Raw genomic sequence first — 57,671 nt, 5'->3', positions numbered from 1 at the left:
CTTCATCGACGGCGGCAAGCCGGTGACCCTGAAAGTGGGCGGCAATATGGTGTGCAACGACGGGGCCGTGCTGCATGCCTGGGCGCTGGCCGGCAAGGGCCTGGCCTGGCGCTCGATGTGGGAAGTGGGCAGCCAGATCGCGAGCGGCGAACTGGTGAGCGTGCTGGACGACTTCGCGGCGCCCGGCAACGACGTCCATGCCGTGTTTGCCCAGCGCCGCCACCTGCCGCTGCGCATTCGCGCCTTCGTGGATTTCCTGCGCCGTAACTATGCCGCGCCGGACTACTGGCGCTATTCCTGACGCCGCCGCTGCAGCCCGCGCCAGCGGGCGGGCCAGCGACGACAGCAACGACAGGGGCTACGGCAACGACAGGGAGTACGGCGACGACAGGGACAGGAGTACGGCGACGACAGGGAGTATGACGACGACAGGCAAAAAAAATCCCCGGCAATTCCGGGGATTTTTATCTCGTAAAGCCCTGAGGCTATTACAGAGGCTGGATGTTCGAGGCTTGCTTGCCCTTAGGGCCGGTGGTCACGTCGAACGAAACGCGCTGGTTTTCCTGCAGCGACTTGAAGCCGGTGCTCTGGATAGCCGAGAAGTGCGCGAACAGATCTTCGCCGCCTTCATCAGGGGTGATGAAGCCGAAGCCCTTCGAGTCATTGAACCATTTAACGATGCCAGTTGCCATTACAATTTCCTATTTCGGTTAGTTGGGCTTGCGCCCGTTTCAGATCGTTTGAAGAAGCAAGAAAGAAATGACAGACAGACTGCACTACTACCTCGAACCCAACGATCCCGTATTATACCGAATAAAACCGACGCGCACCTATTTCGTTAAATAAAAAAACCGCCAGGCCGCAACGATTCTAAAAATCAATAAATAAGGGGCGCACGTTTTTATCCGGTACGAGGGAAAATATAGGCGTAAGACCCAACCAAATGTTTGCGATGAATCAAATTCCGCTCTGCCGCACCTTTGCGCATATCGCTTGTGGAGCGTCGCGTGCGAGTGGGGGCCCTGGCGATGGCTCAAGCGAGCGACTTGGGATCGCAGCGCGCGGCGCGGATGTATTCGTCGAGTTCCGCGCGCCAGGCTTGCCACTCCGTGGCGGCCACCACATCGAAGGCGCGCAGCACCCTTAGCCGCTGTTCCAGCAGGCGCGCATGGTGGCCCAGGCCGCGAAAGCCGAACGTGGCGGCTGAGCCGGCCAGCGTGTGCAGCATTGCCTGCACCTCACCGGCCACCGGGGCGACATCGAAGGCCGGCTCGCCGGCGCGCGCCAGTTGCCGCGACAGCGCCGCCAGTTGCTCCATGGTCGACGGCAGCCGCGCCGCGAACTGCTCGTTGAGCTCGGCGAGACGCGCGAAGAACTGCTGGTCGGCCGGCGGCACGGTAGCCATCGGCGCTTACTTGGTGCCGAAGATGCGGTCGCCCGCATCGCCCAGGCCCGGGATGATGTAGGCATCCGCGTCCAGGTGCGAGTCGAGCGAGGCGACGAACAGCCTGACGTGCGGATGCGCGTCCTGGAATACCTGCACGCCCTCCGGCGCCGCCACCAGGGCCAGGAACAGGATCTGCTCGTCCGGCACGCCGCGCTTCTTGAGCACGTCGATCGCGTGCACCGCCGAATTGCCGGTGGCAACCATCGGATCGCACAGGATGAAGGTGCGCTCGGTGGTGTCGGGCAGGCGCACCATGTACTCGACCGGTTCGTGGGTGTCCGGGTCGCGGAACACGCCGATGTGGCCGACGCGCGCCGACGGCACCAGCTCCAGCAGGCCGTCGCTCATGCCGATGCCGGCGCGCAGGATCGGCACCACGGCCAGCTTCTTGCCTGCGATTACCGGGGCATCGATGGTCACCAGCGGGGTCTTGATCGAGCGCGTCGTCAGCGGCAGGTCGCGCGTGATCTCGTATCCCATCAGCAGCGTGATCTCGCGCAGCAGTTCGCGGAAGGTGCGCGTCGACGTGTCGTGCTCGCGCATATGCGACAGCTTGTGCTGGATCAGCGGGTGGTTCAGGATGTAGAGGTTCGGGAAGCGCGGGTCTTGTTTCATGGCGGATTTCAAAGGATTCTGTACGAAGCATGCAAGCGCGCATTATCCCAGCCACGCGGCCGTTTGTCCCGGTCTGCACGTGAAAAAAAATAGACTTCAGGGCACCTCGAAAAACCGTCGCGAGCGGCAGCAGTTTCGGTCGGGCCGCGCAGGTCGAGAAGCGCAGCTGTACTGGAGTACAGCGAGCATCGCAGACCGAAAATGCAACGCGCAGCAGGTTTTTCGAGGTGCCATTCATAAGACGAGGGCGCGCGCCAGGATCGCCTCGAGGTCGAGGCCGGCGGGCAACCGTCCGTAGGCCGCGCCCACCGGCTGCAGGATGCGTGTGAGCAAAAACGCCTCGCCGACGCAAGGCGGCGCATGGCGCAGCAAGAGCGCGGCCTGCACCGCGACCACGATCTGCTCGGCCAGCAGCCGCGCACCGGATTCGTCGTGCATGCGTGCCGCGAGGCCCTCCAGCAGCGCCGCCACGTGGTCCGCGAAGCGCGGGTCCAGCCCCGCCGCCGGCGCCAGCTCGGCCGCCAGCGCCGCACGCGCCTCTTGCGGCGACTTGCCGAGCGCGCGCAGCAGGTCCAGGCACATCACGTTGCCCGACCCTTCCCAGATCGAATTGACCGGCAGCTCGCGGTACAAGCGCGCCAGCGGGCCGTCCTCGACGTAACCGTTGCCGCCCATGACTTCCATCGCCTCGGCGCCGAAGCCGGGGCCGCGCTTGCAGATCCAGTACTTCCCGGCCGCGGTCAGGATGCGGCCCAGCAACGCCTGGGACGGCAGTTGCCCCTCGTCGAAGCAGCGCGCCAGGCGCAGGGCGAAGGCGGTGGCGGCCTCGGATTCCAGCGCCAGGTCGGCCAGCACATTGCGCATCAAAGGCTGCTCGGCCAGCGGCCGGCCGAAGGCCATGCGGCCGCGCGCATGGTGCAGCGCATGGCACAGGGCGGCGCGCATGATGCCGGCGCTGCCCAGCACGCAATCGAGGCGGGTATGGCTGCCCATCTCGAGGATGGTCGGAATGCCGCGCCCCGGCTCGCCGACCATCCAGCCGAGCGCGCCGCAGAACTCGACCTCGGACGAGGCGTTCGAGCGGTTGCCCAGCTTGTCCTTCAGGCGCTGCACCCGAACCGCGTTACGCCGGCCGTCGGCGAGAAAGCGCGGCACCAGGAAGCAACCCAGGCCGCCCGCGGCGCTCTGGTTGCCCGCCGCGTCGGCGCCCTCGCCTTCGTCGCAGCGCGCCAGCACCAGGTGGGCGTCGGCCTGCGGGACCGAATAGAACCACTTGTGGCCGACGATGCGCCAGGCGCCCTCGCCGGCGGCGCCTTCTTCGCGCAGCTCGTCCGCCCCCAGCGGCGTGGCGCGCGTGGTGTTGGCGCGCACGTCGGAACCGCCCTGCTTCTCGGTCATGCCCATGCCGATCAGGGCGCCGCGCTTGTGCGCCACCGGCAACGGCCGCGGATCGTAGTCGCGCGACAGGATCCTGGGCAGCCAGAGCGCCGCCAGCCCCGGCGCGCGGCGCAGCGCCGGCACCGCGGCATAGGTCATCGTCACCGGGCACTGGGCGCCGTTCTCGGCCTGGCCGAACAGCAGGTATTGCGCCGCCCGCGCCACCTGGGCGCCAGGGCGCGGATCGCTCCAGGGCGCGCTATGGGCGCCGGCGCCGATCATCAGGGTCATCAGGGCGTGCCAGGCGGGGTGGAATTCGAGTTCGTCGATGCGACGACCGGCGCGGTCGAAGCTCGCGAGCAGCGGGCCGTGGACGTTGGCCAGGCGCGCCAGCTCCTGGACCTCGGCGCTGCCGAGGCGCGCGCCGAGCGCCTCGAGCTGCGCCGCCGCCCAGCCCCCGCCCTCGCGCCGCAGCGCTTCCTGCAGCGCCGGATCGCAGGCATACAGGTTGATGCCGGTGAACGCGGGGGCCTGGTTCTCGACCTCGTGCGTGGCGAATCTGTCCATCGTGTCTCCTCCGTGCCCATCTGCTTCCTGTAGAATGTTGCATCGAGGCATCAAAATTGCACTTTATTATGTCGTTACAAGCAAGAGTGCGCGACAATATCGTGTGACATTCTTGAGCTTCCAGCAAGGAGATTAGCGCCAACATGCTTGCCGGACAAGCAGGCTGCGCAGGCTCAATGAACGTCGAAAACACCGCATGGCTTGTGCTTTCTAATGCTTTGCGGAATTTTTCAGTGATAGAGTCATCCCTGGTTTGGTAGACTTGCACGGAATCACATGTGACATTGGCATGACGTGCACGTGCCGCAACAAGAAAGCTTCTAGACGACATGCACACCAGTTCCTCCGCCGTGCCCCCGCCCCAGCCGGCGCTCGCTCCTGTGCAAGCCGCGGCGCTGCTCGACGGCTTGCTGGAGACGGCCGGCGACGCCGTGTTCCGCGTCGCGCCCGATGGCGTGATCCACGCGGCCGGCCTGCGCGCACGGCGGCTGTCGGGCTTCGAGGCCGGTTGCTCGCTGGTGTCGCTGGCGCACGAGATCGACCAGCCGGCGCTGTCCAATGCGCTGGCCGCCGCCGGCCACGAGACGGTGATGGTCGAGACCCGCTTCCGCTCGGGCGAACGCGACATCTGGTTCGAACTCAGGATCGCGCGCCTGGCCACCGGCGACGCCGCCCCGCTGCTGGTGATTGGCCGCGACATGTCGGCCCAGCATGCGACCGAAGAACGCCTGCGCCACATGGCAACCCATGACGCCCTGACCGAGCTGCCCAACCGGGTGCTGCTGTCGGACCGGATCCGCATGGTGATCGCCAATGCGCGCCGCTCGGGCCAGGGCTTCGCGGTCGTCGCCGTCGGCCTGGACGGCTTCAAGAAGGTCAACGACGGCCTGGGTCACCCGCTGGGCGACACCGTGCTGCAGATGGCGGCCGTGCGCCTGCGCCGCACCCTGCGCGACAGCGACACCCTGGCCCGGGTCGGCGGCGACGAATTCGTGGCGGTGCTGCCGGGCACCTTCACCGAGCCGCAGATCAAACTGGTCACCGGGCGCCTGATGGCCACCCTGCAGTCGCCATTCGAGGCCGGCGGCCACACGATCTACCTCGGGGCCTCGATCGGCGTGGCGATTTACCCGGACCACGCCGAAGACGAGGTGCGCCTGGTGACGCTGGCCGACGCCGCCCTGTCGCGCGCCAAGGAAACCGGCAAGGGCCGCGCCGTGGTCTACAGCCCCGGCGACCAGAGCCCGCCGCAGCACGACATCTCGCTCGAGGCGGCCATGTTCAATGCGGTGCGCGAGGGCGAATTCCTGCTCTACTACCAGCCCATCGTGAACGCCCGCAGCCGCATCATCGAGGGCTTCGAGACCCTGATGCGCTGGAAGCACCCGACCCTGGGCATGGTGCCGCCGGCGCGTTTCATCCCGATCGCCGAGAGCAACGGCCTGATCAACCTGCTCGGCGCCTGGGCCCTGAAGGCGGCCTGCATGCAGATCCGCCAGTTCCAGGAAGTGGCCGGGCGCGAGCTGTACATCTCGGTGAACATCAGCCCGCGCCAGTTCCGCAGCGACCGCTTCCTGACCGTGCTGGACGACGCACTCGCGCTGTCCGGCGTCGAAGGCCGCCAGCTGCTGCTCGAGATCACCGAAGGCACCCTGATGATCGACCCGGCGCACGCCGAGGACATCCTGGCGCGCATGGTGGAGCGCCACGCGCGCATCGCGATCGACGATTTCGGCACCGGCTATTCGTCGCTGGCCTACCTCAAGCGCTTCCCGATCTCGGTGCTCAAGATCGACCGCGCCTTCGTGAAGGACTTGCCGACGTCGACCAAGGACGCGGCCATCTGCAACGCGATACTCGACCTGGCCGGGCACCTGTCCCTGTCGGTAGTGGCCGAAGGGGTCGAGACCGAGGAGCAGCTGACCTGGCTGGACGACCAGGGCTGCCATTACGTCCAGGGCTACCTGACGGGCAAGCCGATGCCGGCCAATGTGGCCATCACGGCGCTCAAGGAAAATCTCTATACCGCGCTTCTGCCGGCCGACCACCGGACAGGAAAATCATGACCACACAAGCCACCACCCCGCGTTCGGCGAAGTCGCAAGCCACCCTCGCCCTGCTATGGGAACGCATCCGGCGCCAGGGCGACATGCCGGGCTTTACCAGGGCCATCAGCGCCATCCTGGCCTCGATGCGCGGCGAAGACGAGCGCGATTTCTCGATGACGCAGACGGTGCTGTCCGATCCGGTGCTGACCCAGAAGGTGCTGCGCCTTGCCAACAGCAGCATGTATGCGGCCTTCGGCCAGCACGTCAACACCATCTCCAAGGCGGTGCTGGTGCTGGGCACCGAGTCGATCGGCCACCTGGCGCTGGGCCTGAAGCTGATCGAGGAACTGAGCCGCAGCAGCCCGGACACCGAGGCCGCCCACGTCGAGATGGAAAAGGCGGTGCTGGCCGGGATGGTGGCGCAGCAGCTGGCTGCCGACGCCCGCTCGCGCGACCCCGAGGAAGCCGTAGTGTGCTCGATCCTGCACTCGCTGGGCCGCATGATGCTGACCTTCTACCTGCCGGAACGCTGGTCCAGCATGCGCGAGGCGGCCGGCGAAGGGTGCGAACAGAACGCCGCCCACGAGGTGCTCGGCCTGTCGCTGGAAGAAGTGGGCCGCGCCACCGCCGCGCACTGGGGCCTGCCGCGCAACCTGGTGGCCGGCATGCGCCGGGTCGAGCCGGGCGAGCGCTTCGAAGGCTTCGCCCACGAGGACTGGCTGGCCGCGCTGGGCAGCATGTCGACCCAGGCCGCCGACGCCCTGTGGGCCGACGATGAGGCCGGCGCCGACAAGGTCGCGCAACTGGCCGAAAGCTTCGCGCCGATGCTGGGCCTGCCTGCGAGCCGCATCCTGGCCTCGATCGACAAGGCCAAGGTAGAAGCGGCGTCCGACCTGTCGATCGCGCCGCTGTCCAGGCCGGCCGAAAAACGCGCGCAACAGGTCGCGGCCACGAAGAAACGCCTTGCCGGCAACAAGATCCTGATGAGTGGGGTGGCCGACATGCGCGACGCCGACGCCACCGCCAGCGCCGGCCAGATGATTTCGATGGCCCTCGAGACGATGCACGAGGGCCTGTCGTTCTCGCGCTCGTTCGCTTTTTTCCGCAACCGGCGCGAAGGCCGGTACACGGCGCGCCTGGGACTGGGCGAGGGCGCCAAGGCGATGCTGCCGGACCTGGCGTTCGACGACGCCTACGAGCCGAACGTGTTCCATGCGGCGCTGGGAAGCGACCGCGTGATCTTCATCGAGAATGCGCACGACAGCAAGTTCGCGACCAAGCTGCCGGGCTGGTGGAAAGACACGCTTGCCGCGGCGCGCTGCTTCGTGATCATTCCCCTGTCGGCCCACGGGCAACCGGCGGGCTTCATCTATGGCGACTGGGACCACAGCTTCCCGCAAGTGATCCTGAGCCAGACCGAGTTCTCGCTGCTGAACGACCTGCGCACTCTGGTGGTGCGCACGGTCGAACGGCGGCATCAGACGGAAGCGATCGTTACCCGCGCTTGACGTGGCTGACATGCGGCGGCTGTCACGCGCTCGCGCCGCGACGCGGGGTGGACGGCCGGGCCGTCCACCCGGCCTCAGCTCAATCTTGGCGTGGCCACCTGCACATCGCCGCACTGCGCGCGGTGCATCAGCGCGTGATCGATCAACACCAGCGCCAGCATCGCTTCCGCGATCGGCGTCGCCCGGATGCCCACGCAGGGATCGTGGCGACCGAAGGTTTCGACCATCGCCGGATTGCCGGCCTTGTCGATCGAGCGGCGCGGCACGCGGATCGAGGACGTCGGCTTGATCGCCAGCGACACCGTGATGTCCTGGCCGGTCGAGATCCCGCCCAGCACCCCGCCGGAATGGTTGCCGATGAAGCCCTCGGGGGTCAGCTCGTCGCCATGCTCCGAGCCGCGCTGCGCCACCGAGGCGAAGCCGGCCCCGATTTCCACGCCCTTGACCGCGTTAATCCCCATCATCGCGTACGCGATGTCGGCGTCGAGCTTGTCGTAGATCGGCTGGCCCAGGCCCACCGGCACCCTGGTCGCCACCACGTCGATGCGCGCGCCGATCGAGTCGCCGTCGCGGCGCAGCTGGTCCATCGCCTGTTCCATGCGGGCCAGGAGGGCCGCGTCGCCGGTGGCGGCGAAGAACGGATTGGCGTGCACGTGCTCCCAGCCTTCGAAAGGCACCTCGATATCGCCCAGCGCACGCATGCAACCCATGAACTCGGTGCCGTACTTTTCGCGCAGCCACTTCTTGGCGACGGCGCCGGCGCCGACCACGGGCGCGGTCAGGCGCGCAGACGAGCGGCCGCCGCCGCGCGGATCGCGCACGCCGTATTTATGCCAATAGGTGTAGTCGGCATGACCCGGGCGGAAGCTTTCGGCGATGTTGCCGTAATCCTTGCTGCGCTGGTCGACATTCCGGATCAGCAGCGCGATCGGGGTGCCGGTGGTGACGCCCTGGTAGACCCCGGACAGGATCTCGACCCGGTCCGCCTCCTGGCGCTGGGTGACGTGGCGCGAGGTGCCGGGCTTGCGACGGTCGAGCTCGGGCTGGATGTCGGCCTCGCTCAGGGTCATGCCGGGCGGGCAGCCGTCGATGACGCAGCCGATCGCGGGGCCATGCGATTCGCCGAAGGTGGTGACGGAAAACAGCTTGCCAAATGTATTGCCGGACATGGGAGTGATTGGTTCAGTTTGATCGAATTACCATTCTAACAGGCTGCCTGGCAAGCAGAAATGAACATCGCATGGTCGACTGTCGCAAATATGTTTCCGCATGGATATTTTTTCGCTAACTACCCCGGATCATTCTCTTTCCTTTTTACAATTGCATATATACTGAACTTATCCATGCCGAGTCAACCTGGAGACGTAGCACATGCCAGCATCGATTACGCCTTCGGGACCACTGAAGGATGCCAGCAGCGACGGTGACGTCGTTCGCGACGACCTCGTCTTCGCCGACGAAGCCGCCGTCGCCGCATCCCCGCGTCCGGCATGGCGGATCCTGCTGGTCGACGACGATGCCGACGTGCACTCGACCACCACCTTCGCCCTCGGCAACGTCGAGATGCAGGGTCGGCCGCTGGCCTTCCTGCACGCGTATTCCGCCGGCGACGCCTTCGACCTCCTGGCGCGCGAACGCGACATCGCCGTGATCCTGCTGGACGTGGTGATGGAGCGGGCCGACGCCGGCCTGCTGCTGGTGCGCCGCATCCGTGACGAACTGGGGCTGCACGACGTGCGCATCATCCTGCGTACCGGCCAGCCCGGCTATGCCCCCGAGATGGAAGCCATCCGCGGCTACGACATCAACGATTACCGCACCAAGTCCGAGCTCACCCGCACCAAGCTGTATACGACGGTGGCGGCCGCGATCCGCTCCTACCAGCAGATCCGCGCGCTCGATGCCAACCGCATCGGCATGGAACGCATCGTCGCCGCCTGCGCCGAGCTGATGACCCTGCACGGCGTGCGCAACGTGGCGGCCGGCATCCTGGCCCAGGCCGGGCGCCTGGTCGGCCAGCCGCCCGAGGGCGTGCTGTGCAGCCGCGACGGCGGCCATGGCCGCCCCGAGACCCTGCGCGCCGTGGCCGCCGCCGGCGCCTGCCGCAACCTCGAGGGCCTGGAACTGACCGGCCAGTTCGCGCTCGCCGCCGAGCGCACCTTGCTCGAGCGCCAGTGCGGCGCCGAGGACGGCCTGCTCAATATGTATTTCCCGGGCAAGGCGGGGCGCGATTTCGCGGCCTGCATCCCGCTCGATCGCCCCGTCGACGAGGTGGAGCGGCGCCTGCTGCAGGTGTTCTGCGGCATGGTGGCGGTGTGCCTCGACAACTGCGAACTGGTCACCAGCCTGAACCAGTCGGCCTTCCACGATCCGCTCACCGCCCTGCCGAACCGTACCCGCATGGTCGAGTTGCTCGAGGCTACCCTGGCCGGCCCGCGCGGCGCGGCCCCGGTGCTGGCCCTGGTCGACCTCGATCACTTTGCCGAAACCAACGACGCCCTCGGCCACCATTTCGGCGACCTGCTGCTGGTGGCGGTCGGCCAGCGCCTGAAGTCGCGCCTGGCGCAGGGCCTGGAGATCGGCCGCATCGGCGGCGACATCTTCTGCGTGCTGGGCGACGCCGATGCGGTGCAGCCAGACCAGATCCAGGCCCTGTTCCGCGAATCGTTCCGCATCGACGGCCAGGACGTGCTGGTGTCCGCCACGCTCGGCCTGGTGCGCCTGCTGGAGCACGACGGCAGCGGCGCCGACGCCCTCAAGGACGCCGACATCGCGCTCAAGCGCGCCAAGTCGCAGCAGCGCGCCGGCCACTTCTATTTTTCGCGCAGCATGGGCGTCGAGATCCGCGAGCGGGTGCGCATGATGCACGCGCTGCGCAGCGGCTTCCAGCGCGGCCAGCTGTTCCTGCATTACCAGCCCCAGGTCGATCTGAGCACCAATCGCCCGTTCGGCGCCGAGGCGCTGCTGCGCTGGCGCCTGGACGACGGCCGCCTGGTGCCCCCCGACCGCTTCATCCCGATCGCCGAATACTCGGGCCTGATCGTCGAGATCGGCGAATGGGTGCTGCGCCAGGCCTGCGCGGAACTGATGCGCCTGCGCGCGGCGGGTCACCTCGACTTCACGATGTCGGTGAACGTCTCGCAGGTGCAGTTCCGGCATCCGCACTTCGTCGACATGCTGCAGCGCGCGCTCGCCGACACCGGCGCGCCGCCCGACTACATCGAACTGGAGATCACGGAATCGATGGCGATGGAAGAACCGGCGCTGCTGGTCGAGAAGCTGGCCCAGGTCAAGCGCACCGGCGTGTCGATCGCGATCGACGATTTCGGCACCGGCTTCTCGTCGCTCTCGCATCTGCAGCGCCTGCAGGTCGACCGCCTCAAGATCGACCGCACCTTCGTCACCGAGATCACGGGTTCGGCGCGCGGCAGCAGCATCGCGCAGATGGTGGTGCAGCTGGGCCGCAACCTGGGATTGTCGGTGATCGCCGAGGGGGTCGAGGACGAGCGCCAGGCGCAGATCCTGCGCCAGCTCGGCTGCCCGCTGGCGCAGGGCTTCCTGTATGCGCGGCCACTGTCGCCGGAAGGACTGCTGGAATGGCTGGCGGGGAATCCGATCACGCGCGCGGCGTGATCGATGGCCACCATTGGCAGCGCACTCGATACGCCAATCAACGTCGTTCCCGCGAAGGCGGGAACCTGAGTCACCTGAGTCGCCGAACCGATTGACTGTTGCGTCAGCGCGGACAAGCTTGGGTTCCCGCCTGCGCGGGAACGACGGCTAATCCGGAGCCGACATCGGTCAATCTGGCGCGCCCTGCTCCGCCGGCCAATCGCGGATATATGCCTTGAGCATGCGATTCTCGAAGCTCTGCGCTTCGAGCACGGCGCGCGCGACGTCGTAGAATGAGATCACCCCCAGCAGGGTGCCGGCGTCCATCACCGGCAGGTAGCGCGCATGCTTTTCGAGCATGATGCGGCGCACCTCGTTGACCTCGGTGTCCGGGGTCACCGTGATCGGGCTGTCGTCCATGTGGCGACGCACGGTGCCGGAGCCGACCGCGCCGCCGTTCGCGTGCAGCGCCTTGAGCACTTCGCGGAAGGTCAGCATGCCGACCAGGTCGCCGTACTCCATCACCACCAGCGAACCGATATCGTTCTCGGACATCGTGGTCACCGCGTCGACCAGCGACTGGTCGGGCGTCACGGTGTACAGGATATTGCCCTTCACTTGCAGGATTTCGGAAACTTTCATGTTTGCCACCCCCGCTTCGTCAATATTGCTGATACTGGATAATTTTGTATAAGGCATAACACCGACTGTAGCCTATGCCCGCCAAAAAATCCAGCGTTGCGCTGCATCATGGTGCGCGCTCGGCAACGAGATGGTGCAGCGCAGATTGCGCAAAGGCGCGTAACTGCTAGGATGCCCAATCTTCACTGATGCGAGTCCAGCATGAGCGGTCCCCGACCTCCCGGTTTCGACACCCTGTCCCTGCACGCGGGCAGCGCCCCGGACCCCGCCAGCGGCGCGCGCGCCACGCCGATCCATTTCACGTCCTCGTTCGCCTTGCGCGACGCCGGCCATGGCGCGGCGCTGTTCAATATGGAGCAGGCCGGCCATGCAGACGCCGGCATCTCGAATCCGACCAATGCGGTGCTGGAAGAACGCGTCGCGGCGCTCGAAGGCGGGGTGGCCGGCATCGCCACCGCCAGCGGCCAGGCGGCCATGCACCTCGGATTGAGCACGCTGGCCGGCGCCGGCGACCATATCGTGGCCTCGCGCGCGCTGCACGGCAGCGCGCGCGACCTGCTGGCCCATACCCTGCGCAGGTTCGGCGTCGAGACCACCTTCGTCGATCCGCGCGATCTCGCTGCCTGGCGCGCCGCGATCAGGCCTTCGACCCGGCTGCTGTTCGGCGCAGCGCTGGGCGGCCCCGGCATCGACGTGCTCGACATCCCGGCGATCGCCGAACTCGGTCACACGCACGACCTGCCGCTGATGATCGACGCGACCTTCGCCACACCCTACCTGCAGCGCCCCTTCGACCTTGGCGCCGACCTGCTGTTCCACTCGGCCACCGAATTCCTGTGCGGCCACGGCACCGCCATCGGCGGCCTGCTGGTCGATGGCGGCACCTTCGACTGGCAGGCGGCGCATGAACGCAGCAGCCGCTTCGCCACCCTGTGCGAGCCGGTTGAACGCCTGCATGGCATGGTGTTCAGCGAAGCGTCGACCGTCGGCGCCTTCGCGCTGCGCGCGCGGCGCGAAGGCCTGCGCGACTTCGGCGCCGCAATGAGCCCGCACAACGCCTTCGCGATCCTGCAGGGCATCGAGACGCTCGGCCTGCGCATGGAGCGCCACGTCGCCAACGCGCGCCGTGTGGCCGCCTTCCTGGCCGCGCAGCCGATGGTGGCGTCGGTCTCCTACCCGGAACTGGAATCGCACCCCGACCATGCGCTGGCGCGGCGCCTGCTGCCGAAAGGCTGCGGCGCCGTCCTCGCCTTCGAACTGAAGGGCGACCGCGCGGCGGGCCGCCGCTTCGCCGACGGCCTGCAGGTGTTCTCGCACCTGGCGCACGTGGGCGACGCCAGGTCGCTCGTCCTTCATCCGGCCTCGACCACCCATGCCCGCGTGCCGGCCGCGCAGCTGGCGGCGGGCGGCGTCACCGAAGGCCTGCTGCGCCTGTCGGTTGGGCTGGAAGACCCGGACGACCTGATCGACGACCTCAAGCGCGGCCTGAAGCTGGCCGCCAAGGGGGCCTGAGATGCTGCTCGACGTCCACGGCCTGCAGGCCTACTGCCACACCGGCGGCAAGGCATTCGACCCCAGCCTGCCGGCCGTCGTGCTGATCCACGGCGCGCAGAACGATCACTCCGTCTGGGCCTGGCAGAGCCGCGCCCTGGCCCATCGCGGCTACGCGGTGCTGGCGCCGGACCTGCCGGGACACGGCCGCAGCAGCGGCCCACCCTTGCCCACGGTCGAGACCATGACCGCCTGGGTGCTCGCCCTGCTCGACGCGGCCGGCGCCGGCCGCGCGCTGCTGGCCGGGCACAGCATGGGCGCGCTCATCGCGCTGGAGGCGGCCCACCGCGCGCCGCAGCGCGTGGGCGGCCTGGCGCTGCTGGGCGCCGCCTTTCCGATGCGGGTGTCGGACGCGCTGCTCGAAGCCGCGCGCACCGGGCAGGACGCGGCGATCGACATGGTCGCCGCCTGGTCGCATGCGGCCTGGCTGCCCGGCCCTTCCCGCGCCGGTCCGGGCGTTTCGGTGCACAACACCGCGCGGCGCCTGATGCAGCGCATGGCGGCGCGCGGCGCGCCGCAGCTGTTGCATACGGATTTCGCCGCCTGCAACGCCTACGCCAATGGCGAGGCGGCGGCCTCGGTGGCCTGCCCGACGCTGTTCGTGCAGGGCAGGAAAGACGTGATGACGCCGCCGCGCGCGGCGCAGTCGCTGACCGGCGCGGTCAAGCACGCCCGGGTCGTCGGGGTGGACGCCGGCCACGCGATGATGAGCGAAGCGCCGGACGCGGTCCTCGACGCCCTGCTGCGCTTGGCCGCAGATGCTCACCCGGTTCAGGCGACAGGCTGACGCTGCTGTTGCCACGGCAGGCGCAGGCCACGGCCGCGCATGCCGGCCGGCAGGCTCAGTGGCCGGCGCGCGCCTCGATGTCCGCCACCACGGCCACTTCGGGGTCGCCGAAGTGCGCCGCCAGCGTCCGTTCCAGCCCCGCCTCGACCGCGTCCTCGACCCGGCGCGCCAGGTCGCCGACGTCGAGCGCCAGCGCCGTGTCCGGTTCGCCGTCTTCGCGCTGCGCGCTTTCCGCCGCCGCCCAATCGAACACGAACAACCGGTAGACGTCGGCCAGGCGCAGGCTGGCCGGATCGGCCAGCAGCACCCAGTTCTCCTGGTTGCCGCGACGGTTGAAACGCCAGCCGGCCCGCGTCCGGGCGTCGTCCTGCACCCGGCCGACCCAGCCCGCGCCCACCATGCGGTCCAGCAGGCGACCCAGTTCGTCGTAGCCGATCCGGGTGTGATCGCGGATCGTGCTGCTGGCCACCAGCGCATTGCCGCTCAGCTTCGCGCTGCCGTACAACACCTTGAGCACCGACATCGCGTCGACGAAAGCGCCGCCCGGCGCCGGCTGATACCACCAGCGCTCGTGCTTGACCACCGGCAGCGCCGCCGTCAATACCGCGCCGACCAGCGTGATCATCCAGGTCACGTAGATCCACACCAGGAACAAGGGCAGCGCCGCCAGCGCGCCGTAGATGATGGCGTAGGTCGGGAACTGGCGGATGAACAGGCCGAAGCCGCGCTTGGCGATCTCGAAGGCGAGCGCCGCGGCCAGCGCGCCCCAGAAGGCGTCGCGCCACGCCACTTTGCAGTTCGGCACCATGACGTACAGCAGGGTATAGCCGGCGGTGGTCACCGCCACCGAGGCCACGGTGAAGAACAGGGTGCCGAGTACGGAGGCGTCCTGCTCCAGGCCGCCGGTCACGTCCACCAGTTGCGACGTAAAGCTGATCGACAGGCCGAACAACGCCGGCCCCAGCGTCAGCAATGCCCAGTAGACCAGCAGGCGCTGGGCCAGCGGACGCGGCAGGCGCACGCTCCAGATCTGGTTGAACACGCGCTCGATCAGGCTCATCGTGGCAGCCGTGGTGAACAGCAGCGCCACCCCGCCGAGCGCCGACAGGCCCTTGGCCTGGTCGGCGAAATGGGTCAGGTTGCCGCTGATGGTGCTGGCGATCGCCTTGGGCATCAGGTTCTGCACGAACCAGGCGTCGATCATCCCGCGCACCTGGCCGAAGGCCGGGAACATCGTAAAAATGGCCAGCACGATGGTGAGCAGAGGCACCAGGGCCAGCGTCGTGGTGAACGTCAGGCTGCCCGCCACTTGCGGCAGGCGCTCTTCGCGCAGGCGACGCGCGGCGAAGCGCACCAGGTCGCGCGCTTCAGGCCAGGTCAGGCCGCGCCCGGCGCCGCTCCCCGCGAACTCGGCGCCGGCATGCGGCGCCCGGTCAACCGTCTTGTTCAGCATGGTGTTGGATTCACCGTATTCGTCATCGTCGCCAGCATGTCATTTCAACAAAGCGCACTATAATACCAAGGATGAACATGACCCCACTGAGCATCCTCGTCCTCTATTATTCGCGCCATGGCGCCACGCGCAGGCTGGCCGAGCTGATCGCCCAGGGCGTCGACAGCGTGCCGGGGGCCGAGGCCCGGCTGCGCACCGTGCCGCCGGTGTCGTCGGTGGCCGAAGCGACCGCACCCGGGATTCCCGACCAGGGCTCGCCCTACGTCGACCATGACGACCTGCGCGAATGCGCCGGCCTGGCGCTGGGCTCGCCTACGCGCTTCGGCAATATGGCGGCGAGCATGAAATACTTCCTCGATGGCACCGCCACCGAATGGGTCAATGGTACGCTGTCCGGCAAGCCGGCGGCGGTCTTCGCGTCCACCGGCAGCCTGCACGGCGGCCAGGAGGCGACCCTGCTGTCGATGATGATCCCCTTGCTGCACCACGGGATGATGGTGCTGGGCCTGCCGTATACCCATCCCGAATTGATGAACACCGCCAGCGGCGGCAGCCCCTACGGCGCGACCCATTGGGCCGGCGTCGATGGCAAGCGCCCCGTCACCGAAGAAGAGCGTACGCTGGCGATTGCGCTCGGTCGCCGCCTGGCAGAGGCGGCCCTGAAACTGCAGGGAAGCCGCTGATGGGAACAGGGAAAAAAGTCTTTCACGTAGGGGCGATCGCCAGCCTGATCTGGCTGATCGGCTGGCTGGTCGCCTGGGAAGTCTTCGTGGCGCCGCTGCAGCCAGGCAGCTGGCTGCTGGCGCTGAAGGCCTTGCCCCTGTTGTTGCCGCTGCGCGGCGTCATCAAGCGCGACCTGTACACGCTGCAATGGTCGTCGATGCTGGTCCTGATCTATTTTGCCGAAGGCGTCGTGCGCGCCTGGGCCGACCAGAGTGCGACCTCGCGCCACATGGCCATCGGCGAGATCGTGCTGGTCGTGGTGTACTACTTCTGCGCCCTGCTCTACCTGCGTCCCTACAAGAAAGAGGCGCAGCGCCTGGCCAAGGAATTGCTGGACAAGGTCAAAGTACCGCATGGCTGAACCGCGAGTCGATGCGCTGCTGGCGCGCTGCCGCGCGATCGTCGGCGACGCTTACGTCGTGACCGACGCCGTGGCGATGGCGCCCTTCATGGCGGACTGGCGCGGCCGCTACAGCGGAAGCGGCCGGGCGGTGGTCCTGCCCTCTGACACCGCGCAAGTGGCCGCCATCGTCGCCGCCTGCGCCGCGGCGCGCGTGCCCCTGGTCCCGCAAGGCGGCCGCACCGGCCTCGTCATGGGGAGCGTTCCGGACACCTCGGGCCACGCCATCGTCCTGTCGCTGCGGCGCCTGAACCGCATCCGCGCCATCGATCCCCTGAACCGCACCATGACAGCCGAGGCCGGCTGCATCCTGGCCGACGTGCAGGCGGCGGCCAGCGCCGCCGGGATGCTGTTTCCGCTGTCGTTGGCGGCCGAAGGCAGCTGCACGATCGGCGGCAACCTGTCGACCAATGCCGGCGGCACCGCCGTCCTGCGCTACGGCAACGCCCGCGCGCTGTGCCTGGGCCTGGAAGTCGTCAACGCCCAGGGCGAGGTCTGGGATGGCTTGCGCGGCCTGCGCAAGGACAACACCGGCTACGCGCTGCGCGATCTCTTCATCGGCGCCGAGGGCACGCTGGGCGTGATCACGGCGGCGGTGCTGACGCTGTATCCGGCGCCGCGCGCCGCGCTCACGGCCCTGGTCGCCCTCGACTCGCCGCGCCAGGCCGTAGAGCTGCTCGGCCTGCTGCAGGCGCGCTGCGGGGCGTCGCTCACCGGCTTCGAGCTGATGTCCGCCTTTTGCCTGGGCCTGGTGGCGGCGCAATTTCCCGCGCTGCCGCGGCCGTTCGCGCAGCAGCATCCACAATATGCCCTGGTCGAACTATCGAGCAATGAATCCGACGCCCACGCCCAGGCGCTACTGGAGTCGAGCATCGGCGAGGCGCTCGAGTCCGGCGCGGCGCGCGACGCCGTGGTCGCGACCTCGCACCAGCAGGCAATGGATCTGTGGCGGCTGCGCGAACACATCCCGCCGGCGCAGGCGGCGGCCGGCAAGAACATCAAGCACGACATCTCGCTGGCGGTGTCGCGCATCCCCGACTTCATCGCGCGCGCCGACGCCGCGCTGCAACAGGCCTTTCCCGGCTGCCGGCCGGTCACCTTCGGCCACCTGGGCGACGGCAACCTGCACTACAACGTGGCCGCGCCAGCCGGGGAGGCGATTGACGCCTTCCTGGCGCACCAGGAAGCCGTCAACCGCATCGTGCACGACCTGGTTGCGCAGGTCGGCGGCTCGATCTCGGCCGAGCACGGCATCGGCATGCTCAAGCGCGAAGAACTGGTGCGCTACAAGTCGCCGGTCGAACTCGGCATGATGCGTGCCATCAAAGCCGCGCTCGACCCGCTCGGCATCATGAATCCCGGGAAGATTCTATGACCGGGAGCCGCGCATGTTACGCTTGCTTATCGTCGCCACGGCCTGCATCCTGTGCCCGGCGCACGCCGCCGGCGCCATCTACAAGTGTCTTGAGGGCGGCCGCGTGACCTACGCCGACCGCCCCTGCCCGCGCGCCGGCGCCGAGTTGCCGGTGCGCGCCGCGCAGCCGCCCGATCCCGAGACGCTGGCGCGCCTGGATCGTGCGCGCGACATGGCCCTCGAGATAGACAAGCAGCGCGCCGAGCGGGCGCTACTCGACGAGCGCGACGCCGAACGCGCCCGGCGCGCGGCGCTGGCCCTGCGCAAGCGCTGCGACAAGCTGCGCCTGCAGCGCCGGTGGCTGGAGGAAGACCTGGCGCGAACCGACGCGGCCGCCCGCGAGGCGGCGCGGATCAAGGCGCGGCGCCAGGCCGAGACGCTGGCGGTGGAATGCCCGGCCTGAACCGGCTGTCCCGCTGGCTGTTGCTCGGCGAGTGGCGCGCGCATCCGGTGCGGGCGCTGGTCGCCATCGCGGCGATCGCCGTTGGCGTGGCGATGGGCTTCGCCATCCACCTGATCAACGCCGCCGCCTTCAACGAATTCTCGGCCGCGGTCAAGAGCTTGTCGGGCCAGGCCGACATCCAGGTGCAAGGCCGCGAGCCGCTGTTCGACGAATCCGTCTATCCCTTCCTGGCCGAACATCCCGAGGTGGCGCTGGCCTCGCCCATCCTCGAGGTCCAGGCCGGCGTGCCGGGAGCCGAAGGGCCACTGCGCGTCATCGGCATCGATCCTTTCCGCGCCGGCGCGATCTCTCCCGACCTGCTCGGGGTGACGGGCGCCGGGCGCCGGCTCGACATCCTGGCCGACGACGCGCTGTTCCTGTCGCCGGCGGCCGAGGCCTGGCTGAACAAGCAGCGCGGCGACGCCCTGCTACTGCGCACCGGCACCGGGGTAGTGACCCTGCGCGTAGCCGGGCCGGTCCAGCGCGCGCGCGCCGGCCAGCGCCTGGCGGTGATGGACATCGGCGCCGCCCAGTGGCGGCTCAACCGGCTGGGCCAGCTGTCGCGGGTCGACCTCAAGTTGCGCGACGGCGTCGACCGCGCCGCCTTCCAGCGCGGCCTCGCCGCAGAACTCGAGCGCCGCTGGCCAGGCCGCTTCACGGTCGGCCAGCCGAACGACGCCGAACAGGAAAGCCGCACCGCCAACATGAGCCGCGCCTACCGCGTCAACCTCACCGTGCTGGCGCTGGTGGCACTGTTTACCGGCGCCTTCCTCGTGTTTTCGACCCAGGCGCTGTCGGTGATGCGGCGGCGCAGCCAGTTCGCGCTGCTGCGGGTGCTGGGCCTCGAACGCGGCCAGTTGCTGCGCCAGGTGCTGCTCGAAGGCGGCAGCCTGGGCGTGCTCGGCGCGCTGCTCGGCATCGGCGCCGGCTATGCGCTGGCCGCCGCCGCGCTGCATTTCTTCGGCGGCGACCTGGGCGCCGGCTACTTCCCCGGCATCCGCCCGCAGGTTGCGTTCACGCCCGGCGCCGCCTTTGTATTCTTCGGGCTGGGCCTGGGCGTGGCCCTGCTCGGCTGCCTGGCGCCGGCCTGGGAGGCGGCGCGCGCACGCCCGGCGGTGGCCATCAAGTCCGGCGCCGACGAGGCGCCGCTCACGCGCCTGGCGCGGGTCTGGCCCTCGCTCGCGTGCCTGGGGCTGGCCGCGCTGTTCGCCTTCGCGCCGCCGGTGTTCGAGCTGCCGCTGTTCGGCTACCTGGCGATCGCCCTGCTGCTGGTCGGCGGCATCGGCCTGATGCCGCGCTTCGCGGCGCTCACCTTCCGCGCGCTCGACGCCGCGCTCGCGCGGCGCAAGCGCAGCCCGGCGGTGCTGGCGCTGTCGCTCGCGCGCCTGGCCAACGCCCCGGGCCAGGCCTCGATTGCCCTGGGCGGCATCCTGGCCAGCTTCAGCCTGATGGTGGCGATGGGGATCATGGTGTCGAGCTTCCGGGTGTCGGTCGACGAGTGGATGGGCCACATCCTGCCGGCCGACCTGTACGTGCGCACGGTCGATGCCGGCGGCACCGGCTTCCTGAGCGGCGAGCAGCAGCAGGCCCTGGCGAACCTGCCCGGGGTCGAGAAAGTCCAGTTCCTGCGCACCCGGCGCGTGTCACTCTCGCCCGAACGGCCGCCGGTCGTCGTCATCGCCCGCGACATCGACGCCAGCGATCCCGCGCGCCTGCTGTACCTGGTCGGCGCCACCGCGGCGATCCCGGCAGGCGCCCGTCCGGCCTGGGTGTCGGAAGCGATGCTCGACCTGTACGGCGCCCGCGTCGGCCAGCGCCTGGCCCTGCCCCTGGGCGGCGCACAGGCCGAGTTCTTCGTCGCCGGCGTCTGGCGCGACTACGCCAACCAGGCCGGCTCGGTGGTGATCCAGCTGCACGACTACCGGCGCCTGACGGGCGAGCGCGACGTCACCGACGCCGCCCTGTGGGCCGCGCGCGGCGTGGACCCGGCGACGCTGGAGGGCAGCTTGCGCGCGCTGCCGTTCGGAGCATCCCTGAACCCGATGCGGCCCGGCGAGATCCGCGCCACGAGCCTCAGGATCTTCGACCGCAGCTTTGCCGTCACTTACCTGCTCGAAGCGATCGCGATCGCGATCGGCCTGTCGGGCATCGCGGCCAGTTTTTCGGCCCAGACTTTGGCAAGGGCGCGAGAATTCGGTATGCTGCGCCACGTCGGCGTCACCCGGCGCCAGATATTGCAGCTGCTCGCCTTCGAGGGTGGACTGCTGACAAGCCTCGGCGTCGTCGCCGGTTTCGCGCTCGGGCTGGTAATCAGCCTGATCCTGGTGTACGTGATCAACCCGCAGTCCTTTCACTGGACCATGGGTTTGCACCTGCCCTGGCCCCTGCTCGGCAGCGTGGCCGCGGTGCTGGTCGCGGCGTCATGTGCCACCGCGCTGGTCTCGGGACGCCAGGCATTGTCCGGCGGTCCGGTGCGCGCGGTCAGAGAGGATTGGTAATGCATCTTGTATCGAGTTTGTTGTTGCTGTTGTCGCTGTTGTCGCTGTCGGCCCATGCGCAGGGGCCGACCCAGTTGCCCGCTTATGCGCCGGTCACGCCCGGCGCCGGTCTGACGTTCCCGCGCGACTACGGGGCCCATCCGGAATTTCGCACCGAATGGTGGTACGTCACCGGCTGGGTCGAGACGCCCGACAAGCGTCCGCTTGGCTTTCAGGTCACGTTCTTTCGCACCCGCACCGGCGTTGATAACGCCAACCCGAGCCACTTCGCGCCGCGCCAGCTGGTGATCGGCCACGCGGCGCTGTCCGATCCCCAGGTCGGCCGCCTGGTGCACGACGAGCGCAGCGCGCGCGAGGGTTTCAGCATGGCCTGGGCCCGGCCCGGCAACACCGACCTGAAACTGGACGACTGGCGCATGGTCCGCGACGCAAGCGGCGTCTACCGCGTCACCATCCGCTCCAACCAGCTCACGCTCGAACTGCGCCTGCGCCCGACCCAGCCGGTGCTGGTGCAGGGCCAGGGCGGCTATTCGCGCAAGGGACCCAGCGCCCAACACGCGAGCTATTACTACAGCGAACCGCACCTGGAGGTGTCCGGCACGGTCGGGCGCGCGGGCATGGCAGCGACGCAAGTGACCGGCAGCGCATGGCTCGATCACGAATGGTCGAGCGAGGCGCTGCAGCCCGACGCCGTGGGCTGGGATTGGGTCGGCGCCAACCTCGACGACGGCGGGGCCCTGATGGCTTTCCAGATCCGTGACCGTCAAGGTGGTAAACTATGGGCGCACGCCACCCGGCGCGACAAGGCCGGCAAGGTGGTGCACTACGCGCCCGAGCAGATCACCTTCACGCCGCAAACGCACTGGAAGTCGCCGCGCACCGGCGCCACGTATCCGATCGCGACCACGATCACCACGGGCGGCCAGAGCTGGCAGGTGGTGCCGCTGCAGCAAGACCAGGAACTCGACTCGCGCCGCTCGACCGGCGCCGTGTACTGGGAGGGCGCGGTCACGATCCAGCAGAACGGCCGCCGGGTGGGCCGCGGCTACCTCGAGATGACCGGCTATGTGCAGCCCATGAAGCTTTGACCAGACATCGGCAACAAGAACAACCGACACAAAATGACCGACACGCCAGAACACGATGACCGTCCGTAACACCGGCAAGACCGACCCAGAGCCATCCAGCAAGAGCAGCCTGGCCACCCTCAGGGGCCTCGGCCCCTTCCTGCGTCCCTACCGCCGCCAGTTCCTGCTGGCCGGCGTCGCGCTGCTGTTCGCCGCCGGCGCCACCCTGGCGATCCCCGCGGCCTTCAAGCAAATGATCGACATGGGCTTCGGCGCGGCCGGCGCCGCATCTGGCACCAGCGCGGCCACCAGCGCGGCCGGCGCCGCGATCGAAGGCGGCAGCCTGGAACACATCAACGCCACCTTCCTGGCCCTGTTCGGCGTGGCCGCGGTGCTCGCGGTGGCCACCGCGGCGCGCTTCTACATGGTCTCCTGGCTGGGCGAGCGCGTCACCGCCGACATCAGGAGCAGCGTCTACGGCCACGTGGTGCGCCAGAGCCCCGAATTCTTCGAGACCACCCGCACCGGCGAAGTGCTGTCGCGCCTGACCACCGACACCACGCTGATCCAGACCGTGGTCGGCACCAGCATCTCGCTGGCGCTGCGCAACACCCTGCTGTTCTTTGGCGGCCTGGTGATGCTGTTCGTGACCAGCCCGCGCCTTTCCTCCATCATCCTGGGCCTCCTGGTGCTGGTGGTGCTGCCGATCGTGCTGTTCGGACGCCGCGTGCGCAAGCTCTCGCGCGATTCGCAGGACCGCATCGCCGACGCCTCGGCGGTGGCCGGCGAGATCCTGAACGCGATGCCGACCGTGCAGGCGTTTACCCGCGAAGCCCACGAATCGGGCCGCTTCTCGAGGGAAGTCGAAGGCGCCTTCGCCACCGCGATGCGGCGCATCCGCGCGCGCGCCACGCTGACCATGCTGGCCATTGTGCTGGTGTTCGGCGCCATCGTGTTCGTGCTCTGGCTCGGCGCCCACGCCGTGCTCGAAGGAACCATGACCGGCGGCGACCTGGGCCAGTTCATCCTGTACGCCGGCATCGTGGCCGGCTCGGTCGGCGCCCTGTCGGAAGTGATGGGCGACGCCCAGCGCGCCGCCGGCGCCACCGAACGCCTGCTCGAGCTGCTCGGCGCGCGCTCCGAGATCCAGGATCCGCTGCAGCCCAGGGCGCTGCCTGCACGTACCGAAGGCACGGACGGCGGCGCGCGCGTGACGCTCGACGACGTGACCTTCGCCTATCCGTCGCGCCTGGACGAAGCCGCCCTGTCGCACCTGACGCTCGACATCCGCCCCGGCGAGACGGTGGCCGTGGTCGGCCCTTCCGGCGCCGGCAAGACCACCCTGTTCCAGCTGCTGCTGCGCTTCTACGATCCGCAGGCGGGCAGCATCCGCCTCGATAGCGTCGACGTGCGCGACCTGGCGCTGCAGACGCTGCGCGGCGCGGTCGGCATCGTGCCGCAGGACACCGTGATCTTCTCGCTCGACGCCATGGAAAACATCCGCTATGGCCGCCCGGACGCCAGCGACGACGAGGTGATCGCGGCGGCGCGGATGGCCGCGGCCCACGATTTCATCGAGCGCCTGCCGCAGGGCTATGCGTCGTTCCTGGGCGAGCGCGGGGTGCGCCTGTCGGGCGGGCAGCGCCAGCGCATTGCGATCGCGCGCGCCCTGCTCAAGAACCCGCCGCTGCTGCTGCTGGACGAAGCCACCAGCGCGCTCGACGCCGAATCCGAACGCCTGGTGCAGCGCGCGCTCGAAGCCGCGATGGTCGGCCGCACCACCATCATCATCGCCCACCGCCTGGCGACGGTGCAACGGGCCGACCGCATCATCGTGCTGGACGAAGGGCGAATCGTCGAATCCGGCACCCACGCCGAGCTGATCGCGCTGCATGGCGTGTATGCCAACCTGGCCGCGCTGCAATTCCAGACCCACGCGCCGGTGGCCGCATGACACCCGCATAAGGCAATCCGTAGCAATACGTAGCAAGCCGACAAGCTGTTGTTACAGGGACACCCAAAGTCATTCCATAACTCACTAATTGTTGCGGTGCGAAAACTTAGCGGGGTATTATCGCGTCTAATATCTCTCTACTTTTTCCGCACATTCAATGAGCAACCGCAAATTTAGAACTGCCACCTGGAATGTTGGGACGCGCATCAGCGTCGTCACCTTTTTGCTTGCCGGCGCCATCATTGCCGCCCTGATCGCGACCATCACCGTCCTGACCTCCGGCATGCTCGAGCGGCGCGCCGTCGACAGCGTGAGGAACGAACTGCACGGGGTCGCCAGCACCGTCGACCTGTTCAACCGGACCGTCAGCAGCCAGGCGGTCAGCTTCGGTCGCATCTTCCACGCCGGCCTGCCGGGCGACTTCGCGCTGGACGAAGCGACCACCGTCGACATCGGCGGACGCCAGGTGCCGACCCTGAGCGTGGCCGGCAAACCGCTCAATCTCGACTTCAGCGCACCGGACGCGTTCACAGAACGCACCGGCGGCAACGCCACCATCTTCGCCGTCACCGGCGAGGACTTCGTGCGCGTGACGACGTCGGTCAAGAAGGAGAACGGCGAGCGCGCGGTGGGCACTGCCCTAGACAAGGCCTCGCCGGCCTATCAAGCGCTGCGCGCCGGGCGCAACTACGTGGGCCTGACCACGCTGTTCGGCAAGCAGTTCATTACCCAGTACGAGCCGGTGCGCGACGCGGCCGGCAAGGTCGTCGGCGCGCTCTACGTCGGGGTCGACATCACCCCCGACGTGGCCGCACTCAAGGAGCGCATCAGCGCCGTCAAGGTCGGCGAGACCGGCTACTTCTACGTGCTGTCGTCGGCGCCGAAGACCTATGGCGACCTGATCGTCCACCCGAGCAAGGAAGGCGAGAACATCCTCGACAGCCAGTCGGCCGACGGCCATCCCTTCATCAAGGAAATCCTCGAGAAGAAGGAAGGCACGATCAACTACGACTGGAAGAATCCGGGCGAGAACAGCGCGCGCGAAAAGTTCGCGGCCTATTCGGAGATGAAGGACTGGAACTGGGTCATCGCCGGCGGCACCTACCGCGACGAGATCACCGCCGCCGCCACCGAACTGCGCAACCGCTACATCCTGTTCGGCCTGCTGGCGCTGGCCGTGCTGGCCAGCGTGCTGTACTTCCTGGTGCGCGCCACCGTCACCCGTCCGCTGGCCGAGGTGCAGGCGGTCGCCACCCGCATCGCCGACGGCGACCTGACCGCCCAGGTCAAGGCGCGCCGCGACGACGAGATCGGCCGCCTTACCGGCGCCATCAACGAGATCGGCGCACGCCTGTCGAGCGTGGTCGGCCAGGTGCGCGACGGCGCCGAGCACATCGCCACCGCCTCGCAACAGATTTCGAGCGGCAACCTGGACCTGTGCAGCCGCACCGAGGAACAGGCGGCGAGCCTGGCCACCACCGCCTCGTCGATGGACCAGCTGACCACGACCGTGCGCCAGAACGCCGACAATGCGCGCCAGGCCGACCAGCTGGCCCGCAGCGCCTCCGAGGTCGCCCAGAAAGGCGGCAGCACGGTGTCGCAGGTGGTGGCGCGCATGGATTCGATTTCCCAGGCGTCGCGCAAGATCTCCGACATCACCAGCGTGATCGACGGCATCGCGTTCCAGACCAATATCCTGGCGCTGAACGCGGCCGTGGAAGCGGCCCGCGCCGGTGAACAGGGCCGCGGCTTCGCGGTCGTCGCCAGCGAAGTGCGCAACCTGGCCCAGCGCTCGGCGGCCGCCGCCAAGGAAATCAAGAGCTTGATCGAGGCGTCCAACAGCGAAGTCGATGCCGGCAGCCAGCTGGTCGGCCAGGCCGGCGTCACGATGCAGGAAGTGCTGGACAGCGTGCAGCGCGTGACCGACATCATGTCCGAGATCAGCAGCGCCAGCCAGGAGCAGACCCAAGGCATCGAGGAAATCAACCGCTCAGTGGTCGAGATGGACACCGTGACCCAGCAGAACGCGGCCCTGGTCGAAGAGGCCAGCGCCGCGGCCCAGGCCATGCACGAGCAGGCCGAAGCGCTGGCGCAGTCGGTGCGGCGCTTCCACCTGGCCGACGAGCGCGAGACCACCGCGCTGGCCGCGCCCGGTCGCCGCGCGCTGATCGAGAACTGATGTTCTTCTGAAAATCCGCCAGCCGGTCCTTGGAACCGCGCCGGCGGCGGTGTACAGTAACGGGCTCGCCTTCCAGGAGCCCGTCGTGCCCGACACCGACCTGCAGCGCCGCTGCCACACGATCTTTCCCGGCCATCGGCCGCAACGCCCGGCCGAGCTGTTCGCCGCCATGGCGGCCTGGTGCGACAAGCACGACGTCGCGCACGACGTCTACGGCAACGGCGAACTGCTCCAGGACTTCGAACGCAAGGTGGCTGCCCTGCTGGGCTTCGAGGCGGCCGTGTTCTGCATCAGCGGCACCATGGCCCAGGTCACGGCGCTGCGCCTCGGGGCGCACGAGTTCGCCGCCAATGGGGGCAGCCGCCTGGTGGCCCTGCATCCGACCTCGCACATCCTCGTGCACGAACGTTCCAACTACCAGTTGCTGGACCATTTCCAGGCGCTGTCCGTTGGCGAGCGTCATCGTCCCTGGCTTCATGCCGACCTGGCCGCGGTGCCGGACCGCCTCGGCGCCGTCGGCCTCGAAATACCGATGCGCGAGATCGGCGGCCAGCTGACTGACTGGGACGAGCTCGAGGCGATCAAGCGCCACTGCCGCACCCGCGGCATCCACCTGCACATGGACGGCGCGCGCCTGTGGGAGGCGGCGGCCGGTTATGGCCGCGGCGTGGCCACGATCGCGGCCGGCTTCGATTCCGTGTACGTGTCGCTGTACAAGGGCATCGGCGGGCTCGGCGGGGCCATGCTGCTCGGCAGCCGCTCCTTCGTGGACTGCTGCGCCGAGTGGTTGCGGCGCCAGGGTGGCAACGTCATCCACCGCTCGCCCTATGTCGTGGCGGCGGCCATGCAGTTCGACGCGCGGCTGGCGGCGATGCCCGCGTATTTCGAGCGCACCCGCTTCCTGTACCAGGCCTTGCGCGCGCATCCCGCACTGCGCGTCAACCCCGCCGCGCCGCAGGCGAACATGCTGCATATCCACCTGCCGGTGGAGCGCGAACGCGCGCTGGCGGTGCGCGACGCGCTGGCGCGCGAACACGGCATCTGGATGTTCAACCGCGCCGTGCACGGCGCGCTGCCGGCGTCCTCTGTCATCGAGATCTACGTCGGCGACAACCTGCTGTCGATGCCCGACGCCGCGGTGCATGACGCGCTGCGGCGGTTCGCCGCGGCACTGGCGGACAGCGCTCCCGCCGAATGCTAGAATGACGGATTGTCCAGTCCCATAATGCAATGCGCCAATATCTCGAATTCATGCGCCATGTGAAAGAGCATGGCGCCATCAAGACCGACCGCACCGGTACCGGCACCCGCTCGGTGTTCGGCTACCAGATGCGCTTCGACCTGCAGCAAGGCTTCCCGCTCCTGACCACCAAGAAGGTGCACCTGAAGTCGATCATCCATGAACTGATCTGGTTCCTGCAGGGCTCGACCAATATCGGCTACCTGAAGGACAACGGCGTGACCATCTGGGACGAATGGGCCGATGCCGAGGGCAACCTCGGTCCGGTCTATGGCTATCAGTGGCGCAGCTGGCCGACGCCGTCCGGCGCGCACATCGACCAGATCACGCAGGTGCTCGACCAGATCCGCACCACGCCCGACTCGCGCCGGATGATCGTCTCGGCCTGGAACGTGGCCGACGTGCCGGCCATGAAACTCCCGCCCTGCCACGCCCTGTTCCAGTTCTACGTGGCCGACGGCAAGCTGTCCTGCCAGCTGTACCAGCGCAGCGCCGACATCTTCCTGGGCGTGCCCTTCAACATCGCCTCGTATGCGATCCTGACCCACATGATGGCCCAGCAGGCGGGCCTGGAAGTGGGCGACTTCGTCTGGACCGGCGGCGACTGCCACCTGTATTCGAACCACATGGAACAGGTCGAGCTGCAGCTGTCGCGCGAGACCCGCGCGCTGCCGCGCCTCGAGATCAAGCGCCGGCCGGACTCGCTGTTCGACTATCGCTTCGAGGACTTCGAGATCACGGGCTACGATCCGCATCCCGCGATCAAGGCGCCGGTGGCCGTATGAACAGCGCACCCCACCTGACCCTCGTGGTCGCGGTCGACGCCAACAACGGCATCGGCCTGGACAACCAGCTGCCCTGGCACCTGCCGGCCGACCTGGCGCACTTCAAGCGCGTCACCCTGGGCAAACCGATCATCATGGGCCGCAAGACCTTCGACTCGATCGGGCGCCCGCTGCCCAAGCGCCGCAACATCGTGGTCACCCGCAATGCCGGCTGGTCGCACGAAGGCGTCGACAGCGCGGCCTCGCTCGACGCCGCCATCGCGCTGCTGGACGGCGAGCCGGCCAGCATCATCGGCGGGGCCCAGGTATTCATTGAGGCGATGGAGGTCGCCGACGCCATGATCGTCACCCACATCGACCACGCCTTCCGCTGCGATACCTTCTTCCCGCCGATCGACCCGGACGTGTGGGTCGAGACCGCGCGCGAAACCCACCGCGCCGACGAGCAGGGTTTCGACTATGCCTTCGTGACCTACGAACGCAAGGGCGCCCGGTGAGCGCAGCGGCGACGCTGCTCACCAAGGGCATCCGGCGCGCCGGACGCCGGCTCGGCTAGAGTGCGCCACCCTTGCGGGACAGTGGCTAACCTAGCAAAAAAAACTTGCACCGGGAGCCGTGTTTTCTGCGAAAATCCGCTTCTCATTTTTCTACGGTGCCGTGCGCGGCGGCCAGCTCCTGTCGGAACCATCCGCCGAGGACCTGCCGCTTCCACGGCGCTTCGTTTTGGAGCTGTCCATGAAATTTCGTTTCCCTATCGTCATCATCGATGAGGACTTCCGCTCGGAGAACACCTCCGGTCTCGGCATTCGCGCCCTGGCGGCCGCAATGGAACAGGAAGGCATGGAGGTGGTCGGCGTGACCAGCTACGGCGACCTGTCCCAGTTCGCCCAGCAGCAATCGCGCGCATCGGCCTTCGTCCTGTCGATCGACGACGAGGAATTCGGCGGCGGCTCGCTCGAAGAGACCGATTTCGCGCTGACGGGCCTGCGCGCCTTCGTGAAGGAAATCCGTCACAAGAACGCCAACATCCCGATCTATATCTATGGCGAGACGCGCACCAGCCGCCACATTCCGAACGACGTCCTGAAGGAGCTGCACGGCTTCATCCACATGTTCGAGGACACCCCGGAATTCGTGGCGCGCCACATCATCCGCGAGGCCAAGGCCTACCTGGACAGCCTGGCGCCGCCGTTCTTCCGGGCGCTGGTCAACTACGCCTACGACGGCTCCTATTCGTGGCACTGCCCGGGCCACTCGGGCGGCGTGGCGTTCCTGAAGTCGCCGATCGGCCAGATGTTCCACCAGTTCTTCGGCGAGAACATGCTGCGCGCCGACGTCTGCAACGCGGTCGAGGAACTGGGCCAGCTGCTCGACCATACCGGCCCGGTGGCCAAGTCCGAGCGCAACGCCGCGCGCATCTACAGCGCCGACCACTGCTACTTCGTGACCAATGGCACCTCCACCTCGAACAAGATGGTGTGGCACTCGACCGTGGCGCCAGGCGACATCGTCGTCGTGGACCGCAACTGCCACAAGTCGATCCTGCACTCGATCATCATGTGCGGCGCGATCCCGGTGTTCCTGATGCCGACCCGGAACCACCTGGGCATCATCGGCCCGATCCCGCTCGAAGAGTTCACGCCCGAATCGATCGCCCGCAAGATCGAGGCGAATCCGTTCGCGCGCGACGCCGTCAACAAGAAACCGCGCATCCTCACCATCACCCAGTCGACCTACGACGGCGTGGTGTACAACGTCGAGACCCTGCGCGAAATGCTGGACGGGAAGATCGACACCCTCCACTTCGACGAAGCCTGGCTGCCGCACGCGACCTTCCACGACTTCTACAAGAACATGCACGCGATCGGCCAGAACCGTCCGCGCGCCAAGGAGTCGATGATCTTCTCGACCCAGTCGACGCACAAGCTGCTGGCCGGCCTGTCGCAGGCGTCGCAGGTGCTGGTGCGCGAATCCGAATCGGTCAAGCTCGATCAGGATGCCTTCAACGAGGCCTACCTGATGCACACCTCGACCTCGCCGCAGTATTCGATCATCGCTTCGTGCGACGTCGCCGCGGCCATGATGGAAGCGCCAGGCGGTACCGCCCTGGTCGAGGAATCGATCCTGGAAGCGCTGGACTTCCGCCGCGCGATGAAGAAGGTCGACGAGGACTTCGGAGACGACTGGTGGTTCCAGGTCTGGGGCCCGGATAAATTCTCGGAAGAAGGCATCGGCACCCAGGACGACTGGATGATCCGCGCCGAAGAAAACTGGCACGGTTTCGGCAACCTGGCGCCGGGCTTCAACATGCTCGACCCGATCAAGGCCACCATCGTGACCCCGGGCCTGGACCTGTCGGGCCACTTCGGCGAGACCGGCATCCCGGCCTCGATCGTCACCAAGTACCTGGCCGAGCACGGCGTCATCATCGAGAAGTGCGGCCTGTACTCGTTCTTCATCATGTTCACCATCGGCATCACCAAGGGCCGCTGGAACACGCTGGTGACGGCGCTGCAGCAGTTCAAGGACGACTACGACCGCAACCAGCCGATGTGGCGCGCGATGCCGCAGTTCGCCTCGGCCAACCCGCGCTACGAGACCCGCGGCCTGCGCGACCTGTGCACCGAGATTCACGGCTTCTACAAGTCGCGCGACGTGGCGCGCCTGACCACCGAGATGTACCTGTCGGACATGATCCCGGCCATGAAGCCGTCGGACGCCTTCGCCAACATGGCGCACCGCAAGATCGAGCGCGTGGCGATCGACGAGCTGGAAGGCCGCATCACCGCGATCCTGCTGACGCCCTACCCGCCGGGCATCCCGCTCCTGATCCCGGGCGAGCGCTTCAACAAGACCATCGTCGACTACCTGCGCTTCGCGCGCGACTTCAATGAACGCTTCCCGGGCTTCGAGACCGACGTCCACGGCCTGGTCAAGCGCGAGGTCGACGGCAAGCGCGGCTACTTCGTCGATTGCGTGATGCAGGACGCCTGACGGCGTCCGTAGCGGCGCGGGCCGCTACCCGCCGCGAAAGGCCCGGAGCGATACCGGGCCTTTTTCTTTGCGTCTCGTCGCAGCATGCACACCAGCGACGCCGACGCCGCGACACCTGGCGCGCGGCGCGCCAGGAATGCCAGAACAACGATCAGGTCTTCGGCAGGGTCACGCCGCGCTGGCCCTGGTACTTGCCGCCACGGTCCTTGTACGAGGTCTCGCAGACTTCGTCGCTTTCGAAGAACAGCACCTGGGCGCAGCCTTCGCCGGCGTAGATCTTGGCCGGCAGCGGGGTCGTGTTCGAGAACTCGAGGGTCACGTAGCCTTCCCACTCCGGCTCGAACGGCGTCACGTTGACGATGATGCCGCAGCGCGCGTAGGTCGACTTGCCGAGGCAAACGGTCAGCACGTTGCGCGGGATGCGGAAGTACTCGATGGTGCGCGCCAGCGCGAACGAGTTCGGCGGGATGATGCAGACGTCGCTCTTGACGTCGACGAAGGAGTTCGAATCGAAGTTCTTCGGGTCGACGATGGTGCTGTTGATGTTGGTGAACACCTTGAATTCGTCGGCGCAGCGGATGTCGTAGCCGTACGAGGAGGTGCCGAACGAGATGATGCGGCGGCCGTCCTGCTCCCGTACCTGCTGCGGCTCGAACGGTTCGATCATGCCGGTGCTTTCCGCCATGCGGCGGATCCATTTGTCGCTCTTGATAGTCATTGTCGGTTTCCAGCAGGGAGAAAATCCCGCGATTTTACGCGAAATGGCAACGCCGGTGATGGTCCCCGATGGCCGGCCTGTCAATATAGATTGCGGACGAGCGAAATTGTGAATACCATCAGTTACCCACTTCGATGGAGATCCCCATGCAACACCTGACCAGGGCCGTGATCGGCGTGTTTGTCCTGACCCTCGCCGCATGCACGACCGCGCCGACCACCGAACAGCCGACGCCGCCGGCCGCAGCGGCGCCCGCCATCGCGGCCAGGGTCGACGATGAATCCCTGACCGGCTCGCGCATCCCGAAAAAAGGCGGCGGCGACCGCACGGTCAAGACCGTCGGCGCGCGCGACGCGCGCGACGCGTTCGACAACCAGGCCAAGCCCCTCGACCGCCAGTAGGCTAAGTACTCAACCGGAAATAAATGTGAATTTTGGCAAACAGAACCGGAGGTGCGGCTTGCCGATGCGGTCCAAGGCGGGAACTGCGCCGCAGTGCGAGCACTGCAAGCTGGAGCCAACGCAGCAACGCGCCGGTTCTGGCAGCCAAAAACACATTTATTGACGGGTGAGTACTTAGGGCCGCGAAGGCGCGGCCAGCAGGCGCCCGATCATCGCGTGCGCCAGGCGCGCCGTCTCCTGCGGCTTCTCCAGCGGATACAGGTGGCCGCCTTCGATCATCACCAGGTTCTCGCCCACCAGCTTGCGGGTGGCGGCCATGCCGGCCTGGCGCATCTCTTCCGAGCGGGTGCCGGCGACAAAGCCGACCGGCACCGGGAACGGTTCGCGGATCACGGCGTCCATGTGATGCGGGAGCGTCTGGTAGATGGCCGACTCGACGTCGCGCCGGAAGCGCAGGGTCACCCCTTGCGGATGCGGCGCCAGGCCGTGCTCCAGGTAGTCGTCCAATGCGCCCGGGGCCCATGCCTGGAAGATCGGCTTGGCGCTGAAATGCGCGTAGGCGGCGTCGCGGCTGGGCCACAGCTCGCGGCGCTTGCGCGCGAAGCGCGCCGGCGACAGCCGTTCGCCCCAGCCGGCCAGCTTCGCCAGACGCCAGCCGAGCGCGCGCCAGCCCGCCACCACGGGCGAATCGAGCATCACCACGCAGCGCGCCAGGTCGGGGCGGCGCTTGGCCGCCAGCATGCACAGCATCCCGCCCAGCGAATGGCCGACCAGGATCGCCGGCCGGCCGTAGCCTTCCAGGTGCTCGACCAGTTCGTCGACCAGCGCGCCCCAGCCGTCGGCGACCGGATGGCGCGGATCGTGGCCGTGCATGTCAAGGGTGCGCACGTCGTAGTGCTCGCGCAGCTGCGCCAGCAGGCGGTTGTAGGTGCCGGCCGGGTAGCTGTTGCCGTGGGCGAAATGAAGGAGGGGTCTGGACATGGTGCGGGCGCGATCGAATGCAGGAGCGCCCCATTGTAATGTCCAGTGCCGCCAGGCGGTCCGCCTTTAGAAGGAAACGCCTACAAGCGGCCCGGCGGTATGGCCCTTGGCCGCATTGCCTGTTACGCTCGCCATCTGCAGCGCCGTGCCGTCGCCAAAGAACTCGCCGCTGGCGTCACCGATACGCGCCAGGTGGTGCACGCTGCCGGCGTGGTGTGGCGGGTGGTGCAAGACCGCCCCAAGGAGGTAAATCCGGGTAAAGCCGCGCCATGCGCAAGAGACCGCGGCGCGCGACTGCGCTATCCTGTCGCCATGAACCAAGTATTGCTGATCGACGACGACGTCGAACTCGTCGGCATGTTCGCCGAATACCTCGAACGGGAAGGTTTCAGGGTCGCCTGCGTCCACAACGGCGAGGATGGCGCGCGCGAAGCGCTCAGCGGCCGCCACGCCATCGCCATCCTCGACGTCATGATGCCCGGCGCCAGCGGCATCGATGCGCTGCGCCGGATCCGCGCCGAAAGCCGCATCCCGGTATTGATGCTGACCGCGCGCGGCGACGACGCCGACCGCATCCTCGGCCTCGAACTGGGCGCCGACGACTACGTGGCCAAGCCATGCACGCCGCGCGAACTGACGGCGCGGGTGCGCGCCATCCTGCGCCGCACCCAGGCGCAGCCCGAGAGCAGCCCGGGCGCTGCCCTCACGGTGGGCAAGCTGACCATGCATCCCGAGGGGCGGCGCGCCACCTGGGACGGCCAGCCACTGGACCTGACCAGCACCGAGTTCAACCTGCTGGAAGTACTGGCCCGCAATGCCGGAAAGCCGGTGAGCAAAAGCGACCTGTCGGAACAGGGCCTGGGTCGGCCGCTGGCGCGCTTCGACCGCAATATCGACGTCCACCTGAGCAGCCTGCGCCACAAGCTCGGACCGCTGGCGGACGGCCGCTCGTGCCTGCAGACCATCTACCGCCAGGGCTACCAGTTGATCCGGGACTAGCATGGGGCGGCTGTTCTGGAAGTTCTTCCTTTGCATTCTACTGGCGCAGCTGACCGCCACCATTGCCATCGGCGGCGCCTTCTGGCTGCGCGACCAGGCGCGCCAGAAGGCCAGCTCGAGCCTCGATTCCGGCCCACCGGCCGCAGTCGCCCTCGACGCGGCCGCCGCCACCCTGCGCTACGGCGGCGAAGCGGCGCTGCGCGGCCTGCTGGCCGACCTGCGGCGCCCGCAGCTGTACGTGCTGGACGCGGGGCGCCGCGACCTGCTCGGGCGCGCGGCGCCGGCCGAGCTGCTCAAGGAAGCCGAGCGCCAGCTCGGCAACGGCGAACAGCGCGGCGCGCGGCGCCTGGTCGGCCCCGACGGCGCGCAATACCTCGCGTTCGTGCCGCGCCGGTACGGGCGGCCGGAACGAGCGCGGGGCGGACCGCCCGATCCGTTGACGCCGGCGCTCGACCCCGGCGCGCGCCGCCGCATCGGGCAGACCGTCGTGATCGGCGCCGCGGTCGTGGCCAGCCTGCTGTTCGCGGCCCTGCTGGCCTGGTATTTCTCGCGCCCCATCCGCGCCCTGCGCAGCGCCTTCGAGGCCGCCGCCGCCGGTGACCTGGCGCCGCGCTTCGGGCGCGCCACCAAGGGCGGCGACGAGCTGAGCGACCTGGGACGCGATTTCGACCGCATGAGCGGCCGCCTGCGTGCCCTGATGGACGGCCAGCGCCGCCTGCTGCACGACGTTTCGCACGAGCTGCGCTCGCCGCTGGCGCGCATGCAGGCCGCGGTCGGGCTGGCGCACCAGCAGCCGGACAAGTTCGCGAGCACGCTCGAACGCATCGAGCGCGAGAGCAACCGCATGGACAAGCTGATCGGCGAGCTGTTGACGCTGTCGCGCCTGGAAGCCCTGCCCGACGCGCTGCGGCGCGAGCCGGTCGACCTGGCCGAGCTGGCGGACGGCATCGTGGCCGACGCCCGCTTCGAGGCTGCGCAGCAGGAGGCGGGCGATGGGCCGACAACCAGCATCGCCATGCGCTTCCTGGTCGAGGCCGAAAGCAGCGTCGGCGTGACCGGCGACCCCGACCTGCTGTGGAGCGCCCTGGAAAACGTGGTGCGCAACGCCGCCAAGCACGGCGCCGGCGGAGGCGCCGTGACCGTCGCGGTGAGCGCCGGCGACGGCCTGGCGCGCATCGACGTGTTCGATCGGGGGCCGGGCATCCCGCCGGCGGACCTGGGGGCGGTATTCCAGCCCTTCTTTCGCGCCGGCGCAGCGCGCGCCGGCGCCAGCACCGATGGCCACGGCCTGGGGCTCGCGATCGCCCAGCGCGTGGTGCAGGCCCATGGCGGCGCGATCGTGGCGCGCAACCGCGAGGGTGGCGGACTGCGGGTGACGATCACGTTGCCGCAGGCGTGAGCCCACAAGACGTCAGCGGCCGTGCCAATAACGCGCGTGCGTCTCGCGATGGGTCTCGACCTGCAGTGCGGCGCCGAAGCGCAGCGTGACGGCGCCGCGCTCGTCGGTGCGCAGGCGCCGTATCCCGTGCTCGGCGTAGCGCGCGTAGACCTCTTTCTTGGGATGCCGGTAGCGATTGCGATGGCCGACCTGGAAGATGCCCAGCGACGGCCCGACCGCCTGCAGGAAGGATGCGGTCGACGAGGTGCCGCTGCCGTGGTGCGGCGCCAGCAGCACGTCGGCCCGCAACTGCGGCGCGCCCAGGCGCAGCAGCGCTGCCTCTTGCGCTGCCTCGATGTCGCCCGCCAGCAGGATCGCCTTGCCGCCGGCGCTCACCCGTAACACGCAGCTGCGCGCGTTGGCCTTCAGGCGCGCATTGGCGTAGCTGGCGGCGTCGGGCGCGAGCATCTCGAAGCGCACGCCATCCCACTCCCAGCCCTGGCCGGCCAGGCAGCGCTGCCGGTGCGGCGCCAGGCGCAGCAACGGGTGCGCGGGCGGCAGCGACGACTTGACCTCCCCCACCTCCAGCGTCTGCAGCACGGCGTCGGCGCCGCCGACGTGATCGAGGTCGCTGTGCGACACCACCAGGGTGTCGAGCCGCCCGATGCCGCGCCCGCGCAGGTAAGGCAGGATGACGCGGGTGGCGCCGCTGGCGCCCGGCGCGTACTGCGGGCCGGTGTCGTACAGCAGCCGGTGGCGGTGGGTTTCGACCAGCAGCGCCATGCCCTGGCCGACGTCGAAGGCGGTGACGGTGAACGCGCCGGGCGGCGGCGCCGTCGGCAGTTGCGTCAGCAGCGGCGTCCAGGCCGCGAAGCCGGCCCAGCGCTGCGGCCAGCCGCGCGGCGCCAGCATCCATGCCGTGCCGATGAGCGCCAGCCCGAGGATCCAGGGCGCCGGCGCCGGCGCCGTCCATACAGCCAGCGCGGGCGCGGCCAGCCGCTGCAGGGGCCACGCCAGCAACTCGATGCCCAGGTGGGCCGTGCCCAGGACCAGGCCAGCCAGCGGCGACGGCAGGATGCTGCCGACCAGCGCCAGCGGCGTCACGAACTGGCTGATGACGGGGATCGCCACCGCATTTGCCAATGGGCTGACCAGGGACACCTGGCCGAACAGCAGCAGTGTCAGCGGCGCCAGGCCAATGGTGACGGCCCATTGGGTGCGCGCCGCCACCAGCAGCCCCGCGCGCCAGCCGCGCGTTCGTTCGCCGAGCCGCCCGCTGCAGGCATACAGGATGGCGGCCACCGCGCCGAAGGACAACCAGAAACCGGGCCACAGCATGGCCCAGGGATCGAGCAGCACGACGATGCCGAGCGCCAGGCACAGGACGTGCGAACTGGAAGCGATGCGGCCGCACCATACGGCGCTCGCGACCACGGCCAGCATGTAGAAAGTGCGCTGGGCCGGCACGCCGAAGCCGGCCAGCAGCACGTACATCAGCGCCACCGTCGCCCCGGCCAGAACGGCCGCCTTCTGGGCCGGCAGGATGAGCGGCAGCTGGGCGTCGGTCCAGAACGAGCGGCGCCACAGGCTGGCGACGATCCACGCCGCGAGCCCCGCCACCATCGTGATGTGCAGGCCGGAGATCGACACCAGATGGCTGATGCCTGTGCGGTTGAAGACGTCCCAGTCGTCCTGGTCGATGCCGCGCTGGTCGCCGATGACGAGGGCCACGATCACGCCCGCATACGGTTGGCCGTCGAGGACGGCCAGGATGCGCGCGCGCAGGTAGCCGCGCGCGCGTTCGATCGCGTAGCCGACGCCAGGGGACCAGTCGGCGAGACGTTGGTTCCGGCTGCCTGCGGGACGCACATAGCCGGTGGCGCGCACGCCCTGCTCCAGCAGCCAGGCTTCGTAGTCGAATCCGTGGGGGTTGGCGTTGCCGTGGGGGCGCTGCAGGCGAACCACCAGGCGCCAGCGTTCGCCGGGATGGACGAAGGCGGGATCGGCGGCGGCGGCGCCGTACCAGGACAGGACGATCCTGGGCGGGACGGTGGCGTCGCGGGTCTCGGTGCGCGCGACGTCGAACTGGAAGCGCACGCCGCCGTCGAAGCGGTGCGGCAGGCTGGCGACGATGCCGGTGACGGTGATGTCGCGGCCTTCGTCGTGGTGCGGCAAGGCGTCGTGCAGGGCCAGGTGGGCGCAGGAGGCGGCCCAGAAGAAGCCGAGCAGGAGGCCGGACGTGATTGCGCGGGGCAGGCCGCGCAGCAGAAGGCATGTGGCGATTGTCGTGATTGCGCCAGCCAGCATGATGCTCGCCGGCGGCAGCGCGGGCTGAAGTTGAAGTGCGGCGGCGCCGGTGGCGAACGCGAGGATCGCGCTTCGCATGGACTGGGCCGCGTTATGATTCGGTGCGCCGCATGCCAGGGTGGCTCTTGGCGCGTGGCTCAGGGGACAAGGGCTCTGCAGTCTCCGGACGACGCACTCTTATACTGCTCACGATGCGCTCCCACAGATCGAGCATGGCTGCCTGCGAGAGGGTCGATTGAACGGGACGGCCACCAGCGACCGGATTCACCCCGGACTCGAGCTCGATCAACAGTAGTGGAGCGTACAAATCATTCTTTTTGCCTGCCATTTCCCATTGAAATGAATATCCGGTCGTCAAGTTCGATTCGCGGATTCGCATGGCGAGCTCTTCGCCAGTCAAACCGTTGATGGTACGAGGACGCTGACGAAGATATTCGAAGCCAAGCCGCATGAGCACAGGATGGCGCGCCCTGTTTCTATCATGCCGCTCAAGCAAGCCCGGCGCAGGATCGGTCCCTGCGATGGATGACAGTACGATATTGACGTCGCGGTGACCAGGCAAGCTGGCAACGAGCACAACGCTCTCATTGCCTCTATGTTCGAATGGATCGCGTACGATCGCTCGATTGATACAAAAGCCCTCCTCTGAGGGAATTTCTCCTGAATTCAAGGCGCGAACTCGTCCAAACGTCTGCTCAAGCCGCGCCCCCACATCCAGGGGCCGATGGGTCGCACTTGCCGTTACACTCAGTCCGTCGATACGGAGAACACCTGTCACGCTGACGTCTTCGATATCCGCGAGGCGACCGTCTTCTACGGTCTGTCCTCGTCGCCTGTCATATACAGCGACCTTTCCTCGTGCGTCGCCTACGCCGAATGCCTTGGCTGTCTCGAGATGTGGTGGCTGCTCTCCGACACCGACGGCGACTATTTGCGATTCCAGCGCATTGAGCCGGGTATCGAATTCCTCTTCAGTTTCATTGGCAGAACTCTCTATATTGAACCCTCCAACGAAACCCGGGCGTACATCTATGTTCGCATCGGCAGGCAAGTCAATCAGGAAGCGGCCCACGCACACGGCATGCATGTTCTCCGTGAGCCGTAAGATCGCGCTGCGGTCCCTATCGTTCTGCAACGCCCGGTGCGTCCCGAACACCAGGACTGTCGAGAGTACCGCCATCAAGCAAATCCATCCAATCCTGCGTCGAGTGATCCATTTCATGTGCATTTCTCGCTGTGACATGGCCGCTAGCCGCTCACCTTATCCATGTCGGCACCCTTGGTGCACAGGAATTAGTTACCGGCTGCCAGGAACTGCGGTAACAAATGACTGCAGGTACGGCCATAGCAGCTCGTGAATGGCCATTCTCAGCCGCCAATCTTTACACTGTTGAGTCGCCACCTGTACCTTGTGGTTTCGACTCGTCCGGTGTGATTTCCGGGAATGGATTGGCATCGACATGACGTACCAGTTGCCAAGCACTGCGCCGATGAATCAGTTCGGAGTGCCCGCCACCCCGGCCACCGAACTGCGCGCGAAAAGTCGCGGCGGGAAGCAAGCTCCCGGCTGCAAACCAGCGGGTACCATCGAGCGCATGGCTATCTTCACATCGCCACCATCCGCTGGCTGGACAGGCGGCACCTGTCTTCACAACACTACCAATCGGCGCCTCAAAACTTCCAGTAGGGTGTCCTCCCGCCGCGAGGACGAGAAACTCTGGAGACGCCAGCGCCTGTTCGAGCCCGCTATGATGCAAGACTCGAGTACTTCGCCGCCTGTCGACCAGCGCCCACAGCGTCGAGTTCTTGCTCTCATAACTTGGTTGTACACCCCGTAACCGCTGCCACATCGTCTGCTGCGGTAGAAGCAGTGCCTGCGGCATGAACTGGCCCTGTTTGATGAATTGACGTTGGCCACCGAGGACTGTGACTCCAGTGCCGCCGTCGGCACATTGCCACCAACCAGTCTGAGGACAGACTTCTCCCGCCAGAGCACTTGCTCCCAACGCGACGCGAGGCTCCTCGGCCACGGCCCCCGTCCGCTCCACGTAAGGCCGCAAACGGATACTGTTGACGATGCTCTCCCAGAGTTCGAACATGGCCTCTTCGGACAGCGTCGACTGGAGAGGCTTTCCACCGGCAACTGGATTCACCCCGGACTCAAGCTCCAGCTTTAACGTCGGTGTGTAGACATCATCCGGCCTTCCTGTCGCCTCCCACTGGAATGAGTAGCCTGTGGTAAAACTTGGCTCACGTATGCGCATCACCAGTTCTTCTCCATCAAGCCCATTGATGGCGCGCTTATGCTCACGTAAGTTGCTGAACGCCAGTCGCATAAAAAGGGGCTCGCGCGCCGCTGCCTTTGCATTTCGTTCGAGCAGCCCTGGCGCGGGGCGCGTGCCCGCCATGGAAGAGAGAACGATGTTCACATCCGGATGGCCCGGCAACCCAGCGAACATGACCGCGCTTTCGCGATTGTTGTGCTCGTAAGGATCCAGGACAATTGCGTGTCCAACGCAGAAACCGCTCTCACGAGGAATCTCTCCTTCTCCGAGCGGTCGAATAAAGTTCAGGATGCTTGTTATTCTCGGAATATTACGGGGTGCCACCCATTCGATTTCACCAGTAATGCTCAGGTTTGGAAATCGCAGCAAGCTGAGGAGAGCGACATTTTCGCTGAAGGCGAATCCATGATCTTCCAGCACCTTCGTTCGCCGACGGTTGTATATAAAAGTTTTTCCCTGGCCGGCGTTTACTGCGATTTCCTTGCTGGATTCCAAGCTGGGGCGCCCCTCCCTATTGATAGCTTCTGCCATTTCGATTTCGGTCTGACGCAACCGGGATGCGAACTCTTCATCCGACTCGACGGTGGTACTTTCGATATCCAAGCCACCAACAGATCCGTATCTAATTTTCACCGGCGCATCAGCAGGTAGATCTATCAAAAAACGGCCGACGCAAACTGTTCTCATTTTTTCCGTCATTTTTGCCACCTTCTGCTTGTCATGCACCGTTTGCACCGAATTCGCAAGGAACGATGTCAGGGCCAGCGCGACTGCCGTGAGCCCACATACCCAACGGACACGCCGACCGCGACTCCGCTTCATTGGACGTCCTGTACGATCTTGACGATGAGATGCCGTATCAGGAGGCGCATTGTCTCGGGCTGGAGGGTATCTTGATGACGCAGTCCTGCCGGCGCGAACATCTGCCGTATATGTGCAGCGGGGCCGGCACCGGATTGCACCGGTACGGTTTCGTCTCCATATGCATCTTCGGGCCAAACCGAAAAGCGCAACTGCAAGTCCTGACCGATGTACACCTCGCGGGAGCCTTGCTCAGTGATTGACTTGAGGTTTCCCTTGCGAATACTTGATGGCGTAAGCGCTGCAGGACTCACCGAGGGTTCCCGGGCAACCCATCGAATCTGTCCATATGCCTTCAGAGACTTGTCTGCACCGTAAAAGGCATAGGTATTCGGGTGATAGTAAGGTGTCTGCGCCTTATTACCGTCCTGTGAAGTCAGTAGTTCGGTATGAAAATATTCAGCTTCTCGAATGGCATCCGATATGCCATCAACGACACTACGCTCGGAATCTTCGAAACGTCTGGCCGGATCCGCGAGATCGGGGTCGATCATGCGGTACCAGGACTTCATGTCGCGATAGAGGTCGTATGGATTGCCATCCGGGAGTGAAAGCAAATCACGCACATCGTCGCGCCGATTTACCGATCGAATCGTCTTAATGACGAGCCAAGGCTTGGGATAGAGGTGGTTTGGCAACAACTGAAGCACCCCTGGCGAGAGAGCCATCACAGGAGTCGTATCTGCTGCGCTTTCACCTGCAATGTCCGCCACGGCTCCTGCCTTGAGATTGTCCCCAAGCCCATTGGTATAGCGCCCACCTTCCGTGCCGCATGCAATGCGCCGATAGGTGACAGGAGCGCCGAGCGCGGGCATGGCTGCATGGATAATTCCCGCGATATCGGGCGCGCTACCGTCACCAGGCGAACTCAGTCGCGCACAGGCCCGCGCGACCAGCCCCCCCATGGAGTGCGTTATCAGGATCACCTTCCCGCATTCGTGTTTTCGCTCGGTCCAAAATTTCTTGATTTGATCAATACGTGTACGCAATCGGCGCGCCGATTTCTCGCATGATTCAAGCCAGTTGTAGCCGAAGGCATAAACTGGATACTGATAGGCTGCATATTTTTCGAGTTCTGCTTCGGTCACTTTCTCGATACTGCGCACACCCCAAGATCCCGCTTGGGACTGCATGACCCGAAGCCAGAAATGACGAATCTCCCGCTCGCCACGCGGAGATACCTGAAATGTCTTGTCAAGGTGCCTCTGCAGGTCGATCAGGAGGGCGCCGTAGGAGCCGGCATGCACCTCTCCCCATCCCCGCTCCCGTAGCATCCGAGGGTCGACATTGCTAGGGCCAAAGGCCAACTCGCCATCCGGATCGACTTCAAGGATGCTGGCATCGAGAATGCGCTGCCGTTCGGAAGGGGAGCGCTCCGCCCACTTTCGTGCCTCCCAAAAACCTTCAACGACGCCGTTCGGTGGTCTCCAGGCCGGCTCGCCGGGTGCGAGAATATCGTCCTTCCGGACTCTCATGTTGGCACGGGCTCGAAGATTGGATCCCATGATGCCGGGTACAAGGATCACCGGAATCACCTTGCGCGACCCAATCGTGACCCTGGCCCTCACCTTGAAGGCCGTCGGCGTCGCGACGGTATGTGCCACCAGGCTTCCATCGCGGTCGACAGTTGGCTGGGGAATTGGTCGGGTCGGCTCCTTCATGCCCGGCCCGCACCGGGTTCGCTCGGTTCGTCATCGGGCAACAGACGGATTTCGATATCGCCCATGGCGTAGCTGCTCAGGATGCTGGTGCGTCCCTCGTCGTCGGTGACGCCCTCGATGCGCGTGCCGTCTTCGTGGCGCGCGATGTAGCGCTTGCCCCGTGCCGGCAGATTGGTCTGGCGGTCGATCACGACCACCCGCTCGTCCGTTTCCAGTTCGGTCGCCGGCAGGCGCAGGCCGGCGGGCGTGCCTGTGCCCGGCGACAGATGCTCCACCGAGGCCGCCCTGACCACGTGCTTGCCGCTGCTCTGGTGGGTGATGGTGCCGCCGTCCCAGTCGGTCTGGGTGCCCTGCGACACCACCTTCACCGATGGCGCTTCCAGCTCGATGCCGGTGGCGGCGATCAGGCGGATACGGTTCGAGGACTTGATCTCGATGTCGCCACGGTGGGTCTCCACCACGATGTCGCCACGGGCGGCGATCAGCTTCATGCCCAGTTCATAGGCGAACATGCTGAGCGCGCGCGAGGCGCGCAAAAAGAGGCTGCGGCCGGTCGCCAGTTCGGCGTCGCCGGTCGAGACGATGTCGACCTTGGTCTGGGCGCCGAGGGCGATGCTGTCGTCGCTCGCGACCACCACCCCGGCCGGGGCGCTTACCGCCACCATCGGCGCGCCGCCCGCGCCCGCATCGGCGCCCGGCGCGACGTTCGAGCCGTCGTGCCAGTGGCGCAGCCGTTCGGCCAGCGCATCCAGGCGCGGCCTGGCTTCTTCGTTCTCGCCATGGTCGCCCGCCAGTCGTCCCAGCGTGTCCAGCACGCCGTGCATCGCCTCCGCGATCCCGACCAGGCTGGCGCGTTCGAGCTGGGCGCCGGCATCGTCCTGCTTGCCCCCGGCGCTGAGCAGGATGCCTTCGCCGCCGCGCAGCGCCACCGCCTTGTCGCTGCGCAGCTCGGCGCCCTCGCCGCGCGCGCCGCCCTGGCCATTCGACCTTGGCTCAGTCAACCAGCCGAGGTTCAGTTCGGAGCCCGCGTGCTCGCTGGCGATCTGCACTCCGATCTGGCCCGGCGTATCGTCGAACAGCAGCTGGCCGCCGCGCGCCCCGCCGATCTCGCGGCTGCGCATCCCCGACAGATAGCGGTTGCCCGGCAAGTCCCCCGCCCGGCTCAGCGCCGGCGGCTGCGCGCGCTGGTTGTACAGCTGCGACAGGATCACCGGCCGGTCGGGGTCGCCGCCCATGAAGGCCACCAGCACCTCGGTGCCGACGCGCGGCAGGCCGAGCGTGCCGGCCTGCTGCTGGCTGCCCGGTCCGGCGCCGGCCCAGTTGGACGCCACACGCACCCAGGCCGAATCGGCCGGCGTGTCGGATGCGCCGGCGCCGTGCGCATGGCGGTGGTCGCTGGTCCGCATGCCGGGAAAGCGGATCTTGACCCGGCCCAGCGCGTCGCAATGCACCTCTTCGCCGGGCGGGCCGGTGACGATCGCGCTTTGCAGCTGCGGATGCGGCAAGTCGACCCGCGGGTCGAAGCTGGGCACCAGCGGGATGCCGCGCCGGACCGCGTCGAAGCTCACGCGCACCCGCACCGTATCCAGCGATGGCGCGGCGTCCGGGAAGGCGTCGGCGTCGGCCCAGGCGCCCATCAGGCGCCGCACGCGCGCCGAGACGTCAGCCGGGAGGTTGTTCTCGGCCTCGACGTGCAGCGCGGTGATGGTGAAGTCGCGCTCGGCCGCCGGGTGGGTGTCGATCTCCGGGTGGCCGCTCAGGGTGAACCATTCGCCGGCGCGCAGGTCGCGCACATTGCCCTCGCCGTGGAAGCACTTGGTTTCGAATTCGTGGCGGTTCATGCGCACCTGGCCGAGGCGCCAGTGGTCTTCGACGTCGTTGCCCGCATGCGGCATCTCGACCTGGTAGTCGTCGAGGCTGGCGGCGAGCTGGTTGCCGCTGCGGCCCTGGTCGGCCATGCTGCGCGCGGTGGAGGTCATGAACTGGGTGCCGAGCGGATTGCGGTAGTCCCAGCTGTGGCGCGTGGTGCTGCCCGCCTGCAGGCGGCGCGCGGCGCTCCAGGACGCGATGGTGTCGCGCTCTTCGCTGGCCCCGCCGCGGTGGTAGCGCACGGTGCCGGCGCCGTTGCGCGGCAGCGAGTCGGCATCGGCGAACAGCACCAGCGTGTGCACCGGCGAAGTGTCGCGTTCGACCTCGAGCGTCCGGGTGCGCGCATGGCCGGGGCGGAAGGTCCAGGCCACGCCGCGCCGGCGCAACAGGCGGCGCACGAAAGCGGCGTCGGATTCGTTGTATTGCATTGTCTGTTCGCGCGGCGGGAACTGGCGCATGTCGAACAGCGGATCGAGTTCGTATTCGAAAGCGCTGGCCAGCACGCCGTTCGACTGGCGCCATTCGTCGAACAACACCCGCACGATCTCGAGTTCGTTCTGGTAGCGGAACACGCGGCTGTTGACGCGCTTTTCCATGATCGCCAGCGCGTCGCGGATCACCAGCTGGTAGACGCCCAGGCCGCCGTCGTAATCGCCGGCCCTGGCCTCGGCCACGATGCCGCAGGCGCCGCGCAGCTGGCCGCGGTCGGTGACGAACTGGATTTCGGCCGGCAGCGCGATCAGTTCCTTGAGCGGCAGGCGCGGGGTCGAGGCGACGCAGGTGACGACGTATTCGAGGCTGCCGCAGACGGATTCGCTGCCGCTCACCCGCTGCGGCAGCAGGACTTCATCGGCGAGGTGGTCGGCGTGGCCCAGGCGCAGCCGGATCGGCCGGTGCGCCGTCGTCAGCGATTTCTCGTGCTGCAGCATGCGCAGGAATTCGCTCGCGCTGTCCAAGTGTGTCTCCCGTCCGGTATTTATTCATGAGGAAGCACATCTTGTCACAGCGGGCAACTACGGGATTTGGGGCGTGTCAGCAACTGTCGAGTGAGATCGGCTGAACTTCCCGGAACGCTGACGGTCGTCTATATGACGCCACACAGCCCGGAAAGACGGGGGATTGCGGCGATCGATGCCTGAAACGCTGCCTGGCGCACCTCCTCCACCCCGATCCCTCGCAGCTCGGCCAGGGTGGCGCCGATGCCCGGAAGTTGATCGGGGCTGTTGCGTCCCGGATGAATCCAGCTCGGCGCGATGTCGGGCGAGTCGGTCTCGAGCACGATGGACGCCAGGGGCAGCTCGGCCGCCAGGCGCCGGATCTGCAGCGCGCGCGTGAAGGTCATGTTGCCGCCGAATCCCAGGTGGAACCCGAGCTCAATGAAATTCTGCGCCTGCTGGAAACTGCCGTTGAACGCATGGGCGATTCCCGATGGCGGGCGAATCTGGCGCAGGTGCTTGAGCACCTGGTCTTGCGAGCGCCGCACGTGCGTCAAGACCGGCAGGCCGAAGTCGCGCGCGATGCGCAGCTGCTCGCGGAAGAACCGCTCCTGCTTGTCGCGCATGGCCGGCGCGGTCAGCTCCGGGATGAAGAAATCCAGGCCGATCTCGCCGATGCCCACGAAGCGCGGGTCGCTCATCGCCTGCTCCACCCGGGTGCGCAGATGGGCCAGGTCGTCGTCCTGCGCCTGCGGCACGCAGATCGGGTGGATGCCGAGCGCATAGCAGGCGTTCGGGCTGGCGTGCGCCAGGCCGGCCACGGCGTCGAAGTTGCCCCGCTCGACCGCCACGATCACGATCATCGACACGCCGCTTTCCTGCGCCTTGCGCGCGACCCCCGCACCGTCGCCGCCGTATTCGCGCGCGTCCAGGTGAACGTGGGTGTCGATCCACATCGCTCAGCCCTGGGCCGGCTGCAGGCCGTGCTCGGTCATGCGCAGCACGCGGTCGCAGCGGCGCGCCAGCTCCATGTCGTGGGTGACGATCACGAAGGCGGTGCCGAGGGTGCGCGACAGTTCGAGCATCAGGTCGAAGATGATCTGCGCCGTGGTGTGATCGAGGTTGCCGGTCGGTTCGTCGGCCAGCACGCATGCGGGCTGGGTGACCAGCGCGCGCGCCAGCGCCACCCGCTGGCGCTCGCCGCCCGACAGTTCGCCCGGACGGTGCGCCACGCGCCGGCCCAGGCCCACGCGTTCCAGGATCGCCTGCGCACGCTCCATGGCCACCGGGCGCCGTTCGCGCCGGATCAAGAGCGGCATCATGACGTTGTCGAGCGCCGTAAACTCGGGCAGCAGGTGGTGGAACTGGTAGACGAAGCCCAATGCCGTGTTGCGTAGTTCGCCGCGGCGCGCCTCGGACAGGTTGGCGAAATCCTCGCCGTGCAGGGTCACCGAGCCGCTGCTCGGCGTATCCAGGCCGCCCAGCAGGTGCAGCAGCGTCGATTTGCCGGAACCGGAGGCGCCGACGATGGCGACCCGCTCGCCGCGGTGGACGGCGAAATCGATGCCGTCGATGACGCGCACGTCGGCGTCGCCCTGCCTGAAGGTTTTACCGAGGCCGCGGCAGGCGAGCACCGGCGCGCCGTTGAATGCATCACTCATAGCGAAGCGCCTCCGCCGGTTTCACACGCGATGCGGCCCAGCTCGGATAAACGGTGGCGGCAAACGCCAGCAGCACCGAGATGACGCCGATGACGGCGACGTCCGGCCCATGCAGGTCGGATGGCACGGTACTGATCAAATATATATCTTTGGACAAGAACTCCACTCCCAGCAAACGTTCGATGAACGGAACGATGACATCGATGTTCAGGCTCACCGCTACCCCCATGCCGACGCCGGCAAGCGTGCCCAGCACGCCGATCACGCCGCCCTGCACCATGAAGATCTTCATGATCGACCGCGGCGACGAGCCCAGCGTGCGCAGGATCGCGATGTCGGCCTGCTTCTCGGTCACCGTCATCACCAGGCTCGAGACCAGGTTGAAGGCGGCCACCGCGATGATCAGGGTGAGGATGATGAACATCATCTTTTTTTCGGTCTGTACGGCAGCGTACCAGTTGGCGTTGAGCTTGGGCCAGTCGCGCACCGTGAGCGTCCCCTCCTTCGCGCCGCTCATCTGGTTCCTTAACTGCTCGGCCACTTCAGGCGCCTCGCGCACGTTGGCGATGCGCAGGCGCAGGCCCGACGGCGCCGGCAGCCGCTCCAGGCGCTGGGCGTCTTCCACGTGGATGAAGGACAGCGCGGCGTCGAAATCGAAGTGGCCGGCCTCGAAGATGCCGGCGACGGTGAAGCTGCGGGTGCGCGGCACCATGCCGGCGGGCGTGACCTGGCCCTGGGCCAGCACCATGGTGACCTTGTCGCCCAGCCCGACGCCGAGCGAACGCGCCAGCGCATAGCCCAGCACGATGTTGAAACTGCCGGGCTTCAAGGCGTCGAAACTGCCGGCGCGCACCTGGCGCGCCACGGTCGAGACCTTGTCTTCCTCGCCCGGCAGCACGCCGCGCACGATCGACGGGCGCATCACGCCGTCGCGCACCAAGAGGCCCTGGGTCTCGACGAACGGCGCCGCGCCCAGCACGGCGGGGTTACGCAGCGCCTCCTGCGCCGACGCGCGCCAGTCGGGCAGGCTGCCGGAAGCGTCGAATACCTCGATATGGGCCAGCACCGACAGCATGCGGTCGGTGACCTGCTTTTGAAAGCCGTTCATCACCGACAGCACGATGATCAGGGCCGCGACGCCGAGGGCGATGCCGGCCACCGAGATCAGCGAAATGAAGGAGATGAAGCTGCTGCGCCCGCTGCGCTTGCCGGCCCGCGTGTAGCGCAGGCCGACCTGCCACTCATACGGCAGTTTGTGGATGATGCTCATGTGTTCCCATGATCGGATTGGTGATGACGGAGTCGGCGTTATTCATACCTGAGCGCCTCGGCCGGCTTGACGCGCGACGCGGCCCAGCTCGGGTAGATCGTGGCCAGGAACGCCAGCACCACGGCCACGCCCCCGATCCAGCCGACGTCGCGCCATAGCAGCTCGGACGGCATTTCGCTGATCAGGTAGACCTCTTGCGACAGGAAGTGCACGCCGAGCACGCGCTCGATGGCCGGCACGATCACGTCGACGTTCAGCGCCACCAAAACGCCAAGGCCCACGCCGAGCAGGCCGCCCAGCATGCCCACCAGCGTGCCCTGCACGATGAAGATCTTCATGATGCCGCGCGGCGAAGCGCCCAGGGTGCGCAGGATGGCGATGTCGGCCTGCTTGTCCTTGACCGTCATGACCAGGGTCGAGACCAGGTTGAAGGCGGCCACCGCCACGATCATCGTCAGGATAATGAACATCATGTTCTTTTGCGACTGCACGGCGGCGAACCACACGGTGTTCACCTTGGTCCAGTCGCGCATGATCAGGTCGCCCGCCATCGACTGCTGCAGCTCGTAGGCCACGCGCGGCGCCTGCTGCAGGTCGGCCAGGCGCAGGCGCAGGCCGAGCGGCGCCGTGGCCCCGGTCGCGGTCTCGGCGTCACGGATGTTCACCAGCGCCAGCGTGGAATCGAATTCGAAGTGACCGGCCTCGAAGATGCCCGACACGGTCAACGCGCGCGAGCGCGGCAGGGCGTTTTCGCCGGGCGCGCTGGCGCCGCCCAGTATGCCGCTGCTGGCCACCAGCAGCGAGACGCGGTCGCCCATTTCGACCCCAAGCGAGCTGGCCAGCGCGCGGCCCAGCACCACGTTATAGGACCCGGGACGCAGCGATTCGATACTGCCTTCCTTCATCTGCTGCGCGACGTCGGACACGTTGGCGTCTTGCGCCGGCTCGACGCCGCGCAACAGGGCCGGCTTCATGACCCCACCGGCCAGCAGCATCGATTGCGCATCGAGGAAAGGGGCGGCGGCGCGCACCTCGGGGTGGCCAAGCGCCGCGCTGCTGGCGGCGCGCCAGTCCGGCATCGCGCCGCGCGCATCGAAGATCTCGACATGGGCCAGCATCGACAGCATGCGGCTGGTGACTTCCTTCTGGAAGCCGTTCATCACCGACAGCACCACGATCAGGGCGGCCACGCCGAGGGCGATGCCGGCCACCGACGCCATCGAGATGAACGAGATAAAGCTGTTGCGGCCGCTGCGCTTGCCGGCGCGGGTGTAGCGCAGGCCGATCTGCCATTCGTACGGAAGTTTGTGGGTGATGCTCATACAATCCTGTCGGTTCTTGTTCTTTTGGCTGCGCCAACCCGGCAGTTTGCCAGACAAACCACTTTTGTGGCGCCAATTATCAAAAACCCATGTGCAAACACCTGGCGGCAAGCCGAGATCGAACCCGCCGACCGGCCGGTTTTGGCCTAAAATAGCGGGATGGCTCATATTACGCTTGTCCTGCCGTTCGCCCTCCCGCTCCCCGAATTCGCCCCCGACCTGGTCCGCGCCCTGCAGGCGCCGGCATTGGCCGCGCTGCTGTCGCGCACCTCGAGCGCCCGGCGCGCCCCCGGAGCCGACGCCGCCCACGCCCTGCCGCACGAAACCTGGCTGGCGCGCCAACTCGGCCTGGCCGACGATGGCCCCACCCCGTTCGCCGGCGCCGCCATGCGCGGCTTCGGGTTCGAACCCGGTCCCGGCCGCTGGCATATCGTCACGCCGGCCCACATCCAGATCGCGCGCAGCCACCTGATGATGGCCGACGCGCGCCAGGTGAGCCTGGACGACGAGGATGGCCGCGCGCTGTTCGAGGCCGCCCGGGTCTTGTGCGAAGAGACCGGCCACGCACTGCGCTATGGCGATGCCCATACCTGGTTCCTGCGCGCCGACGACTGGACCGGCTTCGACACCGCCAGCCCGGACACCGTCGCCAATATGGACCTGACCGACTTCATGCCCAAGGGCGCCCGGGCGCAAGCGTTCCGGCGCCTGCAGAACGAGGTGCAGATGGCCTGGCATGCCCACCCGGTGAACGCCGCGCGCGAGGCGCGCCGGCTGCCGGTGGTGAACGCCTTCTGGGTCTGGGGCGCGAGTGTGCAGGGGCAGCCGCCCTCGACGAAGATGACCACCTACACATACGCCGTCCCCGGCTGGCTGGCCGCCCTGGGCCAGCAGCGCCTGGCGTCGCTCGACGACCTGGACGGCGTCCTGGCGCAGGGCGGCCTGCTGGTCGCCGGCAACCTGGGCCAGGCCGCGCTGGCCGCCGACTGGAGCGACTGGCTGCAGGGCATGCAGCACCTCGAAGACGCACTGTTCGCGCCGCTGCTGGCGGCGCTCAAGGATGGCCGGGTGCGCGAACTGCGCCTGGTCCTGAGCAGCCGCGAGGCGCTCGCCGACTACACGACGAGCGCGCTGGCGCAGCGCAAGTTCTGGCGCCGCCCTACATTGGACTCACTCATCTGACCGCATGGTTGACCGCATCTTGACTACCTCGACCCGCATCTCCACCCGCCCCTGCCCGTTCCGCATTTCGGAACTGCTGCGCCAGGATGGCGTCCACCCGGTGCTGGCGCGCATCTATGCCGCGCGCGGCCTGGAGCACGTGCGCGAACTCTCGAGCGAGCTGACGGCGCTGGCGCCGCCTTCGGGCCTGAAGCACATCGACGCGGCCGCCGCGTTCCTGGCCGACGCCATCGGGGCCGGCAAGCGCATGACCATCGTCGCCGACTACGACTGCGACGGCGCCACCGCCTGCGCGGTCGCCCTGCGCGGCCTGCGCGCGATGGGCGCCCAGGTCGACTACTTCGTGCCCAACCGCGTGGTGCACGGCTATGGCCTCACGCCCGGCATCGTCGAGATCATGGCGCGCGAAAAGAACCCCGACATCATCGTCACGGTCGATAACGGCATCGCCAGCATGGAAGGCGTGCTCGAGGCCAACCGGCTCGGCATCGAGGTCGTCGTCACCGACCACCACCTGCCGGGCGACGCCCTGCCGCCGGCGCGCGTGATCGTCAACCCGAACCAGCCCGAATGCGGCTTTCCGAGCAAGCACCTGGCCGGCGTCGGCGTGGTGTTCTACGTGCTGCTGGCGCTACGCGCCGAACTGCGCCGGCGCGGCGTGTTCGACGCCCAGACCCAGCCGAAACTGGACAGCCTGCTCGACCTGGTCGCGCTGGGCACCGTCGCCGACGTGGTCAAGCTGGACGCCAACAACCGCATCCTGGTCGCGCAAGGCTTGAAGCGCATGCGCGCCGGCCGCATGCATGCGGGCGTGGCCGCCCTGTTCCGCGTGGCCGGCCGCGAAGCGCGCTGCGCCTCGCCGTTCGACCTGGGCTTTGCCGTCGGCCCGCGCCTGAACGCCGCCGGCCGGCTGGAAGACATGGCGCTCGGCATCGAGTGCCTGACCACCGACGACGAGGGTCGCGCCTGGGCCATCGCCCAGCAGCTCAACGAGATCAACCTCAAACGGCGCGAGATCGAGGCCGAGATGCAGGACACCGCCCTGCTGCACCTGGACAGCTTCGAGCCCACCAGCGCCAGCACCATCGCCGTGTTCGACGAAGGCTGGCACCAGGGCGTGATCGGCATCGTCGCTTCGCGCCTGAAGGAAAAATTCTACCGGCCGACGATCACCTTCGCCCCGGCCGGCGACGGCTGGATCAAGGGCTCGGGCCGCTCGATCCCGGGCTTTCACCTGCGCGACGCGCTCGACCTGGTGTCCAAGCGCGTGCCTGGCCTGATCGACAAGTTCGGCGGCCACGCGATGGCGGCCGGCCTGTCGATCCGCCTGGATGCTTTCGATCATTTTTGCCAGGCGTTCGAGGCGGTCGGCCAGGCCTGGCTGACCGAAGCCCAGCTCGAGCGCATCGTCGAGACCGACGGCCCGCTCGAAGACGAGTTCTATTCGACCCAGTTCATCGCGCTGATGGACGACCAGGTATGGGGCCAGGGCTTCGCGCCGCCGGTGTTCTGCGACGAGTTCCGCGTGGTCAGCCAGCGCATCCTCAAGGAGCGCCACCTGAAACTCCAGCTCGAGAAGAATGGCCGCCGATATGACGCGATCTGGTTCGGGCACGCCGACAGCCTGCCCGAGCGCGCGCGGGTCGCGTTCCGGCTCGACGCCAATGAATACAATGGGGTGACCAAGGTGCAGCTGCTGGTGGAGCACGCCGAAGCCGCTTAGGATGCCCCGCTCGATCTGAGCCAGTACCAGGCATTCCCGATCAGCTCATACGTGGCGTACCACGAGCGGCGCATGCCCTCGGCGCTCGGCACCCAGGCGAGCGCGCCGCGCGCCTGGTCGCCGAAGAACATGGTGGGCGCATCCGTCACCCGCAGCCCGGCGCGCTGGAACACGGTGCGGGCGCGTTCCATGTGCATCGCATCGGTCACCAGCAGCACCCGCTCCACTTTGTCAAGGCGCAGCAGCGCGGCGCTGAAGGCGGCATTCTCGGCCGTATTGCGCGAACGCCCCTCGACCCAGCGCACCGGCACCCCGAAATCCTCGCGCAGCGCGCTGGCCATCGCATCGGCCAGGCTCGTGCTGCCCGCGCGTGGCGCGCCGCCGCTGACCAGGATCGGCAGCCCGGTGCGCCGATGCAGGTGCGCCGCGTAGCGCAGGCGCGCCAGCGCGACATGGTCGGGGATGTCGCGGCCGTCGTATTCCGGCGCCGCCCGCAGGCGGCCGGCAGCCAGCACCACGATCGCCTGCGCCCCGGCCTTTTCCGGCTCGCGCAGCGGGGTCGCCATCGCCTCCAGCGGCCGGACCAAAAAGCCCGCGCCGGCGCTGCTCGACAGGAGGACCAGCAGCGCCAGGGAAAAACCGGCGACGATGCCCCCGGCGCGCCGCCAGCGGCGCCGCAGCAGCAGGCCGAGCGCGGTCAAGAGGAGCAGGCTGGCGGGCGGAAGAATCAGGTTGCGCGCGACCGCGTTGAACAGTTCTGTCACTGGGCGATGGGGGATGACGGGGGCGACGCAGTATACACCCCACATGACTTCAGGAAAATTCCTGGCGACATGCAAATTGCATTCCCGCTATGATTGCCCGGTTCCGGACTCCCCCTCGCCGGCCCGAACCGGCGTCAGTACACATGTTTTCACTCATCCTCAACGGCATCGGCACGCTGATGCATTTCTATGTGGCGCATCGCCTGTATGCGCTCGCTCCCGTCCGCACGCGCGTCAAGGCGCGCTGGTGGTGGCTGGGCGCGCTGGTGGTCTGGGCCGTCTACCTGCTCGGCGTGCGCCTGGGCGACGCCGCCCTCGACTGGCGCTGGTGGCCGGGCCAGTTCGCCATGACCTGGCTCGGCATCCTGTTCGTCATGACCCAATACCTGCTGCTGGCCGACCTGGCGACCGGCTTCGGACTGTGGCTGCGCAAATGGGCGCCGAAGATTTTGGCGGCCGGCGCCATCGCCGGCGTGTCGGTCAGCGCCTTCGCCGTCTTCCAGGCGCTGCGCGCACCAGGCATCGTCGAGCACGAATTGACGCTGGCCGGCCTGCCGCAGGCGCTCGACGGCACGACCCTGGTCGCGATCAGCGACACCCACCTCGGCGCCCAGCGCCGCGCCGCCTGGCTCGGCAAGCGGGTCGACCAGATCAATGCGTTGGAACCGGCCGCGGTCGTGATGCTGGGCGACCAGGTCGAGGACGAGCCGATCAACGACGACCAGCTGGCGCCGGTGCTGCGCCGCCTGCGCGCGCCGCTGGGCGTGTGGGCGGTGACGGGCAACCACGAATACTACGGCGACGCCGGCGGCACGATCGCGGAATTCGCTGCCGGCGGCGTGAGATGGCTGCGCGACGAGCGGGTCGAGATCGCGCCCGGGCTGCACCTGGCGGGCCTGGACGACATCGGCCGCGCCCTGCGCAGAGGCGGCGACATCCATGCCGGCCTGGCCACGACGATCCCGAGCCGCGCCCAGGGCGCGACGATCCTGCTGGCGCACATCCCGGCGCCCGCCCTGGTCGAGCGCGCGGCGCGCGAAGGGGTGAGCCTGATGCTGTCCGGGCACACCCACGGCGGCCAGATCTGGCCCTTCAGCTACCTGGTCAAGCGCGAATTCCCGCACCTGGTCGGACTGCACCGCGAAGGCGACATGCAGCTCTTGATCAGCCGCGGCGCCGGCGGCTGGGGCCCACGCATGCGGCTGTGGCAGCCGGGCGAGATCCTCAAGCTCACCCTGCGCGCGCCGCCAGCGTAGCGGTCAGCGCGGGGCGGACGCGCGGTAGGTTTCCCCGATCTTCATCACGAAGAATTCGTCATCGGCCACGCCCTGCGCTCGGCGCGCGGTGGCCAGGTCGATCGCGGCCTGGTCCAGCCGCTCCTGCCCCATCGGATACGTCCCCCAGTGCATGCCGACGCTGCGCCTGACGCCCAGCTCGCGGTGGATGCGCACCGCTTCTTCCGGGCTGACGTGGGAATTGCGGTACCAGATCGGCTGGTAGGCGCCGATACCGATCGCCGCCAGGTCGAAGCCGCCGAAGCGCGCCGCGATGTCCTGGATGTCCTTCGAGTACCCCAGGTCGCCCGAGAAGAAGAAGGAATGACCCGGCCGCGTCACCGCGAAGCCGCCCCACAGGGTCGCGTTGCGGTCCCACGGCGAGCGCGCCGACCAGTGGTGCACCGGCAGCAGGTGCAGTTCGAGCCCCTGGTAGAAGGTCGTGTCCCACCAGTCCAGCTTGACGATGCGCGAACGGTCGCCACCGGTGACGTTCTTCTCCAGCCACCGGTCCACGCCCAGCGGGGCGACCAGCAGCGGCGGGCCGCCGGCCTGGCGGTACAGCCGGCGCAGCGAGTCGCGCGACAGGTGGTCGTAGTGCGAGTGGCTGATCAGGATGACGTCGATGCGCGGCAAGTCGGCAAGCGCCACGCCCGGCGGCTGCTGCCGCTTGGGACCGGCAAACGACAGCGGCGAGGCGCGCTCGTCGAACACCGGATCGAACAGGAGGTTCACGCCCGTCCCGGTCTGGAACAGAAAGGTCGCATGGCCGATCCAGGTCAGCGCCGGCGTGTCCCGGTTGGCATGGATGAAAGCCAGGTCCGGCGCCACCGCCGGGATCGGCGCGCTCGGCGCCCGCGCGGATTCGTCCTCGGTCCAGTTCTTGATGCGCGCCGTCCAGCCCTCGAAGAAGCCGAGTTCCGGCCGCCGGTAGGCGGGGTTGTTCGGATAGTTATTGGCAAAGCCTTCGGGCCGGTGGTGCGGCTTGGCTGAGTCGAAATACGGATTATGGTTCGCACATCCGGCCCCGAGCAGGACAAGGGTCAGGATGAGTAGTACGGGTAAAGTACGCATGCGGCAGAGTCCGGCTGTCAAAAAGCGCAAGTGTACGCGGAGATGGGAGCGGAGATGCGGGCTTACTATCGAGAAATTGCCGATAACTTAGCAAGCTTGCCATGATCTGCTCTTGATCGGCGGCATCCAGCGTGTCCTGCCGGCTGATCGGGTCGCGATTTCGGCCGATATCGCCCCTGCCTGATGTGCTTTCGCCGGCTTTCCGGTACGATAGCGCCTTTTGCTGGTCGGTTATTTAGCGCCAGCAATCCCGCAGCGACATGTCGCATCCGGGACGATCACTGTCAGAGCCCAGGTCGCAACTGCTGGGTTCCCTCTACTGGAAGCGAATGGAGAGTCCCCAGATCCCTCAGCCGCGCCCCCGCAATCTCGTCTTGCTCGGCTGCGTGCTCCTCGTGCTGCTCATGATCGGCGCCGAGGGCCTGCGCTGGAGCCGCGGCGCCCAGGCCGCCGCCCAGCCGAGCCTGGCCGATGCCGTGCGCGGCGGCCCGGTCACGCTCACCGAACTGTCGAGCACCCATATTCCGGCGCCGCTCGGCATGCCGTCGGCCCACGCCAGCTCGATGACGCCGCTGCCGGGCAACCGCATGCTGGCCTTCTGGTGGGCCGGCAGCCGCGAGAGCGGCCCCGACGTCAAGGTATATGCCTCGACCTGGGCCAATGGCGCCTGGAGCGCGCCGTGGATGGTCGCCAGCCGCGAGTCGCTTGGCGCCGCGCTCGGTTTCGGCGTGCGCCGCATCGGCAATCCGGTCGCCTGGACCGACCGCGACGGCAAGATCCACCTGTACGTCGTCGCCACCGGCCTCGGCGGCTGGGCGGCGTCGCGCATCGCCCACATCGTCTCGAACGACCAGGGCGCCAGCTTCCGCGTACGTCGCGTGCTGCCGACCTCGCCGCTATTCAATACCAGCGCGCTGGTGCGCACCTCGCCGCTGGCGCTCAGCGACGGCGGCTGGTGGCTGCCGGTGTATTTCGAGATCGGCAACAAATATCCGATGCTGATGGCGTTCGACCCCGAGGGTAACCCGACCTCGCTGGCGCGCATCGGCACAAGCACCTCGACCCTGCAGCCGGCCATCGTGGCGGTGTCGAAGACCGAGGTGCGCGCGCTGCTGCGCGACAATAGCGAAGCGCGTCGCATGCAGCATGCGGCCAGCATCGATGGCGGCGCCAGCTGGCGCGACCTGCCGGCGCTCGACCTGCCCAATCACAATACCTCGATGGCTGCGATCCGCCTGTCCAGCGGCCAGTTCCTGATGCTGCACAACCACGCCGCCGACGACGCGACCGCGCGGAGCAGACTGCGCCTGTCGATTTCCGACGACATGCGCAGCTGGCGCACGGTGGCCGATATCGCCATGGGCAAGGCCGGCGACGAGTTTTCGTATCCGACCCTGCAGCAGGTCGGCGACGAACTGCACGTCACCTATACCTGGCAGCGCCAGGCGATCGCCCACCACCGCTACCGCATCGATGCAGAAGGGACGATTTGATGGACCTGCCGGATCTCTCGACGCAAATCCTGTACGGGCGCCTGGGCTGGGCGATCGTCCTCGCCACCCTGGTGTGTGCGCTGTGGCGCCGGTCGGCGCCGATGTCGCGCGTGGCGCTGGCCGCGGTGCTGGCGCTCGCGCTGGCGGCGATGGCCCTGCCGGGCGCGCTGTCGCCGGCGTGGTGGCTGGGCCTGGCCTTCCAGTATCCGA

General features: G+C 67.6%; 47 protein-coding genes (2 of these 47 running past the window's edge). 26 read left to right on the top strand and 21 right to left on the bottom strand.

All coding sequences use genetic code 11. The features are described from left to right. Nucleotides 1-301, top strand: the 3' end of a protein-coding gene (locus tag ACZ9AQ_RS11275) for a LysR family transcriptional regulator (protein ID WP_429205480.1). It extends 605 nt beyond the left edge of the window; the window shows 301 of its 906 coding nt (coding positions 606-906); its start codon lies beyond the left edge, outside the window; the stop codon is at nt 299-301. 187 nt (nt 302-488) lie between these two features. Here the strand turns inward: ACZ9AQ_RS11275 and ACZ9AQ_RS11270 are convergent, their stop codons facing one another. The 4 genes from ACZ9AQ_RS11270 to ACZ9AQ_RS11255 form a co-directional block, all read right to left on the bottom strand. Continuing rightward, nucleotides 489-692 (bottom strand): cold-shock protein, encoded by a 204-nt coding sequence (locus tag ACZ9AQ_RS11270; protein WP_005670341.1) that lies wholly within the window; start codon nt 690-692, stop codon nt 489-491. A gap of 341 nt (nt 693-1,033) precedes the next feature. Then, entirely contained in the window at nt 1,034-1,405 is a 372-nt protein-coding gene (locus ACZ9AQ_RS11265) for an Hpt domain-containing protein (RefSeq protein ID WP_429205483.1), read from the bottom strand. 6 nt (nt 1,406-1,411) lie between these two features. Beyond that, nucleotides 1,412-2,062: a uracil phosphoribosyltransferase gene (gene upp / locus ACZ9AQ_RS11260; RefSeq protein WP_429205484.1), complete on the bottom strand. Its 651-nt coding sequence runs from the start codon at nt 2,060-2,062 to the stop codon at nt 1,412-1,414. A gap of 234 nt (nt 2,063-2,296) precedes the next feature. After that, nucleotides 2,297-4,006 carry an isovaleryl-CoA dehydrogenase gene (locus tag ACZ9AQ_RS11255; protein ID WP_429205486.1) on the bottom strand — a complete coding sequence of 570 codons (1,710 nt, stop codon included), beginning with the start codon at nt 4,004-4,006 and terminating at the stop codon, nt 2,297-2,299. A 329-nt stretch (nt 4,007-4,335) separates the two neighbouring features. Here ACZ9AQ_RS11255 and ACZ9AQ_RS11250 point away from each other — a divergent pair, with 329 nt between their 5' ends. Both ACZ9AQ_RS11250 and ACZ9AQ_RS11245 read left to right on the top strand, forming a co-directional pair. Beyond that, nucleotides 4,336-6,072: a putative bifunctional diguanylate cyclase/phosphodiesterase gene (locus ACZ9AQ_RS11250; RefSeq protein WP_429205487.1), complete on the top strand. Its 1,737-nt coding sequence runs from the start codon at nt 4,336-4,338 to the stop codon at nt 6,070-6,072. Continuing rightward, on the top strand, nt 6,069-7,562 hold the full coding sequence (locus ACZ9AQ_RS11245) for an HDOD domain-containing protein (protein WP_429205489.1): 1,494 nt from the start codon (nt 6,069-6,071) through the stop codon (nt 7,560-7,562). The genes ACZ9AQ_RS11250 and ACZ9AQ_RS11245 overlap by 4 nt, the downstream gene beginning before the upstream one ends. Nucleotides 7,563-7,636: 74 nt before the next feature. Here ACZ9AQ_RS11245 and aroC read toward each other — a convergent pair whose 3' ends face one another. Then, nucleotides 7,637-8,731 carry a chorismate synthase gene (gene aroC, locus ACZ9AQ_RS11240; RefSeq protein ID WP_429205491.1) on the bottom strand — a complete coding sequence of 365 codons (1,095 nt, stop codon included), beginning with the start codon at nt 8,729-8,731 and terminating at the stop codon, nt 7,637-7,639. A 202-nt stretch (nt 8,732-8,933) separates the two neighbouring features. On the opposite strand from aroC, the gene ACZ9AQ_RS11235 reads away from it, so the two are divergent. Next, nucleotides 8,934-11,195, top strand: coding sequence for a putative bifunctional diguanylate cyclase/phosphodiesterase (locus ACZ9AQ_RS11235; protein WP_429205493.1), 2,262 nt, complete (start codon nt 8,934-8,936; stop codon nt 11,193-11,195). Between the two features lie 168 nt (nt 11,196-11,363). Here ACZ9AQ_RS11235 and ACZ9AQ_RS11230 read toward each other — a convergent pair whose 3' ends face one another. After that, complete coding sequence (locus ACZ9AQ_RS11230) at nt 11,364-11,816, bottom strand: CBS domain-containing protein (RefSeq protein ID WP_429205494.1); 453 nt, start codon at nt 11,814-11,816, stop codon at nt 11,364-11,366. Nucleotides 11,817-12,017: 201 nt separating this feature from the next. Between ACZ9AQ_RS11230 and ACZ9AQ_RS11225 the strand changes: the two genes are divergently transcribed. Together ACZ9AQ_RS11225 and ACZ9AQ_RS11220 are read left to right on the top strand one after the other, a co-directional pair. Then, the gene (locus ACZ9AQ_RS11225; protein WP_476108123.1) at nt 12,018-13,328 is read left to right on the top strand and encodes an O-acetylhomoserine aminocarboxypropyltransferase; all 1,311 of its coding nucleotides are present in this window, start codon (nt 12,018-12,020) and stop codon (nt 13,326-13,328) included. A 1-nt stretch (nt 13,329) separates the two neighbouring features. Next, entirely contained in the window at nt 13,330-14,154 is an 825-nt protein-coding gene (locus ACZ9AQ_RS11220) for an alpha/beta fold hydrolase (RefSeq protein ID WP_429204914.1), read from the top strand. Between the two features lie 55 nt (nt 14,155-14,209). Here the strand turns inward: ACZ9AQ_RS11220 and ACZ9AQ_RS11215 are convergent, their stop codons facing one another. Next, a complete protein-coding gene (locus ACZ9AQ_RS11215; RefSeq protein WP_429204913.1) occupies nt 14,210-15,607 on the bottom strand; it encodes a YihY family inner membrane protein in 1,398 nt (465 codons plus the stop codon). Nucleotides 15,608-15,678: 71 nt separating this feature from the next. On the opposite strand from ACZ9AQ_RS11215, the gene wrbA reads away from it, so the two are divergent. The 12 genes from wrbA (at nt 15,679) to ACZ9AQ_RS11155 (ending at nt 31,303) form a co-directional block, all read left to right on the top strand. Continuing rightward, a complete protein-coding gene (gene wrbA, locus ACZ9AQ_RS11210; RefSeq protein WP_429204912.1) occupies nt 15,679-16,290 on the top strand; it encodes an NAD(P)H:quinone oxidoreductase in 612 nt (203 codons plus the stop codon). After that, the gene (locus ACZ9AQ_RS11205) at nt 16,290-16,691 is read left to right on the top strand and encodes a DUF2069 domain-containing protein (protein ID WP_429204911.1); all 402 of its coding nucleotides are present in this window, start codon (nt 16,290-16,292) and stop codon (nt 16,689-16,691) included. Before wrbA ends, ACZ9AQ_RS11205 begins: the two co-directional genes overlap by 1 nt. Beyond that, a complete protein-coding gene (locus ACZ9AQ_RS11200; protein WP_429204910.1) occupies nt 16,684-18,105 on the top strand; it encodes an FAD-binding oxidoreductase in 1,422 nt (473 codons plus the stop codon). Before ACZ9AQ_RS11205 ends, ACZ9AQ_RS11200 begins: the two co-directional genes overlap by 8 nt. A 13-nt stretch (nt 18,106-18,118) precedes the next feature. Beyond that, the gene (locus tag ACZ9AQ_RS11195; protein ID WP_429204909.1) at nt 18,119-18,547 is read left to right on the top strand and encodes a DUF4124 domain-containing protein; all 429 of its coding nucleotides are present in this window, start codon (nt 18,119-18,121) and stop codon (nt 18,545-18,547) included. Continuing rightward, on the top strand, nt 18,535-21,084 hold the full coding sequence (locus tag ACZ9AQ_RS11190) for an FtsX-like permease family protein (RefSeq protein ID WP_429204907.1): 2,550 nt from the start codon (nt 18,535-18,537) through the stop codon (nt 21,082-21,084). Before ACZ9AQ_RS11195 ends, ACZ9AQ_RS11190 begins: the two co-directional genes overlap by 13 nt. After that, complete coding sequence (locus ACZ9AQ_RS11185; protein WP_429204906.1) at nt 21,084-22,172, top strand: lipocalin-like domain-containing protein; 1,089 nt, start codon at nt 21,084-21,086, stop codon at nt 22,170-22,172. The genes ACZ9AQ_RS11190 and ACZ9AQ_RS11185 overlap by 1 nt, the downstream gene beginning before the upstream one ends. Nucleotides 22,173-22,227: 55 nt before the next feature. Further along, nucleotides 22,228-24,105, top strand: a complete 1,878-nt coding sequence (locus tag ACZ9AQ_RS11180) for an ABC transporter transmembrane domain-containing protein (protein WP_429204904.1) — start codon at nt 22,228-22,230, stop codon at nt 24,103-24,105. 157 nt (nt 24,106-24,262) lie between these two features. After that, complete coding sequence (locus tag ACZ9AQ_RS11175) at nt 24,263-26,284, top strand: methyl-accepting chemotaxis protein (protein ID WP_429204902.1); 2,022 nt, start codon at nt 24,263-24,265, stop codon at nt 26,282-26,284. 85 nt (nt 26,285-26,369) lie between these two features. Continuing rightward, nucleotides 26,370-27,485, top strand: a complete 1,116-nt coding sequence (locus tag ACZ9AQ_RS11170) for a threonine aldolase family protein (protein WP_429204900.1) — start codon at nt 26,370-26,372, stop codon at nt 27,483-27,485. 29 nt (nt 27,486-27,514) lie between these two features. Beyond that, complete coding sequence (locus tag ACZ9AQ_RS11165) at nt 27,515-28,309, top strand: thymidylate synthase (protein ID WP_429204899.1); 795 nt, start codon at nt 27,515-27,517, stop codon at nt 28,307-28,309. Then, the gene (locus ACZ9AQ_RS11160) at nt 28,306-28,806 is read left to right on the top strand and encodes a dihydrofolate reductase (RefSeq protein ID WP_429204898.1); all 501 of its coding nucleotides are present in this window, start codon (nt 28,306-28,308) and stop codon (nt 28,804-28,806) included. The genes ACZ9AQ_RS11165 and ACZ9AQ_RS11160 overlap by 4 nt, the downstream gene beginning before the upstream one ends. Nucleotides 28,807-29,044: 238 nt before the next feature. Further along, on the top strand, nt 29,045-31,303 hold the full coding sequence (locus tag ACZ9AQ_RS11155; RefSeq protein WP_429204896.1) for an Orn/Lys/Arg family decarboxylase: 2,259 nt from the start codon (nt 29,045-29,047) through the stop codon (nt 31,301-31,303). A 151-nt stretch (nt 31,304-31,454) separates the two neighbouring features. Here the strand turns inward: ACZ9AQ_RS11155 and dcd are convergent, their stop codons facing one another. Further along, entirely contained in the window at nt 31,455-32,021 is a 567-nt protein-coding gene (dcd, locus tag ACZ9AQ_RS11150; RefSeq protein WP_429204894.1) for a dCTP deaminase, read from the bottom strand. Between the two features lie 146 nt (nt 32,022-32,167). On the opposite strand from dcd, the gene ACZ9AQ_RS11145 reads away from it, so the two are divergent. Beyond that, entirely contained in the window at nt 32,168-32,422 is a 255-nt protein-coding gene (locus ACZ9AQ_RS11145; RefSeq protein ID WP_429204893.1) for a hypothetical protein, read from the top strand. 174 nt (nt 32,423-32,596) lie between these two features. On the opposite strand, the gene ACZ9AQ_RS11140 is transcribed toward ACZ9AQ_RS11145, so the two are convergent. Both ACZ9AQ_RS11140 and ACZ9AQ_RS11135 read right to left on the bottom strand, forming a co-directional pair. Further along, nucleotides 32,597-33,403, bottom strand: coding sequence for an alpha/beta fold hydrolase (locus tag ACZ9AQ_RS11140; RefSeq protein WP_429204891.1), 807 nt, complete (start codon nt 33,401-33,403; stop codon nt 32,597-32,599). A gap of 66 nt (nt 33,404-33,469) precedes the next feature. Then, nucleotides 33,470-33,634 (bottom strand): hypothetical protein, encoded by a 165-nt coding sequence (locus ACZ9AQ_RS11135; RefSeq protein ID WP_429204890.1) that lies wholly within the window; start codon nt 33,632-33,634, stop codon nt 33,470-33,472. 81 nt (nt 33,635-33,715) lie between these two features. Between ACZ9AQ_RS11135 and ACZ9AQ_RS11130 the strand changes: the two genes are divergently transcribed. Next, nucleotides 33,716-34,402 carry a response regulator gene (locus ACZ9AQ_RS11130; RefSeq protein ID WP_429204889.1) on the top strand — a complete coding sequence of 229 codons (687 nt, stop codon included), beginning with the start codon at nt 33,716-33,718 and terminating at the stop codon, nt 34,400-34,402. Nucleotide 34,403: 1 nt separating this feature from the next. Then, on the top strand, nt 34,404-35,801 hold the full coding sequence (locus tag ACZ9AQ_RS11125; protein WP_429204888.1) for an ATP-binding protein: 1,398 nt from the start codon (nt 34,404-34,406) through the stop codon (nt 35,799-35,801). A gap of 12 nt (nt 35,802-35,813) precedes the next feature. Here ACZ9AQ_RS11125 and ACZ9AQ_RS11120 read toward each other — a convergent pair whose 3' ends face one another. From ACZ9AQ_RS11120 to ACZ9AQ_RS11080, 9 genes are all read right to left on the bottom strand, one after another. Next, nucleotides 35,814-38,165, bottom strand: coding sequence for a DNA internalization-related competence protein ComEC/Rec2 (locus ACZ9AQ_RS11120; RefSeq protein ID WP_429204887.1), 2,352 nt, complete (start codon nt 38,163-38,165; stop codon nt 35,814-35,816). A gap of 13 nt (nt 38,166-38,178) precedes the next feature. Beyond that, nucleotides 38,179-39,309: a T6SS immunity protein Tli4 family protein gene (locus ACZ9AQ_RS11115; protein WP_429204885.1), complete on the bottom strand. Its 1,131-nt coding sequence runs from the start codon at nt 39,307-39,309 to the stop codon at nt 38,179-38,181. Nucleotides 39,310-39,469: 160 nt separating this feature from the next. Then, the gene (locus tag ACZ9AQ_RS11110; RefSeq protein WP_429204884.1) at nt 39,470-41,098 is read right to left on the bottom strand and encodes a T6SS immunity protein Tli4 family protein; all 1,629 of its coding nucleotides are present in this window, start codon (nt 41,096-41,098) and stop codon (nt 39,470-39,472) included. 92 nt (nt 41,099-41,190) lie between these two features. Continuing rightward, the gene (locus ACZ9AQ_RS11105; RefSeq protein ID WP_429204883.1) at nt 41,191-42,894 is read right to left on the bottom strand and encodes an esterase/lipase family protein; all 1,704 of its coding nucleotides are present in this window, start codon (nt 42,892-42,894) and stop codon (nt 41,191-41,193) included. Further along, nucleotides 42,891-45,719 carry a type VI secretion system Vgr family protein gene (locus ACZ9AQ_RS11100; protein ID WP_429204881.1) on the bottom strand — a complete coding sequence of 943 codons (2,829 nt, stop codon included), beginning with the start codon at nt 45,717-45,719 and terminating at the stop codon, nt 42,891-42,893. Before ACZ9AQ_RS11100 ends, ACZ9AQ_RS11105 begins: the two co-directional genes overlap by 4 nt. A gap of 128 nt (nt 45,720-45,847) precedes the next feature. After that, nucleotides 45,848-46,654, bottom strand: coding sequence for a TatD family hydrolase (locus tag ACZ9AQ_RS11095; protein ID WP_429204879.1), 807 nt, complete (start codon nt 46,652-46,654; stop codon nt 45,848-45,850). 3 nt (nt 46,655-46,657) lie between these two features. Beyond that, nucleotides 46,658-47,359 carry a lipoprotein-releasing ABC transporter ATP-binding protein LolD gene (lolD, locus tag ACZ9AQ_RS11090; protein ID WP_429204877.1) on the bottom strand — a complete coding sequence of 234 codons (702 nt, stop codon included), beginning with the start codon at nt 47,357-47,359 and terminating at the stop codon, nt 46,658-46,660. Further along, entirely contained in the window at nt 47,352-48,629 is a 1,278-nt protein-coding gene (locus ACZ9AQ_RS11085; RefSeq protein ID WP_429204876.1) for a lipoprotein-releasing ABC transporter permease subunit, read from the bottom strand. Before ACZ9AQ_RS11085 ends, lolD begins: the two co-directional genes overlap by 8 nt. A 38-nt stretch (nt 48,630-48,667) precedes the next feature. Next, on the bottom strand, nt 48,668-49,951 hold the full coding sequence (locus ACZ9AQ_RS11080) for a lipoprotein-releasing ABC transporter permease subunit (RefSeq protein WP_429204874.1): 1,284 nt from the start codon (nt 49,949-49,951) through the stop codon (nt 48,668-48,670). A gap of 159 nt (nt 49,952-50,110) precedes the next feature. Between ACZ9AQ_RS11080 and ACZ9AQ_RS11075 the strand changes: the two genes are divergently transcribed. Together ACZ9AQ_RS11075 and recJ are read left to right on the top strand one after the other, a co-directional pair. Continuing rightward, the gene (locus ACZ9AQ_RS11075; protein WP_429204872.1) at nt 50,111-51,133 is read left to right on the top strand and encodes a hypothetical protein; all 1,023 of its coding nucleotides are present in this window, start codon (nt 50,111-50,113) and stop codon (nt 51,131-51,133) included. Nucleotides 51,134-51,152: 19 nt separating this feature from the next. Then, nucleotides 51,153-52,856, top strand: a complete 1,704-nt coding sequence (recJ, locus tag ACZ9AQ_RS11070; protein ID WP_429204871.1) for a single-stranded-DNA-specific exonuclease RecJ — start codon at nt 51,153-51,155, stop codon at nt 52,854-52,856. Here recJ and ACZ9AQ_RS11065 read toward each other — a convergent pair. After that, a complete protein-coding gene (locus ACZ9AQ_RS11065) occupies nt 52,853-53,620 on the bottom strand; it encodes a YdcF family protein (RefSeq protein WP_429204869.1) in 768 nt (255 codons plus the stop codon). The two genes, recJ and ACZ9AQ_RS11065, sit on opposite strands and share 4 nt — an antisense overlap. Before the next feature lie 143 nt (nt 53,621-53,763). On the opposite strand from ACZ9AQ_RS11065, the gene ACZ9AQ_RS11060 reads away from it, so the two are divergent. Continuing rightward, a complete protein-coding gene (locus ACZ9AQ_RS11060) occupies nt 53,764-54,876 on the top strand; it encodes a metallophosphoesterase (RefSeq protein ID WP_429204867.1) in 1,113 nt (370 codons plus the stop codon). A gap of 3 nt (nt 54,877-54,879) precedes the next feature. Here the strand turns inward: ACZ9AQ_RS11060 and ACZ9AQ_RS11055 are convergent, their stop codons facing one another. Beyond that, nucleotides 54,880-55,968 carry an MBL fold metallo-hydrolase gene (locus tag ACZ9AQ_RS11055; protein WP_429204866.1) on the bottom strand — a complete coding sequence of 363 codons (1,089 nt, stop codon included), beginning with the start codon at nt 55,966-55,968 and terminating at the stop codon, nt 54,880-54,882. A 329-nt stretch (nt 55,969-56,297) separates the two neighbouring features. Here ACZ9AQ_RS11055 and ACZ9AQ_RS11050 point away from each other — a divergent pair, with 329 nt between their 5' ends. Beyond that, entirely contained in the window at nt 56,298-57,461 is a 1,164-nt protein-coding gene (locus ACZ9AQ_RS11050) for a sialidase family protein (protein ID WP_429204865.1), read from the top strand. After that, nucleotides 57,461-57,671, top strand: partial view of a hypothetical protein gene (locus ACZ9AQ_RS11045; RefSeq protein ID WP_429204864.1) — the start only. It continues 497 nt past the right edge of the window; only the first 211 of its 708 coding nucleotides appear in the window; the start codon lies at nt 57,461-57,463; its stop codon lies off the right edge, out of view. Before ACZ9AQ_RS11050 ends, ACZ9AQ_RS11045 begins: the two co-directional genes overlap by 1 nt.

The organism is Massilia sp. UYP34 (assembly GCF_056279385.1).
The sequence above is the reverse complement of the archived record's forward strand: the minus strand, read 5'-3'. Positions and strand labels throughout refer to the sequence as shown.

Coding starts and splice junctions, on each gene's coding strand:
- ACZ9AQ_RS11220 (WP_429204914.1), top strand. CDS start 13,330: ATGCTGCTCGACGTCCACGGCCTGCAGGCCTACTGCCACACCGGCGGC.
- ACZ9AQ_RS11190 (WP_429204907.1), top strand. CDS start 18,535: ATGCCCGGCCTGAACCGGCTGTCCCGCTGGCTGTTGCTCGGCGAGTGG.
- ACZ9AQ_RS11145 (WP_429204893.1), top strand. CDS start 32,168: ATGCAACACCTGACCAGGGCCGTGATCGGCGTGTTTGTCCTGACCCTC.
- ACZ9AQ_RS11215 (WP_429204913.1), bottom strand. CDS start 15,607: ATGCTGAACAAGACGGTTGACCGGGCGCCGCATGCCGGCGCCGAGTTC.
- ACZ9AQ_RS11120 (WP_429204887.1), bottom strand. CDS start 38,165: ATGCGAAGCGCGATCCTCGCGTTCGCCACCGGCGCCGCCGCACTTCAA.
- ACZ9AQ_RS11230 (WP_429205494.1), bottom strand. CDS start 11,816: ATGAAAGTTTCCGAAATCCTGCAAGTGAAGGGCAATATCCTGTACACC.
- ACZ9AQ_RS11205 (WP_429204911.1), top strand. CDS start 16,290: ATGGGAACAGGGAAAAAAGTCTTTCACGTAGGGGCGATCGCCAGCCTG.
- ACZ9AQ_RS11265 (WP_429205483.1), bottom strand. CDS start 1,405: ATGGCTACCGTGCCGCCGGCCGACCAGCAGTTCTTCGCGCGTCTCGCC.
- ACZ9AQ_RS11270 (WP_005670341.1), bottom strand. CDS start 692: ATGGCAACTGGCATCGTTAAATGGTTCAATGACTCGAAGGGCTTCGGC.
- ACZ9AQ_RS11195 (WP_429204909.1), top strand. CDS start 18,119: ATGTTACGCTTGCTTATCGTCGCCACGGCCTGCATCCTGTGCCCGGCG.
- ACZ9AQ_RS11155 (WP_429204896.1), top strand. CDS start 29,045: ATGAAATTTCGTTTCCCTATCGTCATCATCGATGAGGACTTCCGCTCG.
- ACZ9AQ_RS11175 (WP_429204902.1), top strand. CDS start 24,263: ATGAGCAACCGCAAATTTAGAACTGCCACCTGGAATGTTGGGACGCGC.
- ACZ9AQ_RS11160 (WP_429204898.1), top strand. CDS start 28,306: ATGAACAGCGCACCCCACCTGACCCTCGTGGTCGCGGTCGACGCCAAC.
- dcd (WP_429204894.1), bottom strand. CDS start 32,021: ATGACTATCAAGAGCGACAAATGGATCCGCCGCATGGCGGAAAGCACC.
- ACZ9AQ_RS11140 (WP_429204891.1), bottom strand. CDS start 33,403: ATGTCCAGACCCCTCCTTCATTTCGCCCACGGCAACAGCTACCCGGCC.
- ACZ9AQ_RS11055 (WP_429204866.1), bottom strand. CDS start 55,968: ATGCGTACTTTACCCGTACTACTCATCCTGACCCTTGTCCTGCTCGGG.
- upp (WP_429205484.1), bottom strand. CDS start 2,062: ATGAAACAAGACCCGCGCTTCCCGAACCTCTACATCCTGAACCACCCG.
- ACZ9AQ_RS11165 (WP_429204899.1), top strand. CDS start 27,515: ATGCGCCAATATCTCGAATTCATGCGCCATGTGAAAGAGCATGGCGCC.
- ACZ9AQ_RS11085 (WP_429204876.1), bottom strand. CDS start 48,629: ATGAGCATCATCCACAAACTGCCGTATGAGTGGCAGGTCGGCCTGCGC.
- ACZ9AQ_RS11105 (WP_429204883.1), bottom strand. CDS start 42,894: ATGAAGGAGCCGACCCGACCAATTCCCCAGCCAACTGTCGACCGCGAT.
- ACZ9AQ_RS11050 (WP_429204865.1), top strand. CDS start 56,298: ATGGAGAGTCCCCAGATCCCTCAGCCGCGCCCCCGCAATCTCGTCTTG.
- ACZ9AQ_RS11235 (WP_429205493.1), top strand. CDS start 8,934: ATGCCAGCATCGATTACGCCTTCGGGACCACTGAAGGATGCCAGCAGC.
- wrbA (WP_429204912.1), top strand. CDS start 15,679: ATGAACATGACCCCACTGAGCATCCTCGTCCTCTATTATTCGCGCCAT.
- ACZ9AQ_RS11180 (WP_429204904.1), top strand. CDS start 22,228: ATGACCGTCCGTAACACCGGCAAGACCGACCCAGAGCCATCCAGCAAG.
- ACZ9AQ_RS11075 (WP_429204872.1), top strand. CDS start 50,111: ATGGCTCATATTACGCTTGTCCTGCCGTTCGCCCTCCCGCTCCCCGAA.
- ACZ9AQ_RS11200 (WP_429204910.1), top strand. CDS start 16,684: ATGGCTGAACCGCGAGTCGATGCGCTGCTGGCGCGCTGCCGCGCGATC.
- ACZ9AQ_RS11115 (WP_429204885.1), bottom strand. CDS start 39,309: ATGAAATGGATCACTCGACGCAGGATTGGATGGATTTGCTTGATGGCG.
- ACZ9AQ_RS11095 (WP_429204879.1), bottom strand. CDS start 46,654: ATGTGGATCGACACCCACGTTCACCTGGACGCGCGCGAATACGGCGGC.
- lolD (WP_429204877.1), bottom strand. CDS start 47,359: ATGAGTGATGCATTCAACGGCGCGCCGGTGCTCGCCTGCCGCGGCCTC.
- ACZ9AQ_RS11060 (WP_429204867.1), top strand. CDS start 53,764: ATGTTTTCACTCATCCTCAACGGCATCGGCACGCTGATGCATTTCTAT.
- ACZ9AQ_RS11245 (WP_429205489.1), top strand. CDS start 6,069: ATGACCACACAAGCCACCACCCCGCGTTCGGCGAAGTCGCAAGCCACC.
- ACZ9AQ_RS11125 (WP_429204888.1), top strand. CDS start 34,404: ATGGGGCGGCTGTTCTGGAAGTTCTTCCTTTGCATTCTACTGGCGCAG.
- ACZ9AQ_RS11130 (WP_429204889.1), top strand. CDS start 33,716: ATGAACCAAGTATTGCTGATCGACGACGACGTCGAACTCGTCGGCATG.
- aroC (WP_429205491.1), bottom strand. CDS start 8,731: ATGTCCGGCAATACATTTGGCAAGCTGTTTTCCGTCACCACCTTCGGC.
- ACZ9AQ_RS11185 (WP_429204906.1), top strand. CDS start 21,084: ATGCATCTTGTATCGAGTTTGTTGTTGCTGTTGTCGCTGTTGTCGCTG.
- ACZ9AQ_RS11255 (WP_429205486.1), bottom strand. CDS start 4,006: ATGGACAGATTCGCCACGCACGAGGTCGAGAACCAGGCCCCCGCGTTC.
- ACZ9AQ_RS11225 (WP_476108123.1), top strand. CDS start 12,018: ATGAGCGGTCCCCGACCTCCCGGTTTCGACACCCTGTCCCTGCACGCG.
- ACZ9AQ_RS11080 (WP_429204874.1), bottom strand. CDS start 49,951: ATGAGCATCACCCACAAACTTCCGTACGAATGGCAGATCGGCCTGCGC.
- ACZ9AQ_RS11250 (WP_429205487.1), top strand. CDS start 4,336: ATGCACACCAGTTCCTCCGCCGTGCCCCCGCCCCAGCCGGCGCTCGCT.